Raw genomic sequence first — 57357 nt, forward strand, 5'->3', positions numbered from 1 at the left:
AACGTTATTTTTGCAAAACATAGTAATCCTCCTCTACGTACTGATTTTGATATTATTATATCATAATTACTACGTTTGGAAGTAATTACAAGCTTTTTGTGGGATAATCATTATATTATTTGTTTTTCATATATTTTTATTGATTTTTTCAAGAAAAAGTTAATTAAAATATAATTAAAAAGGACAAGCATAGCAACATATCATATTTATTAATTAAGAACACTAAAACAGCAAAAAAAGTATGTAATCTAACCTTGTGTAATTAAATATATGGATCTAATTATGTCGAATTAAATATATAAATTCTTATTAACCGTCCCTTTTATAAACAAGACAATGAAACATACTAGCTCATCGCTATAAACAAAATCATAGTTAAAATTTCAACTAATTCATTATTTGCTCCCAGACTGTCTCCTGTAAGTCCTGTAATTTTGCTTTCACAAAACTTATTAAACAAGAAACTTAAAAATAGCCCTGAAATTATCAATATAGCACTTTTTTTAATTCCTATTAATGAAGTTGCAAGTAAAATAGTTATAACACCTGATATAACTAGCCTTTTCACATCAATATTACCAATAAATATATTTCCCGAACCTGTTTCTTTGGCATTTTTACCTATAAAGGATATAAAAACGACAGTAAATCTTGCAATTATTGGTGTCGCAATTAATATAAGCGGCAAATTTATTCCTATAATAGTGTTCACAGCCTCATATCTTGCTAACAAATCAAACACTATAGCGATTGTAGCATATGTACCTACTGTGCTATCCTTCATAACTTCTATTATTTTATGTTTATCACCCTTTAATGAAAAGAAACCATCACATGTATCTCCAAATCCATCCACATGTAAACCCCCAGTAATAACTATTGGTATAATAACTACAAATACTGCAGTAATATTAACTGGTAAAACTTTTATTAACAAATAATAAATTACCCACTGTACAATACCTATAAATAATCCTACCACAGGGAAAAATACAGATCCCCGTCTGAAATTTTCTTTATCACAGTTCAAACTTTTATTTATAGGTATACGTGTAAAAAATTGAAAAAAAAGTAAAAAATCATTTAAATATTCTCTCATTATAGTTGCTTGCAAGGATTCTCCTTGCAAAGCCCACCTCTTTTCTAATTATGTATAATTGCGTCAATATATAAATTACCATATTCATATTTGATAATACTTATATCACCATTTTTACAGCCAAATTTCCAAAACAAATCTATGTTTTCATTCATAATAAAACAATATATAGCTCTTATAACTCCTGAGTGAGCACATATTAATATATTCTCATTTTCTAATTTTTTTATATCTTCCATAAATTTTTTAACTCTTTCGCATAACTTAATATAACTTTCTCCATTAGGCGGTTCAAATTCCTTCCAATTGTCATGCCAACATATGCTTTCTTTGGGATAAAGTTTCACAATTTCATCATAGGTTTTTCCTTCAAAATCTCCAAAATTAATTTCATTTATTCTACCATCCTGTATAACAACAATATCTTGTTGTCCTAAAACTAGCTTTGCCATTTCTAATGTTCTTCTTTTATTGCTAACATATACTCTGTCTAATTTTATATCATTAAAGAAAGCTCTGGCTTTAATTCCTTGACTTATTCCAATCTCATTTAAACTTATATCCATATTACCATAATAAGAACCTTTTTTATTTTCTTCCGTCTGACCATGCCTTAATAAATAAATATTCATATATTTTACACCTATACTTTACCCTATGGCATTTTTCCTTATATCAATATACTTTCTGCTATCAAGTGCCGCATCTTCAAATGTTCCCATATTATCCATTGTAAACAGTGCTGCCTCAATTATATTAAAAGCAAGAGGACAACCTGACCCTTCTCCTAATCTCATATTCAAATTCAGCATTGGTTTTAATCCCATTTCATTCATAATAAAAGCCGCTCCAGGTTCAGCAGATAAGTGGGATGCGAATATGTATCCTATCACTAATGGATTTAATTTATAAGCACACAGGGCTGCTGCTGATGATATAAAGCCATCAATCACTATTGGTACTCTGTTTTTAGCCGCCGATAAAAAGCAACCACATAATCCTGCAATATCAAATCCACCAACCTTTGAAAGCACATCAATAACATCATTTTTATCAGGCCTATTAATTTCAATAGATTTCTTAATTACTCTCTTTTTATTAATATATTGTTCCTGTGTAATTCCAGATCCTTTACCCACTGTAATATCTACATCTAATCCGGAAAAAACGCTTAAAATAGCTGAGCTTGTGGCTGTATTCCCTACGCCCATTTCACCAGTTCCAAATAAATCATACCCCTTAGCTACTAAATCATCAACTGTCGTAATTCCAGCTTCAATAGCCTTAATTGTTTGTTCTTTAGTCATTGCAGGTCCCTTCATCATATTCATGGTACCATAGGCAACTTTCTTGTTTATAATTTTATCATTATTAAAATCCGCATCAACACCTACATCTACAACTGTAATATCACTCCCAGCAAATTTTGATAAAACATATACTCCTGTAATTTCCTTTGTAAAATTATTAGTAACTGTAGCTGTTACACTTTTGGGACAATTAGAAACTCCCTCTACTATAACTCCATTGTCGCTACACATTATAACTATATTCTTCTTTTTAATCTTATTATGCACCTTACCAGTAATCCCAGCCATCCTTGCTATAATATTTTCTATTTCACCAAGACTCCCAATAGGTTTTGTTAAACTATCAAGTCTATCACTTGCATTTCTAATAGCTTCTTTATTTAGTGGTTCAATGCACTTTAATGTATTTGTTAAAATTTTCAATCTGTTTATCCCCCCTGCTAGTCTAAGTCTATTACAAAAATATTATATAATAAGGAAGGAAAATCATTTTCATATAATAATCCTATTCATAATTCTAATTGTAATGTAAATCTTTTTAGATATACCTTATAGTATTCCAAAGGAAAAACTTTTTCAAGGATAATTACCAATTGCTCTATAAACGAATGTTTATTAATTGTTAACCGTCCCTTACTATTTACTTATCTAATTAAAGAAGTTTATTAGTTATTAACCGTCCCCAATTGTGCTTGCCCAATTATTACCCATTCATGCTTGTCCAAAATAACCTCTAAAACAAAAAGGCAAAGACAACCAACTGTCTTCGCTTTTTTGTATAAATATTATTTGTTAATATATATCATTATCATCTATAACAGGCAGACTATCTAAATTGTTTCCTTTATTTTGATCTGGCAAACTTCTTAGAAATTCTTCACCTTTTTGGGAAGTTGATACAGATACCCCACTTATATTCCCTTGTTTTGCAAGTAATACAGCTTGTTCTTTTGAAACTATTTCTCCATTTTCAAGCTCATAGGCCGTGATTTCTCCTTGACTGTCCTTTGCTACTCTACTAATTGCATGGGTGAAGCCTTCGTTTTTACTCATAATAACACTACCTTTCCTCATTAAATGCATATAAATACACATTTTTTATTGAAAAATACTCAAGCAATATTAAATATGCTATAAAATAAAGTATCATCATATACAGTTTTACCAATTATATAGATTTTATGAGATATATTTTTATAAATATTGGTCAATAATATTAAAATGGTTATTGCAAGTTATTCGCATTTAGGTGTATACTATTTATTGCTACTATTATTTTATACATATTATTATTGCCAATTTTGCATAATTCTTTTGTAATAATTAATAGTTATTAATCTAAGAATTAATAAGGAGGATTTAAATGATTAACATAAAAAATTTATGTTTTACATATACAAATTCAAAACCCTATATACTTAATAATGTTAATCTTAAAATTGAAAAAGGTAGCTACGTTTCAATTTTAGGTGAAAATGGTAGTTCCAAAAGTACTTTAATTAAATTAATATTAAATTTATTAAAACCTACTAGTGGCGAAATTATTATACATACATCTAAAATAGCATATGTAGCCCAAAATGTTGAAAATTTTAATGCTCAGTTTCCTATAACCGTTTATGAGATGCTGAATTGTCACAGAAAGGTATTAAAACTTAAAGATAAAAGTTTAATTTTAAAAAGTCTACAAGCAGTAGGTATGGAAAGCCATACTCATACTCTCATTGGAAATCTTTCAGGCGGACAGCAACAGAAAATTTTTATTGCTAGAAGTTTAATCGGTAATCCTGAGTTATTGATTTTAGACGAACCTTCTACAGGTATAGACGTTCAAAGTATGGAAGATATATATGGAATTATTAAAGTATTAAATATGAACCTAGGTATTACAGTTATTTCTGTTGAACATAACATAAAAGCTGCTCTTGAAAATTCAACAGATATTTTTGAAATGAGTAATGGTACTGGAATTCTTTATACTATACAAAATTATAAAAATAAAATAATTAAAGAAAGGGGTTAACATTACCTTATGTTTGAATATGGTTTTATGCAAAATGCTTTAATTGCCTCAGTTTTAATTTCTATTCTATTTCCAATTGTAGGCGTTTTTCTTGTATTAAAAAGATACTCCATGATGGGAGATACTATGTCCCATGCTTCATTTGCAGGTGTAGCAATCGGCTTAGTTTTCGGGTATAATCCTATACTTTGTGCATTCTTTTTTACAGCTCTATGTGGTTTATCTATTGAATTTTTAAGAGATTTTTATAAAAAATACGCAGAATTAATATTAGCAATTGTACTCACCTTTAGTGTAGGTATCGGAATAACATTATTAAGCACAGGTAAAGCAGGGGCTAATGTAAATTCTTATTTATTTGGAAGCATTTTAACAGTTACAAAAACTGATTTATACATAATGCTAGTGCTAAGTATTATCTCCATAATAACTTTACTTTCTCTATATAATCAATTGTTGTATATTACTTTTGATGAAGAAAGTGCTAAAGTTTCTGGTGTAAAGGTTAAGGTAATCAATTATGTTTTCGCTCTTCTTGTAGGGGCTACTATTTCGGTATCTTTAAGAATACTCGGAATACTTGTTATGTCCTCTATGATAGCATTACCTGTAGCCACATCTTTGCAACTAAATAAAGGTTTTAAACAAACTCTAATTTATTCAATTATGTTTGGGTTTATTGACATAATATTAGGGCTCGTTATATCATATTATATAAACTGTGCTCCAGGAGGAACTATAGCTCTTACATCCGTATTTGTCTTAGTTATTATAATTGGTTTCAAAAAGTTATTGTCTAAAGTTTAATTATTAATTTCACCGTTTATTTAACAACAATTAGAAATTAAACATAAATTAAGCATTCAAAAAAACTATGAATTGGTTTTATAGCTTCATAGTTTTTTTAATATCAATATGAATTTAAGTCATTTTAAATTAATATCTTTTTCTAACACTTTCGCCTCTGAAATCATCTTATCATCATATCTTTTTCTACCCATAAGCTTAAAAATAATATCACTTTTTTTATAACCCTTATCACTTATCTTATATTCTTTAAATAATCTTTTGATAATTCCCTTATTTATTTTAAGCAAATCTTCTATTTCACCCGTAGAATAAAATTCATTAATTAAAATATTCTCAAGTTTTCTCTGCATATCAAGTTTATATTCTAAATCTAACCTTCTATTCTTATGAGGTCCTAATTCTCCTCTATGATGCTGCGTACAAAGATATCTAAAGTTAAGTGTAAATTCGATGCCTCCTTGGCTCTTATAAACTATATGATGTTTATCTGCTGGCTTTCCACATATTTCACACTTTAGCAATATTATATCCTCCTTAAATCATCTCGACCTTCATAGCACTGACTTCAAAAGGATGTTTAGAAACCTACTGAAGTCTTATTTTTGCTAGGATAGTTTAAATTGAAGACCGTCCTTCTGAAATATCGTTAAATCATCTCCTGGGTCGCTGTAACATCTCTGAAAGAGATGTCGTTAAAGTATTACGAGACAAAACAATTATTAATTGTTTTGCCTCGTAATATATACTCAGATTTATAATTTTTTAGAACATAAAACTTTTATTAGAATTTAAAGTTTTTTAATTTATCTCCTAATATATCTCCTAAAGTTACTCCACCTTGTTCTTCTTGCTTATAGTCTGAAAAGTCTTCATTTCCTCTTGCTGCTTCTTTAATACTTAGGCTTATTCTTCTATCTTTTTCATTGATTTCACCAATTTTGACCTTTACAACTTCTCCAACTTTTAATACGTCAGAAACTTTTGCTATACGTTCCTCTGATATTTCTGATAAATGAACTAGTCCTTCTACTCCTGATTCAAGTTGTACAAAAGCACCGAAATCCATTAGTTTTACAACAGTTCCTTCTACTATAGCACCAGACTTGTATGTAGTTGTTATATTATTCCAAGGATTTCCTGCTTCATCTTTAAGTCCAAGAGAAATTCTTCCCTTTTCTTTATCAAAATCCAAAACATTAACTTCTACTTCTTCTCCAACTGATACTACTTCTGATGGTTCTTGAACTCTTTTCCATGATAATTGTGAAATATGAATAAGACCATCAATGCCACCTAAATCTACAAAAGCACCAAATTTAGCTAGTCTAGTTACAGTACCTTTTCTCTTTTCACCCTTTTTAAGTTCATTCCAAATTTTTTCTCTTTTAACTGCATTCTCTTCTTTTTCAATTACTCTTCTAGATAAAACTATGTTTCTGTTTTCTTTATCAAGTTCAATTATTTTAACTACTAATGTTTTACCTTTAAAATCTTGTAAATTTTCTATATATGCATCTGACATTTGTGACGCAGGTATAAATGCTCTAACTCCTTCAATATAAGCTGTAGCTCCACCTTTTACTATGTCATTAACTGTTACTTCTAAAGTTCCATTTGCATCCAAAATTTCTTGGAATTTATCCCATATTTTTAAGCTATCTGCTCTTTTTTTAGATAAAAGCACGTTTCCTTCTCCATTATTAATTTTCATAATATATACAGAAATTTCATCACCAGTCTTAAACATTTCTGTAAGATTTATATCTTTTTCATTTGATATTTCATCTTTTGGTATAACTCCATCAGTCATAAATCCTATGTTAACAACTACTTCTTCTTCATTTACAGAAAGTACAGTTCCTTGTACAACTTCTCCACTATGAATTATATCTTTAGAATCCTCAGTGTTAGCCATTGCTTCTTTCATTGTAACTTCCTCGTTGCTATCTGTTGTCATATCTTTCATGGTAACATTTTCTTCACCATTTGCTGTCGTATCATTGATTGTAACTTCTTCTTTATTATCTGTTGTCATATAAATACACTCCTCTTATTATATAATTGCTACTAATATTATCTTTAAAATATTTATAGTCTACTTTATTACATTCTATAAATATTCATTGAAATCCTTCTTATTATTAAAATACACTTATTTGTACCTTGTTTCTTTAAAGCATCTATTCTATTATATCATACTTCGCCTATACATAAAGTCATACCACTCAATTTCATCTTACTTTTTGTGATTTTTGCTCCACAAAGTTCTACACACGGTTCACAAACAGCTCTAACCCCTATAGTTTGTTCTACAAAATCACTACCACAAAATTTATTTTGTATTTGCATTATATCTTCTATTGTAAATATTTTAAGCTGACACTTAAAATATTCAACTAATTCTTTTATTGCTACCTCATCTTTTTTTAAGGAAACAGTTGATATATATTTTACAGTCACAATATCTATATTGTATTCTTTAAGAATCCTGATTACTGTCTGCCTCATTTTTTTAGATGAAAAATCTTTTCGGCATCCTATTCCGAGTATTACATTTTTTCTTATTAATTTAAGCGTAGGTGTTGTATTTGCTATTATTTTCTTATTAATACTTTCTTTACTACAAACACATAATAATCCGCTAATATCCTCTAAATTACTACTATATCCAGTAGGAGTTTTTATTATTCCTTTTTCATCAAAAAAGCCAATTTTTTTACCTTCTATTAAAAGAACAGTTAAATCTTTTGCTTTTTTAAGATCTAGAATAATAAGTCCATTATTTTTAGCCACCATGTCTGGAGCAGTAATACCTAAATTATCTGTAGCCGTAGTTATTACAGGTTGTGCATGAAGAATTTTACTAATCTCTAGTGTGAGCTCATTTGCCCCCCCTAAATGACCACTTAAAAGACTTATAACATAATTACAAGAATTATCTATAACTAACACTGCAGGATCTAGATTCTTACTTTTTATATATGGCGCTATAGCTCTAACTGCAATTCCTGTAGAACTTATAAAAATAATTCCTTTATAACTTTGCATTACCTTTTTACTAACCTCTTTAAAATTAAAATTAGTTTCATTTTTTTTAGAATATAAATCAAATTTAATGCTCAAAGCTAGAGTTTGCGCAATTTTGTCTCCTTCTTTAGTAAATGTAATAACTGCATATTTCATTTTTTCACCATTCCTATTATATATCATACTATGATTATACAAAAAACACAAAAATATTTGCAGATAATACAATATTATTGGAGACAATACAATATTATTGGAGACAATTAACCTATATTCATTATTAATGACTATATATTCTTATTTTATTTAATATTATTTAATAATTAAGTAGGGACGATTAATAATAATTCTAAAAAAAATCATAAAGTTATTAACTGTCCCACCATAATTAATAACCACAATAAGCATAAAGTCATCACCTGAAATTCCACATAAAGTTCCACTTAAGAATAGCCGTCTATTTTTACCCAATAATATGTTTTGCCTAGCCGTCCTTTCTACAACTAACTTGAAATGTTGATAACTCGTTCCTACACCGGCCTTAATAGCATCTTTGGGAAAAGTAAAATTCATATTTTTTCTGTAAATAAAAATAGAACCGGCATCAGGAGTGTATATTCCTAACAGCCTGTTCATGAGCTTACTTCTTGCGTCCCAATTTCCACATATAAACACATAGATTTCTTCTTTTTCATTGTTAAGTCTTATTTTTAAATAAACAATAATCATTAATTTTTATTTAAAAACAACCTTATTATCTTGTAACGATTTTATTATTGCTAGTGACTCTACCTTAACACCCTCCTTTTCTATACATTTTCTCCCATTTTGGAATGCTTTTTCAATTACAATTCCTATGCCAACAACTTCCGTTCCAGCTTGCCTTGCAATTTTTATAAGTCCTAATGCTGCATTACCATTAGCCAAAAAGTCATCAATTATTAAAATTTTATCTTCTTTTTTTATATACTTTTTGCTAGTCCTTATTTTATAGTTCTTATTTTTTGTAAAAGAGAACACATCAGCTTCATATACATTTTTGTCCATTGTAGTTGCATCATTCTTTTTTGCGAAAACTACAGGTATGTTATTAAAGTATTGTGCCACAATACATGCTATTCCTATACCAGATGCTTCTACTGTTAATATCTTTGTAATATCACTGCCAAAATATCTTTTTTTAAATTCTTGTCCAATTTCATTTAAAAGTTCTATATCAATTTGATGATTAAGAAAACTATCAACTTTTAAAATTTCACTGCCTATAACTATACCCTCATTTATTATTTTATTCTTTAGTGCTTCCATACATCTTCTCCTTTACTAATTGTAATTTGACTTATACCTTTCAAATAAAAAAAACCTAGTAAACGAGTTAATACGTCAACTTAGGAGTTTATAATAAATTTTTATATAAGAATAATTATCCATAAATTATTTCCATATTTTTATTAAAACACCCATAGTTAAGTACTTTACGGTTACTTGATAGAAACGCTTAGACCATATCACTAAGCATATATGAGTTTGCAAATATTAAATTTTGTTCCTTATTAGTCGTTCTTATTTATATCTTATAATAATATTACAACATTTTTTTTGTTTAATCAATATGTATTTTAAAAATGCCATACTAGATAATTATCTAGTATGGCATTTTTATATAGTTGTTACTTAATATGAACTGGGGGTGTACCCCAGATTTCTTTTGCATATTTCTTCACTGTATTATCGCTTGAAAATATACCGGATTTTGCTATATTTATGATGGACATTTGTTGCCAAGTAGATTTTTGCCTATATAACCTATCTATTTTTTTGTGAGCTTTTATATAAGAATCAAAATCTTTAAGTACAAAATATTCATCATTATGTGATAATAAGCTATCATATATACCCATAAATTCCATTGTAGGTGTTCCTAAAAATCCATTTATTAATTGATTTAGTATTTTATTAACTCTTTCATCACTATTATATATATCATAAGAATTATAACTTTTATTCCTGTAATACTCTATTACCTCTTTTGATGTAAGACCAAATAATATAATATTTTCTTTTCCAACCTCATCAAATATTTCTACATTAGCACCATCCAAAGTGGCAATAGTTATAGCACCATTCATCATAAATTTCATGTTACCAGTTCCAGATGCCTCCTTTGATGCAGTAGAAATCTGTTCACTAACATCAGCACAAGGAATAATTTTCTCAGCAAGTGATACTCCATAATTCTCCATAAACAATATTTTTATTTTACCACGTGCTATAGGATCATTATTTATCTTGCTTGCCAAAGTATTAATAAGTTTTATAGTTTGTTTTGCTATATAATAACTAGGCGACGCTTTCGCACCAAAAATAAAAGTTCTTGGAACCATATCTAAATTTGGATTTTCAAGAAGTTCATTATACAAATTCATTATATGAAGCACATTTAAAGTTTGCCTTTTATATGAATGTGCCCTTTTTACATGCACATCAAATATTGAACTAGGATCAATTGAAATTCCACAATCTGACTTTACATAGTTTGAAAATTTCATTTTATTATTAATTTTTATATTATGTGTTTTCTCTTGAAAATCAGTGTCCTTCGCATAGTCCATTAATTTATTAAGCTCATTTGGGGACTTTATCCATCCGTTACCTATAGTCTCTGTTATAAGTTTTGAAAGCTGCGAATTACAATTTAAAAGCCATCTTCTATGAGTTATACCATTAGTTTTATTATTAAACTTTTCAGGAAAAAATTCATAAAAGTTGGAAAGTTCTTGATGTTTTAATAATTCTGTATGAAGCTTTGCAACTCCATTAACAGAGTGACCCCCCACAATAGCAAGATAAGCCATTCTCACATATCCATCATAAATAATAGACATATTGTTTACTTTATTCCAATCTCCATTGTACCTATGATACACTTCATTACAAAAACGTCTGTTTATTTCTTCAACAATCATATAAATACGTGGAAGTAATTTTTTAAACAGCCCAACAGACCATTTTTCTAATGCTTCTGCCATAATTGTATGGTTAGTATATGCCATAGTCTGAGTTGTAATATTCCATGCATCGTCCCAAGATAAGTTTTCCTCGTCTATTAGCAGCCTCATTAATTCTGCCACAGCCACAGCCGGATGAGTATCATTTATTTGAACAGCCACATGTTTATCAAACTCGAGAAGAGAAAGTTTTTTCTTTTTATAATTTCTTAAAATACTTTGAAGTCCAGCACTTACAAAAAAGTACTCTTGCTTTAACCTCAATAATTTCCCTTTATCATAACTATCATCTGGATATAAAACTTGCGAAATAGCTTCTACCGAATATTTTTTTTCTCCTGCTTTTGCATAATCTCCTTGGCTAAATGATGAGAAATCAAAATCCTCATCCATAGTTTCCGCGCTCCAAAGTCTCAATGTATTTACAGTATTATTCTTATATCCCTTTACTGGAGTATCATATGGTACAGCTTTTACAACATCATAATTTTGATGAATAGCCTTTGTTACCCCATCTTGTTCTTCTAAATGCACATCTCCTGCAAATCTTACTTCTACAGATTTACTTTCTTTTCTTATTTCCCATGCATTACCATTTTTTAGCCAATTGTCAGGAACTTCAACTTGATAACCATTCTCTATTTTCTGTTTAAATAGTCCGTATTTATATCTAATACCACAACCATGTCCTGGTATCTCAGTTGATGCCATAGAATCAAGGAAACATGCAGCTAATCGTCCTAGGCCTCCATTACCAAGCCCAGCATCTAATTCTACATCCTCTACTTCTATTAAATTAATTCCTAACTCCTTAAGTGCATCATTGCATACATCCTTTATCCCTAAATTAACCAAATTACTATTAAGTAATCTACCAACTAAAAATTCCATAGAGAAATAATACACTTGTTTTTCTCTACTTTTACCATATTCTTTATTGCTATCTATCCATGGCTTAGAACAATAATCTTTTACGATAGCGCCTAGAGCTAAATATTGATGTAATGACGATGCATCATTAACATCCTCTGCAAACATGGTTTGAAGTTTTTCTATATAATCTATTTTGAACATTTCTTTATCAATTACCACAACATTCACCACCTAGCAATTTTTGAATTTACATATTTCTAAAACCTATTTTATTAGATTGCTATATAAATCCATATAGTTTTTTGCTGAAGTTTCCCAACTATTATTTGAACTCATGGCATTTTGAACTAACTTATTCCAGGCTGCTTTATCACTATATAATTCAAGAGCTTTAATTATTGTATCCAATAATTCTTCACCACTATAATTGCTAAAAGAAAAACCATTGCCCTTCCCGGTATATTTATTATAAGGAATAATAGTGTCTTTTAACCCTCCAGTTTCACGAACTATTGGAATGCTTCCATATTTTAACGCTATAAGTTGCCCAATACCACAAGGTTCAAATAATGATGGCATCAAAAACATATCTGAAGCAGCATATATTTGTTGTGCACGTTTCTCATCAAAAAGAATGTTTGCTGATATCCTGCTTGGATAAATAGATGCATAATATCTGAATATATCTTCATAATATCCGTCACCATTACCAAGTAACACAATTTGAATAGGAAGACTTAGCAATTCTTGAAGTTTATCTACGATTAAATCTAGACCCTTTTGTTTTACTAGTCTAGTTACAATACCTATCATAGGTATCTCATCACACACAGTAAATCCTAGTTGTTCTTGAAGTTCTAATTTGTTCTTAACCTTTTCTCCAATATTTAGAGCATCATAATTATATAATATTTTTTTGTCAACTTTAGGATTGTATAATTCATAGTCTATACCATTTACTATGCCATATAATTTATCAGCTTTTGAAGATAATAATCCATCTAATCTTTCACCATAAAATGGGGTACGAATTTCCTTAGCATAAGTCTTACTTACAGTAGTCACAGCATCTGAATAAACAATTCCACCTTTCATAAATGAAACACTATCATAAAACTTAAGTGCATCATCATTGAAATACTCACGATCCAAGTCTATTATATCCCCTAATATTTCATTTGGAAATATTCCTTGATATTGTAAATTGTGTATAGTAAATACACTTTTAATTTTACTATACAATGTATCATAACTATAGTTTTCTTTAAGCAAAGCTGGCAAAATTCCAGTCTGCCAATCATTACAATGAATAATATCTGGCACAAAATCTCCCATATATTTTATAGAATCTAGTACAGCCCTTGAAAAATAAGAGAACCTTTCACCATCATCATAATATCCGTATATCTGCGGTCTTTTAAAATAATATTCATTATCTATAAAATAGTATGGCACATCATCATAAGTTAAATATTCTAATCCACAATATTGTTTTCTCCATCCTACTTCCACATTAAAAGAGGCTATATTCTCCATACAATTTTTAAATGACAAAGGAATGCTATTATATCTAGGTATAATTACTCTTGCATCAATGCCAAGTTTTCTAAGGGCTTTAGGTAATGCATAAACAACGTCACCAAGACCTCCAGTTTTTATAAATGGATATGCTTCTGAAGCTACAAATAATACTTTCATGCTTTCACCCCTTTAATTATGTTCGGAATTTTTTCTCAATTACTACTGGGAATTCTTCGTCACCCTCAAGTACTGTATTTTCACGTATAATAGTGTTTTTATCAATTATGACATTAGTAAGTTTACATCCTTTTTTAATTTCACAATTTTGAAATATTATACAATTTTTAATTTCTGCTCCAGCATGTACGGTTACTCTTCTTGAAATTATGCTCTTATCTATTTTTCCTTTTAAAATGCATCCGTTAGAAATTAAAGAATTATTAACTTTCGATCCATTAAAATATTTAGTAGGAGCTTCATCTTTACTTTTTGTATAAATTAACCCTTTGCTATGAAATAATTCCTTAGTTATCTTAGTGTTTAACATATCCATACTGATTTTAAAATAATTTTTAATAGAATTTACACATTGAAGGTATCCTGTGAACTCATATGCATTTACATTAAGTTTAGAAACACTATTATATATAGCTGCTTTAATTGAATTATGATCTCCTGTTTGAATACACTTATTTACAATAGATATAAGTGTGGTTTTTTTCATTATGAACATCTCTGTTGATATATTAAGTTTGTCCTCTGCTCCTATATTTTTACCAATGCTCAAAACCTTATTTTCATCATTTATATATAAAGTATTACTATTTATAAATTCCTTCTTACCAATGTTTGTTTTTTTATATATTATGGTTATATCGCTACCAGATTCCTCGAAATATTTAGCAGCCTCATTGTAGTCCATATTGCATAACATGTATGAAGACGCTATTATTACATAATCCTGCTTTGTTCTATAAAAATATTCCATATTATTGCTTATAATGTCTATATCTCTTGCTTGTGCTCTTTCTGAACTAAGATTAAACAAAAATAATCCATTTATTTTTCTATCTAAATCCCAAGGTTTTCCAGAACCTACATGATCAACTAATGACCTAGATTTAGTGTTAGTAAAAATGCTTATATTATGAATACCTGAATTAACCATATTTGAAAGAACAAAATCAATAATTCTGTATCTTCCTCCTATAGGGATCGATGCTATAGGCCTTGATTTTGTAAGACTTTTGATATTATCTTCTTGTTCATTTAACATTAATACTCCTATATAATTCTTTAGCATTTTATCACCTCGTCAAATTTATAATTTAGTAGATATCTGTGCATCGACTTTAACTTCGCGTCCTTTTTCGATAACAACGATATCTCGTCCATTTCCAATACATGAATTACGTCTGATAACAACATCGCTTCCTATAATTGCTTTATCTATAACTACATTATTTCCTATTTTAGTATTAGGTAAAATAACTGAATTAGTTATTTTAGAGTTTTTACCCACATGTACTCCTTGAAAAAGCACACAATTGTTTATTTCCCCCAAAACAGTACACCCTTCATTTAGTAGTGCATTAGTTATATTAGCTTCAGGTCCTATATATTGTGGTGGCAACATAGGATTCACGGTATATATTCTCCACTTAGTATCGTGTATGTTCAATTCATTATCATCTGATATTAAATCCATATTAGCTTCCCAAAAGCTTTCAAGAGTACCAACATCTCTCCAATATCCTTTGAACGGATATGCAAATAGTTTTTGATCATGAGCAAGCATTTTTGGTATTATATTTTTTCCAAAATCATTATTAGAACTCTTATCAAGGTTGTCCTCTTTTAAAAGTTGTTTTAGAACAGCCCACTTAAATATATAAACACCCATAGATGCTAAATTGCTCTTAGGATCTTCTGGTTTTTCTTCAAATTCAAAAATACTGGCATCTTCACGTGTGTTCATTATTCCGAACCTGCTACACTCATCATGAGGCACCTCTAATACTGCGATAGTAACATCGGCGTCTTTTTCTTTATGATAATCTAACATTTTAGAATAATCCATTTTATAGATATGGTCTCCTGATAAAATAAGCACATATTCCGGATCATAACTATCAATATAATTTGTGTTTTGGTATATAGCATCTGCCGTACCATTATACCAATTGCCGCCATCTTCACTTTGGTAAGGTGGAAGCAAACTAACACCTCCATTTCTTCTATCTAAATCCCAAGGTGATCCTATTCCTATATGAGAATTTAAGGACAATGGTTGATATTGAGTGAGAACCCCTACTGTGTCTATATCCGAATTAGAACAATTACTTAAAGAAAAATCTATGATTTTATACTTTCCTCCAAATGGTACTGCAGGCTTTGCTGTTGTTTTCGTTAATTGTTTTAGTCTTGATCCTTGACCTCCTGCCAAGATCATCGCTATCATTTCTTTTTTTATCATTCTAGTTGGCTCCTTTCTATCCCTTTATTATTTCAATAAAACTTCATTATTTCAATAAGACTTAATAATTTAACTATACTACTAATAATAACTCAACTTGTTTGTCGATATTTAGTCTTATAAAAATTATAAATGAGGCTAATGCACTAATATTTATACAATAAGGTTAACTATTTCACATCTTGAGTAATAGCATTCCATTCAATAAATTGATCAAACCACTCATATGTAACTTAATTGTTTAAAAATAGCAAAATATTTTTTTAGAAAACACATACATTAGTAAAAATGATATTAACTTATTTTAAATCAAATCTCATCCTTCCTACTATAACTTAAAAACCCACAACAAATGTTGTATTTTGTCTAACTTCAAAAAAACGATCATAGAAATCAGGTTTTTACTTTACTAATGATTTATATAAAAATATTTTAAAATAATATTATTTATATTTGTCATTAAATGATTATATGCATTTTAAAAATAAGATTATAACCATAAACAAATTATAGTTTATTCAAAGAACGCCTTAAAGTACATAATTTGTAACATAAATCTATAAAAATTATATTTCTAATAATTAAACTTTTTATTAAATAAGTTTAAAATTTTTATACACTATTGAAAAATGTTAACAATACATTCATAACATATAAAATTATACCATATAAGCATAGAGAAATACGGTAATTTTTGTAAATACTTAATTTTATTTACTTTATTTATTAAATTACCTATTATATACATAATAACATGAAAACGATTAATGTTTACTCACTATTAAGTTTTTATATTAAATTAATCATTTGAAGTATCCATGCCATAAAATATTTCTTCCATCTCTTTTTTTAATTTTTTTATAATACCAGCTTTCTCCATATCACTTAAGTCTTCTTGTTTAACTTCAAATAGATAATTATCAAGCTCAAAATCGTTTAACATCATTTTTGTATGAAATATGTTAGATTGATGTATATTCATGTCAATTAAGCTGTATCGGTCTTGTGTATCTTTTGCAATATAATTTTGTATAGAATTAATTTCATGATCTATGAAATGCTTTTTACCATCCATATCTCTAGTAAAACCACGTACCTTATAATCTATAGTTATAATATCTGAATCAAAGCTACCTATTAAATAATCTAGAGCTTTTAATGGAGATATAGTCCCACAAGTTGCTACATCTATATCTACTCTAAATGTACTTATATCATTTTGTGGGTGACTTTCAGGATACGTATGCACTGTTACATGGCTTTTATCTAAATGCGCCACGATATTCTCCCTAATCGGTGTTAGAATCCCCCTATTGCAAGATGGATCTACTACATAAATCGGTATCTCTTCTTCCGAAATAAGTAGTGTTACACTTGCTCCTTGAGGATCATAGTCCTGCTTTGCTATATTTAATACACTTGCGCCAATCATTTTAGTAACATTTGTAAGAATTTTTGTTAACCTCTCAGCATTATATTGTTCATCAATATATTCTATATATTTTTCTCTATCTTCTTTCGTCTTTGTATAACAAACATCATAAATATTAAAACTTAATGATTTTGTTAAGTTGTTAAATCCATATAGCTTTAATTTGCTTTTGTCATTCTTAGCCAACTTTATTCCCCATTTCTTTTTAACTTATTTTAAAAAATTTATAAATTATAAATTTATAGTCAATACATTATTTTATTATTCATACCTATTCTATATAATAATATGCTTGAAGTATATACTTTTTAACATTATAATTAGCTAAAGTACTAACTTAAATGATTTTATGTTAATATACTATTCAGTTTATAACATTGATATGAATATAACTAAATATAATGTTTATATCTTTTCATAAATATAAATTAATAGAATCGGAGGTATTGTTGCAATGAATAAAAAGTTAAAGGTGGGATTATTAGGTGGAACTGGATTTGTTGGTCAGCGTCTTATTACGCTACTTGCAAATCACCCTTATTTTGAAATAGCTGTGATTGCTGCTAGTGAACACTCTGTAGGCAAAACTTATCTTGAAGCAGTAAATAATAGATGGAAACTGGATGTTCCTATGCCTGAGTGCGTTAAAAACATGGTAGTAAAGAATATTAATGAAGTAGACGTAATAAGTAGTCAAGTAGATTTCGTTTTCTGCGCTGTAAATATGGCTGCCGATGAAATAAAAGAAATTGAAGAAAGATATGCAAAAGCTGAAACTCCTGTGGTTTCAAATAACTCTGCAAATCGAAGTATTCCAGATGTACCGATGGTAATTCCCGAAATAAACGCAGACCATTTTGAACTAATTAACGCACAACGTAAGCGTTTAGGTACTAAAAGAGGCTTCATAGTTGTTAAACCTAACTGCTCAATTCAAAGTTATGTACCTGCTATAAGTGCGCTTTTAAAATATAAGCCAACCAAAATACTTGTTTGCACTTATCAAGCTATATCTGGTTCTGGAAAAATATTCTCAGACTGGCCAGAGATCATTGATAATGTTATACCATACATAGGTGGAGAAGAAAAAAAGAGTGAACAGGAGCCCCTAAAAATTTGGGGTCATATAGAGAATGATAAGATTGTTAATGCGATTGAGCCTATAATTACAACTCAATGCATTCGTGTTCCAGCATCCGATGGTCACTTAGCAGCTGTATTTGTTTCCTTTAAAGAAACGCCATCAAAAGAAACTATTTTAAAACTATGGGCTGAGTATCAAGGTAAACCACAACTTCTAGACCTTCCAAATGCTCCTAAAAAGTTTATAACATACTTTGAACAAAACGATAGACCTCAAACTAAACTAGATAGAAATATTGAAAAAGGGATGGGTATATCAGTTGGTAGACTACGTGAGGATAAATTATTTGACTATAAATTTGTTTGTTTATCACATAACACCTTACGAGGAGCCGCTGGTGGTGCAGTACTTTCAGCTGAGCTCTTATATAAAGAAGGATATTTGACATCTAAATAAAGAAAAAAAGTAAATTGTTAATACGAAGTGTATATAAAAGTAAGCCTTATGATTTCAAGATAATTACTGCTTGAAATTATAAGGCTTTTTTATTGTTTTCTCCCACTTACAATAAATATAGGATTATTTGCTATTAACATATAACTTTGTCCCTTTGTCTTACTTACTTGAACTTGAACACATTCTACATCATAATTTAGTTCTTTTAAAGTTTCCATAGCCTTGTATACATTATTTATAGTTATAAAGTTCAAAACAATGTTTTTACCCTTTTTAAGCTTATCTCCATATTTTTCAATAATATCACCTATATTTCCACCACTTCCCCCTACAAATATGGCATCGAACTCACCAATTATAATAGGTTCAATCTCTATGGCATCTGCTTTTATTATATTAACATTACCTGCTTTAAATTTTTCTTTATTTTGTTTTATAATGCCTATAGCCTCATCATCTTTTTCTATAGCTATAACTTCACCCTTACTGCAAACCTTTGCCATCTGAATACTTATAGATCCTGTACCTGCGCCAATGTCGAGTACCCTATAATTGTCTTCAAGTTCCAGCCTTATTACACTTAATATTCGTACCTCTTCCTTAGTCATTGGGCAACTGCCACGTATGAATTCATGGTCCTTAATAAATTTCATAACCAACACCTCCTATTTTATTCTAATTCGTAACAATCTCCAAGTGCGAAGCTACAATATTTTATTATATGATGTTATAAGAAAAAGCATATATCGCTAAAAATGCATTCACATCGCTGAGTAATTCTAAAATTTATTATATTTTCACAAACTCACTATCGCTCAGACATGTTTTCTTCTTCACGCATCTGTAAATGAAATAAATAAAGAATTACTAAAGCTTGTTCAAACGCATTTTACTCGATATATACTTTTATTAACATCCTATAATAAAATATATAAATCATCATTTTATTTATTAAAATAGATTACTAAATATATTAATAGTGATTAACCTTAATCATCATGCTATCGCCTTAAAACCTATAAGATCAAAACACTGTATGTACATATGTTTAGTAATATAACCATTAATCGACCTACGGCCACGCTAACGCTTTTTTGTCAAGATAATTTAAAATGATTTATAAAAATATAATTATTAAATCGACTTTATAAGAGGATAAACATGTAAAAAGTGAAAGATAGTATATAGTAAATTTACAGTGTCTTAATTTATGAAATATAAAATTCCCGTAAGCGGACCAGGATGGGTAGCGCGGAACCCTGAGACAGGACGTCGAATGGTTCCCGTAGGGAATTTTATATTTCATAAACTTAGACACTGTTAATGAACGTTCTACTATCCTAGCTTCTTACATGATGGGCTTTATAAAGTTGCTTCGAACTTGACCTTATAGCACAATGTAAGAGAAATTGTTACCTCTCCTCTAACCTTTATACTTCAAAACTCTTAAATGCTTCTAAGAATTTTTCTATATCATTTTCTGTATGTTTAGTGCATAAGAATATTGCCTCAAATTGTGAAGGAGCAATATTTATTCCACATTTTATCATATGTTCAAAATATCTTGAGAATAACTTAGCATCACAAGTTTTAGCATCTTCAAAATTTTTGACCTCTTTCTTTTTAGTAAAAAAAGCCGTAAGCATAGATCCACATCTATTAACTACCATAGGTATCCCTTTTTCTTTTGCAATTTCAAGTAATCCCTTTTGAAGTTTCTCCGAGAGCATTTCCATGGTCACATACACACTTGGATTATCATAAAGCTTAGTTAATGTTTCATAACCTGCTGCCATTACTACCGGATTACCAGACATAGTTCCCGCTTGATATACTGGTCCCATTGGAGATAATAATTCCATTATATCTCTTCTTCCTCCAAAAGCTCCACAAGGAAGTCCACCACCTATAATTTTTGCATAAGTTATTAAATCTGGATTTACATTATAAATACTTTGTGCACCCTTATAAGCCACTCTAAATCCACTCATTACTTCGTCAAAAATAAGTAAACTATTATATTTATCGCATAATTCTCGAAGTTCAACTAGAAATTTCTTTTCAGCTGGTATAACTCCCATATTTCCTGCTACTGGTTCAATTATTATGCAAGCTATATCCTTACTATATTTATCAAACAGTACCTTTACACTATCGATATCATTATAAGTTGCAATTAGTGTATTTATAATACTTTCTTTTGGAACACCTGCAGAACCAGCGATTCCTGCAGTCATTACTCCTGAACCTGCCTCAACTAAAAAGCTTTCAAAATGTCCATGATAACAACCTGCAAATTTAATTATTTTACTTTTTTTTGTATACCCTCGTGCAAGCTTAACCGCACTCATTGTAGCTTCCGTACCTGAGTTAACCATTCTAATCATATCTACATTATCTACAGTAGTACATATATGCCTTGCTACTTTTAACTCAATTTCTGTAGATGCGCCAAATGCAATTGCGTTTTCGCAAGTGTTTTGTATAGCTTTTACTACATCATCATCACAATGCCCAAGTATCATAGGTCCCCATGAGCATACAAAATCTATGTATTTGTTCCCATCTTCATCATAAATGTATGCACCCTTACCTTTTTTAATAATTGGAGGAGTTGCACTTACATCCTTAAATGCCCTAACTGGACTATTAACTCCACCAGGTATATATTGCTTTGATTCATTAAATATGTCTAGGTTTCTCATAATAATTTCCTCTTTCCATAAATTTAATTTATATATTAATCTCATTTATTTAAATCAACATTAATATAATTGAAAACTTTTCGCCTATTCTCTAAGCCACCCACATAAATCAAGTGCATAATATGTAATTATCATATCTGCTCCTGCTCTTTTCATAGACAAATGCATTTCCATGGCTATAGCTTTTTCATCAATAAATCCCATCTTTGCAGCCGCCTTTACCATGGCAAATTCTCCACTAACACTATAAACTGCTACTGGTACATCATGTCTGTCTCTAGCCCATCTTACTACATCTAAATATGATAATGCAGGTTTAACCATTATGATATCTGCACCTTCTTCTATGTCAGCATCTATTTCTCTCATGGCTTCCCTGCTGTTTGCTGGATCCATTTGATATGTTTTTCTATTTCCAAATTGAGGAGTAGAATCAGCTGCTTCTCTAAAGGGACCGTAAAATGCTGAGGAGTATTTTGCACTATAAGCCATAATAGATACATCTTTAAACCCATTTTCATCAAGTATTGTTCTTATTGCCTCTACATGACCATCCATCATGTCAGATGGTGCTACCATATCAGCTCCAGCTTGTGCATGAGATAATGCTATTTCCGCTATATATTTTAGGCTTTTATCATTATCAACCTTTTCATCTACAACTATTCCACAATGACCATGGCTAGTATATTCACACATACATACATCCGTTATTACAACTAAATCTTTTGATATTGTGCGAACTTTTTTAACCGCTCTTTGAATTATCCCATTTTTATCAAAAGCACCGCTACCAACTTCATCTTTATGATCTGGTAATCCGAATAAAATTACTCCACGTACACCTACCTCGATAACTTCTTCTATAATCTCATGAAGTCTATCTAATGAAAAATGATAATTTCCTGGCATCGAAGATATCTCTTCTTTAATATTTTCACCTTCAACTACAAAAATTGGAAATATAAAGTCTGTAGGTGATAATATAGTTTCACGTACTAAATCTCTTATATTGCTTGTTTCTCTTAATCTTCTATTTCTTTTGAACATAATTATCCACTCCTAGTTAAATTATCTTTTGCAAAGCTACAATTTTAATGTTATCCACATAACATTATAAACAATCCACTTACAACACTACATCTCAACAATTTTGCTTATAACACCCTTAGCACTATAAACATCACATATAACAGCTTCTATGCCTACATCCGAAAGTGCCTTAGCAGTTATTGGTCCTATAGCCAGTGCTAATTTTGATTTTATAGTTTCAATACCAACCATAGTTATCATATTTTTAACAGTGGATGGTGAGGTAAACACTATAATATCTACATCCTTAATCTCACTCTCAGATCTTAATTTCCCACATATCGTTTCATATGTAAAAACTTCATCAACATAGCATCCACTTTTCCTTAATTCTTCTACCAAATAAGGCCTTGAACCCTTTGACCTAGGTATTAACACCTTGTCATTCTCTTTTATATAGTTTTTCATTTTCTCAAATAAACTTTCCGCAACAAAATGGTCAGCCACAATCTCAGGTATAACCCCTCTGTCTTTAATAGCATTCGCTGTTGCTGGTCCAATAGCTGCAATTTTAGCTTTAAGTTTTCTTATATCAAATTCAATTTCATTTAGATAATTGAAAAAGAAATTTACTCCATTTACGCTAGTTAAGGCTATAAAGTCGTAATCAGTAAACTTATCCTTGTATGACTTTAAATTATATGAAGTATTTTTAAATTCTATTGAATTTATCTCAAGTACTTCAGCTCCTGAGTCACTTAAGTTCTCGCGCAGCTCTCTTGACTGCTCTTTTGAACGAGTTATACATATATTCTTACCAAACAATGGTTTCTTCTCATACCAATTAAACTTCTGACTAAACTTAACTACTTCCCCAACTACAATAATGCAAGGTGAAGATATCTCTGCTTCTTTAACCTTAGCTACTATATTTTCTAAATTGCCAACTACTTTTTTTTGTTTTGATGTAGTACCTCTCATTACAACAGCGCATGGAGTATTTTTGTCTAAACCGTTAGATATAAGATTCTCTGCAATTTTACCAAGATTTCTAAAACCCATCATAAATACCATTGTGCCTTGGAGTTTTGCCACTGCATTCCAATCTATATTAAGTTTTTCTGCACTCATTGCAGTAAACACATGAAAACTTTGAGCTATCCCCCTGTGTGTAATAGGAATACCCGCATAATTAAGTACAGCTATTGGTGATGTTATTCCAGGCACAACTTCAAATTCGATATTTTCATCTATAAGTGCTATTGCTTCCTCGCCGCCACGCCCAAATACATAGGGATCTCCCCCTTTGATCCGTCCAACAATATTATCTTTTTTAGCAAGTGATATTAACATATCATTTATTTCTTGTTGAGTTTTATAATGACATCCTGGTTCTTTTCCACAATAGTATATTTTGCAATCATCTTTTAAATATTTGAGTACACTAGTGCTTGCAAGCCTATCATACATAACTGCTGTACACTTTCCAAGCATTCTTATAGCCTTTAGCGTTATTAGTTCTGCGTCTCCTGGACCAACTCCCATTAAATAAACTTTTCCCATTAGTATCCCCCTTCCATTTTTTTATTTGCTAATTATCATTTAATATTTTCTTTGCTAGATCCACCCCTAGTTTTATATAGTTGTTTTTATTTCCTGATAATTGTTTTTTCACTATTTTACCTTTGACTCTATACACTCCAATCATGTGCATAAGTTCGCCATCAAGATAGGCATATGCGCCTATGCAATCATGGCAATCACCATCAAGAGTAGCCATGAAGCTTCTTTCTGCATCAACACAAATTCTTGCATCATAACAATCTAATTCTTTAATTGTAGATACTTGCAAGTGACCTTTAATCATTTCTATCCCAAGCGCACCTTGGGCTATTGCTGGTACAATCTCCATTGGGTCAAAATAATTAGTAATTATATTTTCCATGTTAAGCCTTTTTAGTCCGGCAGCTGCAAGTATTATACCATCTAAATTTTCTTTTTCTATTTTCGCAATTCGCGTCTGCACATTACCCCTTATAGGAACAATTTCTACATCCGGTCTTAATATTTTAATTTGAGTACCACGCCTTATACTACTAGTGCCTATTCTTGCTCCCTCATGCAAATCGTAAAAGCTAATGTTATTAAAGGCTACAAATGCATCCCTAACATCTTCTCTAACCGGAATGGCCACTATTTCAAACTCCTTAGGTACATCATAGGGTACATCTTTCATACTGTGCACTGCCATATCAACTTCTTTGTTAAGCATCGCATACTCTATTTCCTTTACAAAAAGTCCCTTGCCCCCTATTTTATCTAAAGTAACATTTAAAATTCTATCTCCCTTAGTCTCAATAAGTACCTTTTCAGAATCAATATTAAACTTTTCTTTAATCATACCTATAACTATATCCGCTTGTACCTGAGCAAGTTCACTTTTCCTAGTTCCTATGTTTATTTTCAAAGCCAAACCTCCATCTCTTAATTATTTGAGAATTATATGATTCCATAAAACATTTCTAAAATTGCATCTTGTACACCCTTTGTGTAGAAAAAGTAGAAATCTTCACTACAAACAAAGCTCATAATTTCTTTTTTTTTGGCGTTTTTAATTAGCATACTTCTTATTCTAAATGTAAACTCTATAAAATCTGTATATTCGCATAGTTTATTTTTAATAATATTAGACATAAAAAGCGCTGTTTTAGGACTACCATTTTTAGTATGTAATGCGAATTTCATATTAGATGTATCTTTTTGAACAGGTGTTACAAACAACCCTTGTTTATAATCTGCGCAATATACATATAGCTTACATTCGCTATCACAGTATTTTTTTATACTCTCATTTGTCTCCTCACTGTTTGTAGCAATAATTACAATATGATTTTTATCCACATAACTTTCATCATATTCATCTTTTATTAATTTTATGTTACTACTATTCTTCAATTCATTAAATTCTTTGCAAAATTCTTTTGAAACCACTGTAATATTGCAACCTTCTCTTAAAAAAGTTCTGCACTTTATAAAAGCGGCCTCTCCACCACCTACAATGAGTATATTAGTCTTATTTGCCAGTAATGATATCATCATATAATTTATTGCTGAAAGATCCTGCTTATTATGTCCTCGCATTGTTTAGACCTCCCCATCAGATGTTCTTCCTTTAGCACAACAATCGCTCTATTTACATATGCATTCGAAGTACTCTTCAAAAGCACCTCTGCTAATTTTTCATTATCCTTTGTCTCTTTTTTATGCTTAAATGTAGTAAGCCTTTCTTTGTAAACATCATCACCAATATGTCTTATCTTTTTTATAAAAGGAGTTAGCTCTTCTATAGTTTTCCATTCTATATAATCTTTTATAGCCTTGTCCACAATGTATCTATTATTTTTCATTGATGCTACACGTCTTTTGTAATTTGCATCATGAATGTCTCCTAGCATATCGATATCATACACTTCATATAATGGGTTCTCACTTACTATTTCTTCTATATCTCTTGGTACAGCCAAATCAAATAATAATAAACTCTTGTTTGGCAAATCATCTAGATGAATAACTGTATGAGGAGCCGTTGTACAAGATATAACACAATCAGCATATTCGTAATATTTTTGCAAATCATTAAAAGGTATTATTTTTACTCTTGGATCTTCTATGTTAACTTTTTTAGAATCTCTAACTGCAATATATAACACATCAATATTTTTTTCTAATATGTATTTTGATGTTAACTCTCCTACTGCTCCATACCCTAAGACCATAAATTTTTTGTGACCTATTTCTATTGCCTTTTTTACCACCATTGAAGAGGAAGAGACTGGTATTTCACTTATTTTAGATTCAGTTCTAAAATGTTTTCCACAAGCAATAGCATTCTCAAAAAGTCTCTGAAGTTCCTTTTTATTTGATTTTAATCCTTTAGCAATTTCATATGCATCCCTAACTTGCCCAAGTATTTGGTCTTCTCCAAGGAGTAGTGAATCAAACCCACAAACAACTTCCATTAGATGTTGCACCGCTTTATCTCCCTTATAATTAACTACACATTTTATTAGATTTTCATCCCAATTTAATGCCTTAAAGATTTTTTTTATTATTTCATCATCCATTGACTTAAAATATATTTCCGTCCTATTGCATGTACTTAAAATAACAGCCTCTTCACAAATGCTTAAAAGAGCCTCTAAAGATTTTTCTTGACGTTTAGGTATAATTGACAATTTTTCTCTAATTTCTATTTTCACATCATGTTTTAGTCCTATAAGTTGTATCATTAATATCATCTCCAAAATTACATACCTATTCCTAATGTTTCGTTCCTCATATTTTACATTTAATTTTCATGTTTTATATTTTATAACTTATACTTTATATATTCATATATCTGTATATTTCATATATTGCGTATATTATTACTAAATAAAACAATGATCCATACATTAATTTTATTGAATCAATTATATGTTCTTTACTTAAATCTTTTATTTTGTTTCCTAAAGTCGGTTTATACATTTTCTCACCAAAATATACATTTGTACCACCTAATTGAACTTTCATGGCTCCCGCAACTGCAGCTTCTGGATAAGCACAATTAGGGCTTTTATGATTTTTTCTATCCCTTATCATTACCTTTATACTATCACCAATATTTCCATGAACTATTGGCGAAGCAAAACAAATTAGAAATCCAGTTACTCTGGCAGGCACAAAATTAAATATGTCATCTGTTTTTGCTGGAAAGAATCCGATATATTTATACTTTTTATTCATATATCCAAGCATTGAATCCATAGTATTTATACCCTTATACATCATCGCTATTGGAGCTCCCCCTAGTATTGCATAAAGAATAGGAGCTATAACACCGTCTGATGTATTTTCTGCAATAGTCTCCACATCTGCTCGTATAATCTCATATTCACTTAGTTGTTTTGTATCTCTACCTACAATGTATGATAATTTAACCCTAGCATCATCAATATCATTTTTAACCAATGAATCGTAAACTTTAATACCTTCCTTGTGGAGACATTTCGTAGCTATTGTTGTCCACAACAATATTATATTAAAAGTGTGGTATAACAAAAAAAACTTACTGCAAAGTTTTAAGATTATAAATGGTACTAAAAAGCTAGAAAAGGCCACTACAACTACAATTAGCCCTCCAAATGCTTTCAGTTGCCTGTCTGTTTTACATAATTTTCTACCCATCTTATCTAACTTAGATATTAGTTTTCCTATATAAATGACAGGATGTTTAAACCAATATGGATCTCCAATTAATAAATCTAATATAATTGCCAGTATTAAATCTATTATATTCATAATAAATAGCATTTCCATTCTAAATCCTCACTATCTTAATTTCGTAATATTTCTTATTTATTGTTTTATTAGTTATTAACTGTCCCTCGCTTTATCATTTCTTTTTATTCCTATAATTTTATAAATTGAGTCCATATCTATATTGTCTCTTACTAAGTCTGCTAGTTTGTCTAATTCCTTCTCCCTTAGACTTTCATAAACCTTAGACTTCTTAGGTTCCATGCCTTTCTTTATTCTTAGCTTATTAATAATGTATTCTCTGAACTCTGTCCCGTCTAAAACTCCATGAATATATGTACCCATAATATTCCCTCTTTCATTAATTGCTCCATCAAGCGATGATGATTGTTCGCCTTCCGTGGAAGTTCGCTCACCATTTCTACTATATATTTCAAAAAGTGGTTTTGCTTTATTCCCATAACTACATTTACCCATATGTATTTCATAACCGTAAGTTTTAATGCTTATATTATGTAATCCGTTCATCTTTTCATTTTTGTAACTTATGTCGCTCGCAGATCCTATATTAATGCTACGAGCCTTTACTCTTGTAGTTATTTTCTCATCAGCAAACACTGTATCTATGTCTAAAAGTTTCATACCTTCAGTTTTTTGTAAACTTCCTTCAATACCACTCGGGTCATATAAACTATTCCCAAGCATTTGATATCCTCCACAAATGCCTAATATATTACCTTTTGCACTGTATTGCTTAATAACATCTACAATTCCTATATTTTCCAAAGCAATCATATCGTCAATAGTATTTTTTGTTCCCGGTATTATAAGTAGATCTGGATTACCAAACTCTTCTTTAGTTGTAATAAATCTCACAGATACATCTTCCTCACTCTTTAAAGCATCGAAATCAGTAAAATTAGATATATGGGGTAATTTTATTACAGCAACATCAATAGGTGCGGTTATTTTTTTATTAAATTCTACTGCACCATCTTCATCTTCGAGTTCTAATCTAAAGTAAGGCACTACTCCAACGCATGGAATATGAATAATGTCCTCAAGCATTGTAAGTCCAGGTTTTAGTATTTCTAGATCTCCCCTAAATTTATTTATAATAGTAGCTTTAACCCTTTTTTTCTCAACATCACTTAGCAAAAGCATAGTTCCCGCAAGCGATGCAAATACTCCGCCCTTATCTATATCTCCTACAAGTATTACAGGTGAGTCTATAAGTTCAGCCATTCCCATATTTACTATATCTCTATCTCTTAAATTTATTTCTGCAGGACTGCCTGCACCTTCCATTACTATAATATCAAACTTCTTCTCTAATTCTTCAAACTGCTTTTTTAACATATCTTTAAACTCTAATTTTATATTATGATATTGCATAGCTGTGCTATTTCCATAAACTTTTCCGTTAACAATAATTTGACATTTTTTATCTGAGGTAGGCTTTAATAAAATTGGATTCATAAATACCTGTGGTTCAATTCCTGCGGCATAAGCTTGAAGTACCTGTGCACGCCCCATTTCTTTTCCGTCTAATGTAATATAAGAATTAAGTGACATGTTCTGTGACTTAAAAGGACAAACGGAAAACCCATCTTGTTTTAAAATTCTGCACAGTGCCGTAACTATTATACTTTTTCCTACAGATGAAGCGGTTCCTTGGACCATAATTTTAGCCATTACTTTTTACCCCTTCCCTCATCATTGTTATACTTTTTTCTCAAAACAAAAAAACAGCAAGCTTTCACACCTGCTGTTATGTACAAAATTGTCTTTGTACTAACTTAAATTCTACAAGTTCTTTCCCTCCGAAAGCTTAATATCATTGCTTTAGGCAGGTCTCCTGACTCTTAATTTACGATTTCTTTTACATCATACCATTCCAGGTAATCGTTAAAGATTTCTTGATTAATTACAGTAGCGGGGGCTGCTGTGGACTTACACCACATTCCCTTTTCACCTTATGGAGTAGCTAACTCAGCTACTCCTAATAGGCACCTAAAACATCTATTTATTTTTTTATCTCTATGTTTTTATATACAATTAAGTTCATCTAAATTCTTTGTTTTATATAATTTCTACAGAATAAGTTTATAACATTACTTTAGTTATGTCAATGCATAAACATTTCAAATACTTACATTGAAATCAAATCAATCTAAATTAATTTGGCTCGTAAAAACATAGCTTTTTTACCTAGTTCTGTAAATTTAGCTTCATATTCTGTTACTATATTATCTTTGAAATCGCTCTTATGCAAATCATAAGTAGAATATAATATTTCAAAACCACATTCTTTAAAATATTCTATCGAATCATTAAACAATTCAAAATCATCCGTTTTGAACCATACCTCAGATCCAGGTTTTAAAAATTTCTTGTAGTTTGTTAAGAACTTAGTGTGAGTTAGTCTTCTCTTGTTATGCCTTTCTTTAGGCCATGGGTTACAAAAATTTATATATATTTTACTTATCTCATCCTTTGAAAATACATCATCAATAAGCATAATGTTTAAAGGCATAAGACGTACATTTATATCTTCTTGCCCTTTAATTTTTCTTACCTCTATAACCTTTCTAAGAGCAAACACTAATACCTCATCTTTTAAATCTATACCTATAAAATTAATATCAAGGTTTTGCTTAGATTTTTCTGATATGAATTTACCCTTACCACAACCTAGTTCTAAATATATTTCATTATTGTTTTTAAATTCTTTACTCCAATTTCCTTTGTGATCATATTGATCTGTTATTACAATATGACTAGCTTCCATTTCTGGCCTAGCCCAATATTTTTTTCTTAGACGCATATATTTTCTCCTTATATTTTAAATAATAAAAATCACTCTGTAATTTTTCTTGAATTTACATTAAACTAAAATATTTCTGCAATCTTTATGAAGATATTAAATAACCATGCTGATGGTGCTTGCACAATATAAGTAAAAACTGATTGTTGCCCTGGTAATATAGGTAACATCAACACAATAAATATTAAAAATTGATATTTGTAAATAGAATCTGATAATTCATTAAAAAACTTTGGAAATAGATCTCTAACTATATGAAACCCATCAAATCCTGGTATTGGAACTAAATTAAGAAAAAACAACATGCAATTTATAGATCCTGTAAATTGTATTATTAACATAATAATGTTATATATTTCGCCCGGGCCTTGAACTGGCGAAAATTTATAGAATAAAACTGTTAATACAGCAAATACAAAACCCAGTATCAAATTTGCAAATGGTCCTGCAAAAGAAACCAACAAATCATCCTTATAGTAATTTTTATAAGCACTAGGATTTGTCTGAACAGGTTTTGCCCAACCAAATCCTGTAATTAGGATTAAAATAAATCCCATTAGGTCTATATGTGCTATAGGATTTAATGTAATTCTTCCTTGAAATCTTGGAGTCTTATCTCCTAACCTATCTGCAATGATCGCATGAGCATACTCATGAAAAGTAAATGCTAACAAGATTGCTGGTATCATTAAAACTTTATATAATATTTGTTGTGTATCCAAATTTGTTCCTCCTCATATTGCTTAGAATAATAACAACTATTAATTATTATTCACCTTATTAACGCATGATAAAATCTTCATTATTTCAAATATCTAACATACCTATTATAACAAAGTTTATTGTTATTTGAAATTTAATATTCTTAAACCACATTATTATATTATTTTAGATAAACTTTTTCTTTTTTTAAACAGATTAACTACTAAACTTACTTTTTTAAGTTCTGTAATATATAATAAGTAAAAACTATGCCAAAGGCATAGTTTTTACTTATTATATGCACCTACTTATTTAAAAGGAACAAACTTTGCTTTGCTGTTTGATATAGCAACTAATCCCTTAGTATACAATTGAGATAACTTTCCTGAATAACTAGTTTGTGTTCCAGAACTAATTTCTGTTAATACACCTTTAAGTGCATCATTTTGATATACTTTACCAGTACATGAAACAAATAAATCATCCTTTGCAACTGGATTTTTCAAATTAAACACTTTCCATTGCTGAGTATTCTCTGTTGTTTTACCATAGTAAATTTTGCTTACCAAATTATCTTTTAATTCTCCAACATACACATTATCATCATCATCAGTACCAATTAACGTAAGTTTATCTACACCATCAATATTTATTGATTCCTGACTGCCAGTGACATATATTTTATTATATATTAATCCTTCATAAACCAACTTATCCTCATGATGAACTAATGCTATATTACTTACAATATTAGGTATTGTATTAATTTTTGTAATATCACCCATTCTATCTATTCTATATATCTTGCTCTTATTACCATTATTAGATACATTTATATAAGTAATCCCAGTTAAAGTTGATAATTGAATATCTTCAACTACAGGTTTTGTACCACCCCAAGCTAAATCTTTCACCTTTAATTTTTCTTCTTTTAATACATCATAAGAGTATAATACTAAATTACTAGCCTCATCATCACTCTTCTTCTCTACTAAAAGCATTCTATTTCTATCTGGGAGCCATTCTGAAAAAGTTATTTCTGATCCATCTTCTGCCTCTACACTTTTAACTTTTCCATCCCTACAATTAACAATTTTTAATTTATTGGCTTGATTATAAGATAAATACTTAGCATCATAGGATGCTAAAACATTCTCTGAATTTTCAGGTATTTTAATATCTATATTTTTTAATTTATCACTATTGTCTTCAACAACTTTTTTTGTAACCACTTTTGAATCTGTAGACAGATAATAATTATTTAAATAAAAAAGCCCTATACATTGTAGTGATAAAGATACTATTATCCATACAATTATTCTTTTTAACCATTTCATAATATTTTCTCCTTTAATTTAAAATATCCTAAAATCAAACTTCACTCTATTTTCTGCTCTCAACATATATTATTGATGGTACCGATCTCTCCCCCAAGCTGTCACAAGGATTGTTTATTACTTCATCATCATAAAATAGTGTAGAAGAAGAACCTCCATCTAAGTTAGTTGCATTATAAGCTCCATAATCATATAACACGTCTTGTACTTCTTTTAATGTAGCTCCTAAGCTATTTACATGTCTTCCATCAATAACGAGCATTATAATAGCTCCATCTTTTCTCTGTGCTATAGCTGTTCTAGGTGCTATTCCCCAGCCACCATCGCCCTTAGTTATAGTCTTCTTTCCATTAACTATCAGTGCTGGCCCAAACGATACTGCCTCATTCACTCCGCTACTTTTCATTTCTTTAATGCTATGAGGTCCGACTAATAACTCACCTGCTTTAGTAAATGCTACAACTTGCCTTTTTTCATTTTCATTTTTTATATTATTATAAACAATTTTTCCATTAGTCATTATAACACCCGCTGGGTTAGCTCCTGTTCCTGTCCATTTTGATCCAGTCGCCTCATCAGTAAATCCACCACCATTAATTGCTGCAATGGCATTATTATCTTTTGCAATGTCACTTGTTAGTTGACCTTCTACTCCAATCTTACTACTATAACCTACTTTTATTCTAGTTGGGTCATTAATTACTAATATGTACCCCTTAAATTTATTTCCAGATACATCATATCTTTCTATGTTATTATCATTTTTATTTTTTACCTTTACACCGTTTAAATTATCTTGAACTAAAGATTCAACCTTCTGATCGCTCATAATCTGTTTGATTTTCGTCTTTGATAAAAATAATGTAGCTATCCATTGGGTTTTAAGTGTAGTCATTGCCGCACCTACCACTGTAGTCCTTACATTCTTAAACGGCCCATAATAAACCACAAATGGACCTGTAATGGTTGTGAAAACTAATTCAAAAATAACAAATAATAAAACAAGTGTGCTCGATCTTCTTTTGGTCTTTTCACATTTCTTTATTTTTCTCATGTTTCCCATCCTTTTCTTTATTATGTACTACCATATTGTACAGTAAAACTGCATATTTGAACACAAAATTTAAATGTAGTTTTTGTAAACACGACTACAATACTACAATTTCATACAAAAAAAGAGTATAAATTTTTATACTCTTTCCCGTAAAAATGAATTTTTACAATTTTTTGGAACCTTCGTATGCTAATGGAGATCTTTCACATTCATCATATTTTAAGGTTACTTGATAACACAATTCACTACCTTTCATCTTTTCAGAAGCGTAACACAATCCATTTGATCTTGAATCAAGAAAAGGATGATCTATTTGCTCTGGGTCACCTATTAGTATTAATTTAGTTCCCTCACCAACTCTAGTTATTATTGCTTTAACTTGTTTTGGTGACAAGTTTTGTGCTTCATCTATAATAACCCAATTTTTAACTATCGACCTTCCTCTAAGATAAGCAACAGCCTCGGTAGTTATAATCCTTCTTTCAAATAAATCTTTTATTTTGTCTAATAACTGTTTTTCATTTTTGTAACGCTCTTTCTCATCTGATTCCACAAGTATCTCTAGATTATCAAATATCGGTCTCATGAAAGGTGATATTTTTTCTTGCTCCGTTCCTGGCAAAAAACCTATTTCTTCATCCATAGTAACATTTGGTCTACAAATTAGAATTCTTCTGTAATGCTCATTATTTTCTTGTAATATCTTTTGTAAACCTACTGCTAGCGAAAACAAAGTCTTCGCTGTTCCTGCAGGGCCTTTAATAATTACAAGTGGTGCTTTTGCAGCATCAATAGTTAAAGCTTCCATCATAAATTTCTGTCCCACATTTCTTGATGAGATGCCTAAAGGCTTACTATCTTTATTATAAAGTGGTACTATGTTTTTACCATCATACCTACCCAATGCAGTTTGTTTAGGATTCTGCATTGAATGAATAATTAAAAATTGATTTGTGTATAAAGATGGTATATTATATTTCTCAAATTCTTCATCATATTTAAGTAAATCATCAAATGATATAATTTTATTGCTATAAAATTCTTGAAGTTTTTCTGGAGATACAAATACCTCTGCCCTTCCAGTATATTGATCATCATATTCAGGTACAAATTTTTCATAATAATCTTCCACATTAATATCTACGGCATCAGCCTTTATACGTAAAAATATATCTTTTGTAATTAACCATACATTCTCACCCTGTTCTTTAAGACCTTTGCATACTTGTAATATCCTATTGTCAGCCTTTTCTTTATTCCAAGAAGCAGGTATTACAGCATCATGGTGATTCATTTCAACTCGTAGTCTTCCACCACTATCTAAATCAATACCCTCATTTAGTTTTCCTTGCTTGCGAAGTTTATCAATAAGTCTAGCTGAAGATCTAGCATTAGCTCCTAAATCACTTTTATCTTTCTTAAAACTATCCAATTCCTCCAATACTATCTCTGGTATTATTACATCATTCTCTCCAAATGATAATATGGCACTAGGTGAATATAAAATAACATTGGTATCTAGTACGTAGGTCTTTTTCAAATATCAGCACCCCTCTCTCTAATACTAATATATGTTACTTATTCTATAAATGAATTAAATATCAAATATAATTTAAAAATTTCATAAATTTATTTTCAAGAATTATTTTGACAAGTAATAGTTTTTATTATATAATAAATCTTATATTATACTTAATAATATTATAGGATGGTGTATATGGATAACATTACAACAGTTTTTAAAGAGAAAAAATTAAAGCTCACACCGCAACGTATTGCAGTCTATAAATATCTACAGTCTACAAAAGAACATCCCTCAGCTGAAGTGATTTATAAAGCTCTGCAACCAACATATCCTACTATGAGTTTAGCTACTGTTTATAAAGCATTAAAAACGCTTATAGAAGTTGGATTAATAATAGAGCTTAACGTAGGTGAAGGTAATTTTAGATATGATTGTAACACGTCTTCACATTCTCACATTCAATGCGTAAATTGTGGCAGAGTTGATGACATAGAAGGTATATCTTTTTCAAATGTACTTGAGGATGTAAAACAATATACAAACTACCAAGTTTTATCTACTAAAATATATTTCTATGGTGTTTGTGAAAATTGCAAAAAATAAAAAAATAAAGTATTTAGGTTTAAAGGAGTATTGAAATAAATTCATGCTCCTTTTTTCAATTTATATTTCATATTAACGATTCCATTATCACTACACTATTGAAGTTTTTTAAGGCTCATTTAATTTTTTCGTAAATTCATCTCCCAACTTTAATATATATTTAATTATTATTAATTAAATATATAAATGTTACATATAATTAAGTGGGGGTGGAATATATGAAGTTACAAGTAATATTTTTCAAGAAAAAACTTATTTACTATGCTTTAGCAATTATTGCATTTACAATAATAACTACGTTCTTCTTATTTTTCAGAAAAGATTCAATAACTACATTTAACGTTGTTAATGAAAACAAAATGATGCAATCTGATCTAACAGGTGATGGAAATAAAGATATTCTCTACATAAAGACAGAAATGGCTAAATACTACATTCAAATTAATTCAGGAAATAATAGCTATTATCTAGAACCATCAAAGAAAATTGATACTGTAGGAAATAATTATACTGAGTGGCCAATGAGGATATCACTAATGGATATATCTAGAAACAATATTCCTGAAATATTTACCCAAGCTTCTGAAAATAATAAAGCGGTGCAACATGCATTTCTTTGGAATGGTAAAAAATTCAATGATATATTTTATAATACAAATAATCTATTAGGTTTTGTAGATAGTAAAAATAATAAAACGCCTAAAGTTATTTCGGGGACTCTTAATGATGGTAAAATAAATTTTAGAAGTTATATTTTTATTGAAAACAAAATGCAATCATTTGATTATAACTACTCAGATAATTACATGGGCAAAAATACAGTACTAGGATTTATTAATTTAATGTCATCCTTTCCAGTATCGGAATTAAATATATCAAAGGACATTTTTGCATCCGATTTAGATGGTAATGACATTTCACTACTAAGTGATTTATGCAGCCAAAAAATACATTTAAACTTTCAAGATGCCGTTTTTAAAGATACTGCTTGGGATAAGAATGGCAATACTAAATCAATTTTGTGGACATTAAACTTTAAAGGAACTAATGCAACTGACTTAAAAGGATCAAAAAACTATGTTATTGAATTAATTCTAAAACCTATACCTAATAATGATAAAACCTCCACCTTTAAAATCACCTCTATAAATTTAGATTAATCTAATAAAAATAATAACTTATATACTGTTAATATTCCTTCTTAAATTACAAAAGGGACCGAATATTCGGTCCCAACGGGGATGGGGGGTACGCATAAAATAAATTATTTTATGCAAATGGAGATTTTTCTCTCATTACATTTATAATATTAACCTTTTTAATAAGTTTTATTCATTAAAAAATACAATTCAAAATAAATTCATAAAAAAATAGTTTGCTAATAAATATGATTTTAAAAATACTAATGATTTGAATTAGCATTTCCTTCTACAATTTTATTTAGTGTTTCAAGTTTTTTATCATCTACTAGATGAGCTAATATATATATTAGCTGTCCCTTATCCTCATCCTCTAAATCTTCTAAAATATTATGTGTACTTTCTTTAGACACTGTATGTTTGAAATCAACATCATTATTTTGAATAGAATCAACATCTTCAAAAGAAACATTATTTTCAAAAGATTTAGTGTTTTCAAAAGAATTATTACTAGACATAGAATTCATAATATCACTAATATTTGAATTATTTAAATCTAAATTGTTCAAATCGATTCCAGATAACATATTTGAAATTTGACTTAAATCTATACTACCAATGCCTGAAAATATATCTGATAACCTGTTATCTTGCTCATCTTGTTTTGAATTTAATATTTCATTGTTTTGTTTCATACTATTATTATTTTTTACAACATTTTTTGCAACATTAGGCGTCGATTTTGCCTTACCCGTATTGGCATTATTTGAATCAGAACTGCTTGAATTTGCAGCATTGTTCTGATTATCTGTCATGTTATTACTTTGATTACCTAAACTACTCATAAGGTTTGCTAACATATTATTATCTTGTCCCCCTAAACCACCAATTAAACTTCCTAACATGTTATTATTTTGACCACCCAAACTGCCCATTAAATTTCCCAAGATATTATTGTCTTGGCCTCCTAAACTTGAAAGTAATCCTTCAATCATATTTCCACCATTACCGCCACCACTACTATTGGCTCCAAGAAAACTTGATAATAATCCCATTAAAGGATTTGCAGAATTTCCATTAAACATTTGTGCTAGTGGGTTGTTATCTGAACCATTATTACCATTCTCATTATTGTTATTGTTATTGCTACGATTGTTTGCATTACCATTATTACCGTTGTTATTATTCGTATTGTTATTATCGTTGTTACCATTATTACCGTTGTTGTTGTTGTTGTTGTTGTTGTTGTTGCCATTGTTTTCATTACTCATATTATTTCTATCACGTCTATGATGTTTTGACATATTTATCACCTCATTTATAAAATGGGAGAGCATAAAGCTCCCCCTGATTTTTTTTAATTAACAACCACAGCTTTTAACTGCATTTCCACCATATCCGCCTTTACAGAAACAAAAACCTAGGAATAACAATATTAGTAAAAACGCATTCTTGTTTTCAAGTAGACATGTTCTTTGAAGTATAATTAATAATATTATCGCACAAATCGGATTCGTGCATAGACTTCCTACTGGGCTTACTACTGGTGCTACAACTGTGTTTCGACAACATCTTTTTTTAGACATTTAAAACTCCCCTTTCTGGGCCAAATTTTAATGTGTTATATATTTCAGCTCTAGTTAAGAACAAATTAATTTATCTAATTGTTTGCTATAAATTATTTATCATAGTTATTCTTCGTCACAGCTATCTAAATTTATAATATTATTTGTGCAACCTTTGTTTTGTCTTCCATTACCGCTACTTACAAATAAAAGTATTAAAATTATTATCCAAATGCCACTTCCGCCGCCACATCCGCCACCTAATCCACCTAAGCCAAATATGCCATTTCCATTACTACTTCCTCCACATCTGCAAAGTTCCTTGCAGTGTTTAGGATCGCATCCGCAGACAGTGCCACTATCTTGTTGTCCTTGACCACAGAATAAGAATAATAAAACTATTATCCAAATTATTGAATTTCCGCCGCCACCACAATTGCCGTTATTTCCATTATTATTACAACTACAGCTTTTAGATCCATTTTTCTGAGAGTCGGCCAATCCACTTAATAAGCTGTTCATATCCATTTAAATTCCCTCCTTATAATTGTTTTTACCTTTAAACCTTTAAAATCTTTTTCTTTTGTTTTCTAATATATACTATTCTGTTAGAAATAAATTGACACAAGATTTTAAATAAAACTACAACAAAATATAATTTTTTCTCTTTGTGCATTGTCAAAAAACATAAAAAAAAATAGACCACATTACTTTGTGCCCTAAATATTAATTAGTAAGCACTCCATAGTATAAATCTATCTCTTAATATAGCTTGTTATTTTATTCATCAATGTGAGAATCTTTAAATATGCTTGTTAACAATTCTACTATACCAGTTTTTTTAAGTGATGAAATATTAACAATTTCTTCTTCTGCATCTAATTCAAGAGTTTCCCTTATCAGCTTATTATTTTTTACAAGTTCTGCTCTGTTTAACTTATCTTTCTTGGTTGCAACTATTACAACCTCATATCCAAAATGCTTAATCCATCCATACATTAAAACATCATCTTCAGTTGGCTTACGTCTACAATCCACGAGTAATGCTACTTTTTGAAGCTGAGGCCTACGAACTAAATAGTCCTCCATCATTAATCCCCATTTAGATTGTTCACTTTTAGATACTTTAGCATATCCATAACCTGGCAAATCAACAAAATAAAAACTATCATTTATTAAGAAAAAGTTAATAAGTCTAGTTTTGCCAGGGGTACCACTAACCTTAACCAATTTACGCCTATTAGTTAAAGAATTTATTAAGGATGACTTGCCCACATTGGACCTACCAACAAAAGCATACTCTACCCTATTATCTGTGGGATACTGAGAAGGTTTTACTGCCGAAATTATGAATTCAGATTGTTTTATCTCCATTATTTATCTCTCCAATTAATGCATTTTCAAGTACATCTTCTACTTTACTTGCAATTATGAATTTTAGTTTAGCTCTAATGCTCTTTGGTATCTTTTGTATATCTTTTTCATTTTCTTTAGGTATTATTATTGTGTCAATGCCAGCTCTATATGCAGCCAACGTTTTTTCCTTAAGCCCACCAATAGGTAGTACCCTTCCTGTTAGCGTGATTTCTCCTGTCATCGCCACATTGTGTTTTACCCTTCTATTAGTTAAAGCAGAAACCATTGCAGTTATCATAGTTACACCTGCTGATGGACCATCTTTAGGCACGGCTCCCTCTGGCACATGAATATGAATGTCTTTATTCTTATAAAATTCCTTATCTATATTATATCTATCTGCATTGGCCCTAACATAGCTATATCCAGCCTTAGCAGATTCTTTCATAACATCACCTAATTGCCCTGTAAGTTGAAGTTTACCTGTCCCATCCATAGCACATACCTCTACGGGCAAGGTTACACCACCAACTTCAGTCCATGCAAGCCCAGTTACAACACCTATAGCATCTTCTGTATCTGCCTTATCATAAGTATACAAAACTGCCCCTAAATGCTTCTTAACACTTGTTGTAGTAACATTAATTTTTTCCTTGTTTTTTTCTACCATTTCTGTTATTACCTTTCTAATAACAGAAGCGATTTGTCTTTCAAGACTTCTAACACCTGATTCTCTAGTATAATTTTCAATAATACAGCTAATTGAAGTATCAGAAAAAGTGATTTTGTCACCTTCCATATTATGTTCCTTTAACATCTTTGGAATAAGATGATTTTTTGCAATGTGGAATTTTTCTTCTGATGTATACCCAGATACTTCAATTACTTCCATCCTATCAAGCAATGCTCTTGGAATAGTATCTAATTTATTTGCAGTAGTTATAAACAATACCTTTGACAAATCAAAATCTAATTCTAGGTAGTGATCCCTAAAACTTGCATTTTGTTCACTATCCAAAACCTCTAAAAGTGCATCTGCAGGATCGCCTTGAGAATCACTACTCATTTTATCAATCTCATCTAGCAAAAATAAAGGATTTTTAGAACCTGCTTGTTTCATAGCATATATAATTCTACCAGGGATTGCTCCCACATAAGTTTTTCTATGTCCTCTAATTTCAGCTTCATCCTTCACTCCACCGAGTGACATTCTAACAAAATTTCTATTTAATGCATTTGCTACAGATTTAGCTATAGATGTTTTTCCAACTCCTGGTGGTCCAACCAAACAAAGAATAGGTCCCTTCAAAGTTTTACTTATTTTTTTAACTGCTAAATATTCTATTATTCTTTGTTTCACTTCATCAAGTCCATAATGCTCCGTATCAAAAATCTTTCTAGCCTTTTTAATATCAATATTATCTTTAGTCGATTTATTAAAAGGTAAAGCTAATATCCAATCTAAATATGATCTTGTTACTCCACTCTCAGCAGAATAATTTCCCGAAGTTTTTAATTTATTTAATTCATAATCTGCTTTTTCTTTTGCCTCTTTAGGTAATTTGGCCTTTTTTATCTTAGTCTCATATTCTGATATTTCTTTCTTATTTTCATCATCTTCACCTAATTCTTCTTGTATAGCCTTCATTTGTTCTCTTAAATAATATTCCTTTTGAATTTTATCAATTCGAACTTTAACTTTTGTTTCTATCTTTTTCTCTATTTTTAATACTTCAACCTCATTTTTTAATATAATTAATAATTTTTCTAATCTTTTAGTGACATCTAATATTTCAAGCAATTCCTGTTTTAGCTCTGGCTTTAGTGTTAAATAAGAACTTACAATATCACAATATTTTCCTGGATCTTCTGTTTCTTCTAAAGTGAATAAAGCATCTGGAAAATTGTTAACTGACAAGTTTATATATTCCTCAAAACATTTATCTATAATTTTAATATATGCCTTACATTTTTTATCATCTAAGCAATCTTCATCTTCAATTATTTCCACTTCAACCTTTACAAAAGATTCCTTATCTTTGTACTCAGATATCTTACCTCTTTTTATTCCTTCAACTAGTACCCTAATTGTATCTCCTGGCAACTTTAATATTTGTTTTACATTACAAATAGTACCAATATTATATATATCCTTTTCTTCTGGTTGTTCAATTTTTGATACTTTTTGTGAAGCCAGAAAAATTTCTTGTTTGTTTTGCATTGCATCTTCTAATGCAAGTATAGATTTTTTCCTACCAACATCAAAGTGCAACACCATAAATGGAAATATATTCATACCTCTTAGTGGAATTAGCGGAAGAACTTTTACATTTTTGTCCATATTTCTCCCTCTTTTCTATCTTATATTTATCGTCTTTTATAAATTCAAGATCAATTTTTGATTTTGCATTAAGTACAAGTAATCAACTATAAAAAATTATTCGTTATATTCTTATAGTTACACTATTATATTATACCTATAATATACCTGTTTTTCAATACCAAAGGCTGTAAAATAAATAAGACACATGAAAATAAACAAACAGTCAATGGTGCTATTCATATTTTGTATCATAGCAAAGAGGATATTCTAGACTACTAGTTGTTATACCTGTAGCTGTTTCTCTAAGCTGTGTATGACCTAAAATAGAATAACATACTAACCTATTATTTATTTGCATATGCCTAATACAATCTTCTATAATTAATATGGGATTACTTTTTTTTATAAAACTACTAGCTAAATTTTAATATTTATTTTGAAATATTAACAGTACATCAAAGAGCTTAAAACTTTAGTATCAATATAGTTAAAGTTTTAATGACTCAGCTGCTATCACATCAACCTCTGGTTCAAATGTACTTGTGATATTTTTAGAACTCTCTTGAAGTAATGCTTCTTGAATTACCTCGCTTATACTACTTACTGGTATAATTTTAATACCCTCAATATTATTAAAACTATCCTGCCAATTGTCACAAGGAATAATGACTCTAGTAGCTCCTGCTTTCTTTGCAGCTGCAATTTTAGCATTAACACCACCAATTGGTAATACATTGCCATGGATTGATATTTCTCCAGTCATTGCAATCATATTATCAACTGGTATACCTTTTATTGCACTGTATATTGCAGTTGTTATGCTTACGCCTGCCGAAGGTCCGTCCACAGGTGATCCACCTGGAAAATTTACATGAATATCATAATCATCACAATCTAAGTTAAAATATTTTTCGAGTACTGTAACAACATTCTCTACTGAAGATCTTGCAGTACTCTTACGCCTAAGTTTTTTGTTCGCACCGTTACTTATCTCTTCCTCTTCAATAATTCCCGTGATTTTAAGAACACCTTTTCTTAGTTTTACTTTTTTTGCACTAGCTTCAATTTCCATTACAGCTCCAATATTTGATCCGTAAACTGCCAAGCCATTTACATATCCTACTTGTGGTTTATCTGATATTCTAGATTCCATCCTTGGAGAGTACTGTCCATTCTCTATAACCCATTCAATGTCCTCAATGCTTACCTCATCTCGTTCATCATTAATAGCCATTCCACTAGCAAGTTGAATTAAATTAACAGTATCACGTCCATTGCTGGAATATTTACCTACAAGCTTTAATGCTTTATCAGAAATTTTAAGACCCATTTTACTTATTGAATTTGATGCAATAGTTTGCAATTCTTCCGGAACTAATGCTCTAAAAAATATTTCTATACATCTTGATCTTATTGCCGGCATTATTTCTTCTGGATTACGTGTAGTTGCACCTATTAACCTAAAATCAGCTGGAAGTCCTTCATCAAATACCTCTTTTATGTAAAGAGGCATGTTAGGATCATCCCCATTATAATAAGCACTATCTAAAAATACTTTTCTATCTTCTAATACTTTAAGTAACTTATTCATTTCTATAGGATGTAGTTCCCCAATTTCATCAATAAATAGGATTCCGCCATGGGCTTTAGTAACTGCTCCAGGCTTGGGTTGGGGAACACCTGCCACTCCAAGTGGACCAGCTCCTTGATAGATAGGATCATGAACCGATCCAATAAGTGGATCTGCTATTCCCCTCTCATCAAATCTAACAGTGGTTCCATCTATTTCTACAAACTTAGAAGCTTCATTAAATGGAGATTTTTCTCTTCTTTTAGCGTCTTCAAGCACTAATCTAGCTGCAGCTGTCTTTCCTACTCCAGGTGGTCCATAAATTATAACATGTTGAGGATTAGGACCACAAATTGCTGCTTGTAATGCCTTAATTCCTTTTTCTTGACCTATAACCTCTGAAAATTTTGTTGGTCTACTCTTTTCTGTAAGTGGTTCCGTAAGACTTATCTTTTTCATCCGTCTTAAATTTTCCATTTCTTTTTTATTTTCCTTATTAACAACTACCTTACTACTTTGTTGAGTCTTTAATGCATTAAAAAAATATAAACCAATAACTACTGTAAAGAAAAGTTGCACTGCCATTAAAATTTTTGTTGTCATATTATTTCAAGTTTAATATTGAATACATTAAACTAATCCTCCTCCGCATATTAAATTTGCATATTTTAGTAAATATTGCATCTTCTTATATTATGCACAAATAATATCTAATGTATTCTTCTTTCTTCAAAAAAATCTTAATTTCATATGACTTATAATGTATGAATAAATAAATCTACATTTATTTTAAACATGACGTTGTTACATTATTAGAGAATTGATAATTCGGCAATTTTTAAATAATAAAAAAAAGATAGATAATAATCCATCTTTTTTCATTACTTATTATGCTGTTTCTGTGCCTTTTTTTGTCTTAATTTTTTTTGTAACTTTTATTTTTTCTCTTTTGCCGTTTTCAGCTAAAACTAATTCTGGATTTCTAGTTTTAATAGTATCCGCATTAATTATAACTTTAGCTACTTCTTCATTAGAAGGAATATCAAACATGATTTCTTTCATCGTGTCTTCTATTATAGATCTAAGACCACGAGCTCCGGTTTCTCTTTTAATAGCTTCTTTTGCAATAGCTCTTAAGGCTTCTTCTTTAAACTCTAATTCCACATTATCCATTTCAAACAATTTCTTATATTGCTTTATAAGTGCATTTTTAGGTTCACTAAGAATACTAACTAATGCCTCTTCATCTAAAGCTTCAAGTGTAACTACTATAGGAAGTCTACCTACAAACTCTGGAATTAATCCAAATTTGAGTAAATCTCCAGGCATTATAGCCTTAAGTAACTCACCTATGTTTACTTCTTCTTTTGATTGTATTTCAGCCCCAAAACCAACTGATGTAGTTCTAGTTCTTTTTTCTATGATTTTATCAAGACCGTCAAACGCTCCTCCACAAATAAATAATATATTAGCAGTATTTATCTGAATAAATTCTTGATGAGGATGCTTTCTTCCACCTTGTGGTGGTACTGATGCTGTAGTACCTTCTAATATTTTAAGTAATGCCTGTTGAACTCCTTCTCCAGATACATCCCTAGTTATAGATGGGTTCTCAGATTTCCTTGCAATCTTATCGATTTCATCTATATAAATAATACCCTTTTCTGCCTTTTCTACATCATAATCAGCATTTTGTATTAGTTTAAGTAGAATATTTTCTACATCTTCTCCTACATACCCTGCCTCTGTTAAAGTAGTTGCATCTGCAATAGCAAAAGGAACATTTAAATATTTTGCCAATGTTTGAGCCAATAATGTTTTACCACAACCTGTAGGTCCAAGTAATAATATATTGCTCTTTTGAAGTTCAACATCACCTTCATTAACATTTGAATTTATTCTTTTATAATGATTATAAACAGCTACTGCTAGAGATTTTTTAGCTGTATTTTGTCCAACTACATAATCATCCATATATTTTTTTATTTCGGAAGGCTTAGGTAATGCCCCTAAATCTAATTCAACATCTCCCTGAAATTCATCTACAATTATTTCCGAACATAATTCTATGCATTCATCACAGATATATACTCCTGGTCCCGCAATTAATCTTCTGACTTGTTCTTGCGTTTTACCACAGAATGAACATTTAAGTTGTTTTTTTTCATCAAACTTTGTCATATTTTCACCTCTTCTTACTTTATTTTGTTTGATTTATTTCTTTTTAGTTATAACTTCATCTATTAAGCCATAATCCATAGCTTCTTGTGCACTCATGAAATAATCTCTTTCAACATCATGTTGAATTTTTTCTATTGGTTGTCCGGTTCTCTCACTGTATATTCTATTTAGTGTATCTTTAGTTTTCATAATTCGTTTTGCATGGATATCGATATCAGTTGCCTGACCTTGAAATCCGCCTAGTGGCTGATGTATTAAAATTTCACTATTAGGTAATGCAAATCTCTTTCCCTTTTCACCAGCATTTAACAAGAAAGATCCCATGGATGCTGCCATACCAATGCATATAGTTGAAACTTGTGGTTTAATATATTGCATTGTGTCATAAATAGCCATTCCTGATGTAATTGATCCACCTGGACTATTTATATATAAATAAATATCTTTATCAGGGTCTTCAGACTCTAAATATAATAACTGAGCAACTATTAAACTAGCAGTTACATCATTTACCTCTTCACCTAGAAAAATTATTCTTTCTTTTAATAATCTTGAATAAATATCGTAAGATCTTTCTCCCCTGTTAGTTTGTTCAACAACCATTGGCACCAAACTCATATAAATCACTCCTTTACTCTAATAATAATATTACTTTAAATCTTAATCTATTCCTAAATTATATCCCAAATAATTACTTTTAAACAATTATTTTTATCCTATATTTAAAATTAATTGCCAGAGAAATATCTGGCAATTAATTTTGCTATAACTTATGCAATAACTTTAGCACTATCTACTAACATTTTTATTACTTTTTCATTAACAACATCAACTTTTAGATATTGTTTTTGTGCTTTCATAATTAGATCTGCTGTTTTATCGATTTCTTTGTCGCCATATTGGGCTGCAACTTCTTTAGCTTTCTTTAGCATTTCTTCATCAGTAGCATCAAATTTTTCAGTTTTAGCTATTTCTGCTATTACTAAATCTGTCTTAACTCTCTTTTCAGCTGATTCTTTCATAAATGTCCTAACTTTTTCTTCAGTGTTGTTAGTATATTTATAATATGATTCAAGATCTAATCCTTGTTGTTTTAATTTAGCTTCTAAATCTTTTAACATTATATCAGTTTCTCTCTTTATCATAATTTCAGGAATATCCATTACAACATTAGAACAAGCAGAATCTATTACAGCTTCTTCAAATTCTTTCTTTTCTCTATCAACGCTTGTTGTTTCAAGTGATTTTTTAATATCATTTCTTAATTCTTCTAAAGTATCAAATTCTGACACATCTTTAGCAAATTCATCATCAATAGCTGGTAATTCTTTTTTCTTCATACTTTTAATAGTTACATCAAAAATAGCAAGTTTTCCGTTTAAATCTTCTCTTCCATATGCTTTTGGGAAATTAACTTTAACTTCTTTTTTATCTCCTATTTTTAATCCAACTAATTGTTCTTCAAAAGTGTCAATAAAAGATCCTGATCCTATTTCTAGTTGGAAGTCTTTTCCTTCTCCACCTTCAAAAGCTACTTCATCAACAGATCCTTTGAAATCTATAATTGCTATATTGCCCATTTCAATAGCACCGTCAACCTTTTCTTCAACTCTAGCATTTTTTTCTTGCATGCCTTTTATCTGATTTTCAATTTCATCATCTGTTACTTTATATTCAGTTTTTTTTGCTTCTAATCCTTTGTATTCTCCTAATTTAACTTCGGGTGCTACTACAACTGATGCAGTATAAACAAAATCTTTTCCTTCCCCGATTTCAACAATATCAATTTTAGGATAATCCAATGGGTTTATATCCTTTTCTTTTAAAGCTTCAGGGTATGTATCATCACAGCAAAAATTTATAGCATCTTCAAAGAAAACACCTTCGCCATACATTTTTTTTATTATATTCATTGGAGCTTTACCTTTTCTAAATCCTGGTATGTTCATTGTTTTTGAGTTTTTAGCACAAGATTTTTTTAAAGACTTACCAAATCTTTCTGCTTCTACCGTTATTTCTAATTTAATAATATTTTTTTCTAATTTTTCCATTTTAACGTTCATTATATTTACTCCTCCTAATCACCACAAATGCTTATTACCTTAAATATTATAACATAACTTTTAAGGTATTTACAAATATTATTAAGCATATTTGCTCAAATAGTCTAATATTAAGATTATAACCAAATTTTTTCTAATTTACAAGATAATTTTATTGTTACTAAAATTTAATAATGTTTCATTAAACAATCATTTTAAAATTTTATTAAGTATCCTCCTGTTTAAATGACGATTAAGCTATTAAACTGTTGATTTGTCACTATTGTTATTGAACTTTTCCGATACAAATTCCTTAACCCTTGTTAATTCTTCATAATTTATATAATTATTGCTATATACTTCTATAATCCCTTTTCCGCAATAATTAACATTTTTAAGTTTGCTTGATATATCATCATAATTTAAGTTTCCTTTTCCGGGTAAAAGGCAAGTATGATTTTCATCTCTATCATTAATATGAAGATTAGCTAACCTGCTACCCATAACCTTTATATATTTTTCAATTGAAACATTAGCTTTATAAGCTTGTTTCAAATCTAAAGTATAATATATTGGATACTTACACTTTTCTTTCAAAAGTCTTAAAAAGTTTACATCTGATGACATACACCAAGATACATTTTCCTGTGCTAATTTAATACCTGAATCCATTGCTATGTACAACAGTTCATTATATATATCTATTATAAACTTAGTATCAAGTTCATTTAAATCTTTATAACGCATACCATGAAAAGTGTAACAACTAGCTCCTAATTTTTTGGATACTTTACAAACCTTTTTAAATTGTATTAACATGTCATTTCTTCTTCTATCATATTCATCAAAAAGATATGGTTCAAAAGAACTTGAAAATGCATGAACAGAATTTATGTTAAATTCATATAATTCCTTTTGTTCTAAAAAATTTTCTAAAAACTTCTCCTCACACTCACTTGGTGTGTTCAAAAATATTTCGCCATAATTAAATCCTAATTCTTTCATCTTCCTTATGCTGTTTTCAGTATGCAAATTAGGATAAAAGCAAGCTGAAGATAACCCTATGTCCATGTTTAAACCTCTTTTCCTATTTTAATGTTTCACCTAAGGCCATTACATATACTGTGTTGCCATCTACCATTGTCCCTAGTCCCTTAGAAGTTATATTTTTAAAAGTTATTGTTTTGCCGGATATTGATTGTACCTGCATATGGGTATTAGTTTTTATATTTACCTTCCATATATATTGTATTGCCTTTTCATTCATCCATGGTAATTCACTTACGTATGCGATATTATCTTCGTTAATAAACTTAGGTGTAATTGACCATACATAGCTTGGACTGATTTCAAGCTTATTTGCCTTTGAAAAAGGTTTGTTTTTGCTAGATTTATATACTTTTTTAGTAATATCTTTACTTACTTTGTTAACATCAACATATAATAAATCTTGATTTTTTTTGCTCTCTATAACTACTGCTTTCTTACTTGGGCTTATATCATATGCTATGTCTTTGGAATTTAATATACCTTTAATTGTTTTTTTTGCAGCCTTCACGGTATATTGAATACTAATCTTTTGTCCATCAGACAATGATACAATAAAGGTTTCATTTTTAACTTTTGCATCAGATTTTGCCTGTAAAGCTTTAAGCTTATCAGCATTTGTTTGTTTAGTCACTTCTTCTGATTTATTTTGCGTTTCTGCAGTATTTTTCTCTTTATCCTTTGATTTATTGAGAGACATACTATTCTTCATGTTTATACCTTTGTTCAATAAACCCTTAAAATCAGTTGTTAAAAATATACTCAATCCAATAATAGGTATAATAATCACTATTAATATTATCTTTCTTCGCTTCTTTTTTTCCTTTTCATAATGTTTGCTAAACATACTAGGTTTCTTCATGTAATTTACCTCCATTATAGTTAATACATTATTACCATTCAAAATTGCTTGATTAATAACAGTACATAATCTATTATACCGCATTACAAATAAAAATAATATTATTTTATTGCTCATACCCTAGCTTTTATATAGTAATACTTTGTTAACTTAAAGAGCTATAAATAATTTTCTAATAATACAGTGCTATTGCTATTATTGATCAGTATGTTTTTAAGTTGTTCCACTTTTTATTTTAACTGTTACTTTTTTTTTATCAAGTTTTAAGTGTCATTTTTCCTATACATATCAGTGGTTTGAAAATTATTTTAATATTCTTAATTTTCTAACTTATGTGAAACTACTTGAACTGTATCACTTTTAATATTACAATATGAATATGTTCAAATCAATTTCATCAAAGCTTAATTATTATTGCTATTTTATGAATTTATTTTTGATTTTGCCTTTAAGTATTAACAAACATAATAATTTATAGTATAATAGGTTTAAATGATATTTATTATTAGTTAGTATCTATTGTTTAATTACTTTTAACTCAATTATATATAAAACAATTATGTATAAAACATCATAAATTAATATATTATAAGGAGGAACAATAATGTTTAAACAATGGAATGGTTTCAAAGGTGACTTATGGAAAGATCAGATAAACGTAAAAGACTTTATTCAAAAAAATTATACTTTATATGAAGGTGATGATAGTTTTCTAGTAGGAACAACTGATAAAACTAAGAAAGTTTGGGATAAAGCTAATTCACTAATACTCGAAGAAATAAAAAAAGGTATTATAGATGTAGAAACTAATGAAGTTTCTGGAATAGATAATTTTAAACCTGGTTACATTGATAAAGAAAATGAGGTAATCGTTGGACTTCAAACTGATGCTCCACTCAAAAGAATAGTTAACCCTTTTGGTGGCTTTAGAATGGTAGAACAATCTCTTAAAGAATATGGTTACAAATTAAACAAGGATATAGAAAAATTCTTCCCTAAATATAGAAAAACGCATAACGAAGGTGTTTTTGATGCATACACTGATGCCACAAGAGTTGCAAGAAATGTAGGATTGTTAACTGGACTTCCAGATGCATATGGCAGAGGCCGTATAATTGGTGATTACAGGAGAATAGCTCTTTATGGAATAGATTTTCTAACTGAGCAAAAGAAAAAAGATTTAAAAGAACTTGTAGGACATGCAACAGACTCTTTAATAAGACATAGAGAAGAATTAAGTATGCAAATAAGAGCGCTTGATCAAATAAAAAGCATGGCTTCAAAATACGGCATTGATATTTCAAAACCATCAACCAGTGCTCGTGATGCTGTTCAAGCCGTTTATCTAGGATATCTTGCCGGTATAAAAGAGAACAATGGTGCTGCAATGTCACTAGGTCGAACAACTACTTTCTTAGACATATATTTTGAACGAGACTTAAGTACAGGTAAAATAACTGAAGATGAAGCTCAAGAGATTATTGATCAATTCGTAATTAAACTTAGAATGGCAAGACATCTTAGAACACCTGAGTACAATGAGTTATTTGGTGGAGATCCAAATTGGGTAACAGAATCTATTGGTGGTGTAGCTCTTAACGGAACTCCAATGGTAACAAAGAATTCTTTTAGATTTCTTCATACATTAACAAACCTAGGATCAGCACCAGAACCAAATATGACTGTACTTTGGTCTGAGAAGTTACCAGAAACATTTAAAAAATATTGTGCTAAGATGTCAATTGAAACTGATGCACTTCAGTATGAAAATGATGATATAATGAGACCGATCTATGGTGATGATTATGGTATAGCTTGCTGTGTTTCCGCTATGGAAATAGGTAAGAGAATGCAATTCTTTGGAGCAAGAGCTAACCTTGCAAAGTCATTATTATTATCACTTAATGGTGGAGTAGATGAATTAAAAGGTAAACTTGTAATACCTGGAATTGAAAAAATCACTGATGAAGTACTTGACTACAAAACAGTTAGAAAAATGTATTCAAAAGTTCTAGACTATGTTGCAAATATGTATGTAGATACAATGAATACTATACATTATATGCATGATAAATATGCTTATGAAGCAGGGCAGCTTGCTCTTCATGACACAGATCTTAAATACTTCATGGCATTTGGCGTAGCTGGGCTTTCAATTGCAGCCGATTCTTTAAGTGCTATAAAATTTGCGAAAGTAACTCCTGTAAGGAATGAAAAAGGCATAACTGTTGATTTTAAAACCGAAGGAGATTTCCCTAAATACGGTAATGATGATGATAGAGTTGATGATTTAGCTGTTGAACTTATCAAGGAATTCAGCACTGATTTAAAGAAACATCCTGCATACAAAGGAGCAGAACATACTTTATCGGCACTTACTATTACATCAAATGTAGTTTATGGTAAAAAGACAGGTACAACTCCTGATGGCAGAAAACAAGGTATACCACTTGCTCCTGGAGCAAACCCAACACAAGGTGCTGATGAAAATGGAGCACTTGCATCATTGAATTCAGTTGCGAAGATTCCTTATAGAAATTATTGCCAAGATGGAGTTTCAAATACTTTTTCAATAGTACCTGCTGCACTTGGAATAGATGAACCTACAAGAATTAATAATCTAGTATTCCTTTTAGATGGTTATTTTGCACAAAGTGCACACCACTTAAATGTAAATGTACTAAACAGAGAAGTTTTAATAGATGCTATGGAAAATCCAGACAAATATCCAACATTAACAATAAGAGTTTCAGGTTATGCTGTTCACTTTAATAGATTATCAAAAGAACAACAACTTGAAGTTATTAGTAGAACATTCCATAAAAAAATCTAGTCAATATTAAATAATATGAGAAGTACTTATTTTTATAAGTACTTCTCAATTTATATTAATTTAACAAAGAATTTCATTCAAAGCTAAGGAGGAATTATATATGGTAAAAGGTAAAATTCATTCTATCGAAAGTATGGGACTAGTTGATGGTCCTGGAATAAGAGTAGTAGTTTTTTTCCAAGGTTGTAAATTAAGATGTGCTTATTGCCATAATCCTGATACTTGGCAATTGAATGGTGGAACAGAAATGGCGCCAATTGAACTTGTCAAAAAAATTGTTCGCTTTAAACCATATTTTAATAGATCTGGCGGAGGGGTTACTTTCTCTGGTGGTGATCCATTACTTCAACCACAGTTTCTACTTGAATGCTTAAAACTATGTAATCAAAACGGCATTCACACAGCTCTCGATACAGCTGGTTTCGGTGATGGTAACTACGATGAAATATTAAAATATACAGATTTAGTACTTTTAGATATAAAACATACAACTAGTCAAGGTTATATTAATCTAACAGGAAGAGATACAACTGACTTTAATATATTTTTACAAACATTAAGAAAATCAACATCAAGGGTCTGGATAAGACATGTTGTTGTACCTGGGCTTACAGATTCTGTAGAGCATATAACCAAAATCGCAGAAATTATTAGTGAAAAGGTACCTAATGTAGATAAAGTAGAACTTCTTCCCTACCATGTTCTGGGTGTAAGCAAATATGAAGCTCTATCTATCCCATATAAATTAAAAGGCACCGAACCAATGGATAAAGATAAAATTAAAAAACTCCAAACATTAATAGACAATTTGCTAAATATCAAATAATAAAAGTGTTTCCATATGAAAATCATCCTACGTAACTTGAAATAAGAGATTGAAACATGAAAATACATTAAGAAATTCTAATTTTTTGATAATCTAAAATTCCCTGGCGTTCACACTCGACTTCCTGTCTCGGGTTCGCTAGCCTTCCCTCTTGGAAGGCTCACGCGCATTTTAGATTATCAAAAGAAGAATTTCTAAATGTATTTTCAATTGTTTCTGCTCTTCTTATTTCAAGTCACTTCTGGAGAAGTTTCATACTATATTACACATACTGCAGGCTGTTTCCGATAAAAGAAGAAGATCATGTCCCAATATGAATTCTAAATCATATTGTGGCATGCTTTTTTAAACTATGATCCTTACTATTTTGGCCAATAAGTTGGACGAGTTAGTAATCTTGGTAACTTTGTATTTGAGTCTCTCTTAGCTGTGTTAATTTGGGATTGAGTTAGGAAAATACTTTCTGTAAGGTTAGCTCCTCTAAGGTCAGTATCTCTTAAATCAGCCCCAATAAAGTCAGCACCACTTAAATCTACATTTCTAAGATTTGCAGCAATAAGGCATGTCCCTCTTAAGTTTGCACCTCTAAGATTAGATTTTCTAAGGTCTAGACCCATAAAATCAGCCCCTCTAGCCTTTGTTTTCTGATACTTTGAAGGATTCTTCTGTCCCCTACATATTTTAGATCTAACAAGTTCGCTAGTATTAAGAAGCAAAATGTTTACTTTGTCTCTGTGTACTTCCACATCCAGTCCTATAAGTAAATCCGGACTGAGACGGGTAAGTCGCATTGTCTCATTAATTAAACAACTGAGTTTATCTTGGATAGAGTGAGCCGTTTGTAATGTGCTTGCCTCTGTCAGATACCATAACATTTCATGAAGTTGCCTCATTACGAGAAACACCTCAAACATTTGTTTTGCCACTTCAACTTCTTGTCTCCAATCGTGTCCACCATAAGTAACTTGAGCTACCTTTTGACCTGCACCAAAACAATCATAAGCTGTGCATCCTTTAAGCCCCTTTTTCCTTAACTCTTTATGAACAGAGCAATTGAAGTCTGTTTGTAAGTTTGGGCAAGGTTTACCAGCATCTTTGTTCACTGGAAAACCCTCAGAAGCTGAAAAGTATAATGCAACGCAGCATAATCCAAAACATTTTCCACAGTCACCTCTCATTTCTTGAAGTCTCGTGTCAATAATAGATGCTGAATCCGTGTAGTCTTCAGATAGTTTTTTATCATACTTATTTTCATGTGGATATATCATATTTTATCTTTAGTGAGAGAGTGTATAGCAAGTACCTAACCCCCACTAAAATCCACTTCCTTTCTTTTTATACTGTTTTATGTGTATAACATGTTAATAACTTTCGCGATAGTTCGTCATATTCGAATATGTTGTAGTAACATCTAACAATTAAGAATTATACTTATAGTTTTTTAAAACATCCAATACAATCTATCCTTTGATACACTAAATCCAAGTTTGATTTGTAAGGCTAATGATTTTTCATTGTTTATTTCAATCTGTCCAAATGGAATCCTACCCTTTTCAAGCATTTGATTTACCATATAACTTTCAAGCATTTCAACACTCCTTTACAGTTTACGATTTCGTTACAACGTTTTTATTAATTCACGAATACGTTATTTATTTAAAGATTTAATCTTGTCTAACTGTTCTTTTAACCTTTTATTTTCATCCTTTAATTCTTCCATATCAACTAACTGAACAATTAGATTTTGTTTATCTTCTTTCAAATTTTTGACTTCTCCATAGAGTTTCTTTATTTTATCGTATTTAGCCTGTACTTTATCTTTTGAAGTCACAACTGTATCTCCATTTGTATTACTTTTTTCAATAGCTCTTAAACTCATTATACGCTCTTTTAGGATGTCATTATTATATAGTGTAGCCTTTGATACTCCTGCCTCTTCTGCTACGACTTTAAAGTTGATTGCTTTAGTTTTAGAACGTTTTAACTTATCTATAGCTTTATTAACCTTTTCAATAGTTACTTGGTTTTTCTTTTCTGAAAACTCTTTTAAACCTTGAGTATTTCTATTAGGCTTCTTTACCATTCATTTGAACCTCCAAACTATCTACTAATGGTTCAAGATATTGCCATTTGACATACTGCCTTTGCCAATCTCTTTCTCTATCTAATTCCTTAAACCTTGCCATTTCCTTTTCCATAAGGTCTAATTCTTGTTTTAAGATAGGATAGAATTTAACTTCGGTTATAAGTTAGCACAATTATAAAAGAAACAACCATCTCCATCTGAACAGTTACCTCTCCTAAAATCATATAAACATACTCCTGTAGGCAATGGATTAAAGCTCATTGATTTTGATATATTAGAAACAATATCATCAATTTCTTCTTCGGTCTTACCTTTGAATTGTGTGTCTAATTTACCTTTAATCTCTTTGACTCTTAATCCTGAAATCTTTGAATTAGGGCTTAATATCATATCAGAATATATTTCCTTAACTTCTTCATTGTTTAAAGTAAGGTAATGCGTAGTCATTTCAATGGTTACATGAGCATATTGCTTCATAATGTGTGCTATAGGTACTTTCTTTTTTATAAGTTCTCTAACATATGTTGCTCTAAATTGATGTGATTTTAACGGATATAAATTACTTTTGTTATCTCTTATATCCCATTTTTTTATAAAGTTAGGTATCCTCCTATCTGTAAACGCAGAAACACTTAAAACTTTTATTCCTGAGTATCTCACCAAAAACAATTCCGTTAATCCACTTTCTTGTCTTAGTTCTTCTGTGTACTCTTCAAGTTCTTTAATTACACCTTTAACTAATTCATTTATAAAAACTTTATGTGGTGTTGGATTAGTATCCTTTTCTGTTTTAGGGACTAAAACTTTCATATAATCATGTCCATCTCTTGTTGTATGAACACAACCCTTTTGTATTCCTAAAACCTCATTTATTCTTAATCCTGTTTGACTTTGAATTATTATTCCTGCTTTAGTTAATATATTGGTTTCTTTATTAGCTGCATAGTAAAGTATTTTATCAAATATTTCTTCTGGAATAGGTTTAGTTTTATTTTCTTTACGTGACTTTTGTGGTTTCCATAAATCACACGAATTAACATCGGATAATAAATTAGTTTTAGGTACATTCCAACCTTTTATTTGACCTACTTTAATTATTTCTTCAACTACATAACATAAATTATATCCTGTTCCTACAGCAACCTCCTTTTCTTCTTTAAGATATAAAGCAAAGTTTAAGAATATTTCTTTAGTTACCTCACTAAAACTAATTATATGATTATCCCACAAAAAGCTTGTAATTACTTCCAAACGTAGTAATTATGATATAATAATATCAAAATCAGTACGTAGAGGAGGATTACTATGTTTTGCAAAAATAACGT

The 57357-nt window shown here is 30.0% G+C and carries 51 protein-coding genes and 2 riboswitches; of the genes, 7 read left to right on the forward strand and 44 right to left on the reverse strand.

The window, feature by feature from the left end; genetic code table 11:
- Positions 1-346: 346 nt before the first annotated feature.
- From cobS to KPL38_RS05325, 4 genes are all read right to left on the reverse strand, one after another.
- Complete coding sequence (gene cobS, locus KPL38_RS05310; RefSeq protein WP_216287989.1) at positions 347-1099, reverse strand: adenosylcobinamide-GDP ribazoletransferase; 753 nt, start codon at positions 1097-1099, stop codon at positions 347-349.
- A gap of 44 nt (positions 1100-1143) precedes the next feature.
- Positions 1144-1731 (reverse strand): alpha-ribazole phosphatase, encoded by a 588-nt coding sequence (gene cobC, locus KPL38_RS05315; protein WP_216287899.1) that lies wholly within the window; start codon positions 1729-1731, stop codon positions 1144-1146.
- Positions 1732-1749: 18 nt separating this feature from the next.
- A complete protein-coding gene (gene cobT, locus KPL38_RS05320) occupies positions 1750-2832 on the reverse strand; it encodes a nicotinate-nucleotide--dimethylbenzimidazole phosphoribosyltransferase (RefSeq protein ID WP_216287900.1) in 1083 nt (360 codons plus the stop codon).
- A 369-nt stretch (positions 2833-3201) separates the two neighbouring features.
- Positions 3202-3462, reverse strand: a complete 261-nt coding sequence (locus KPL38_RS05325) for a DUF3892 domain-containing protein (protein ID WP_246577825.1) — start codon at positions 3460-3462, stop codon at positions 3202-3204.
- Positions 3463-3772: 310 nt separating this feature from the next.
- Between KPL38_RS05325 and KPL38_RS05330 the strand changes: the two genes are divergently transcribed.
- Both KPL38_RS05330 and KPL38_RS05335 read left to right on the forward strand, forming a co-directional pair.
- Positions 3773-4432 (forward strand): metal ABC transporter ATP-binding protein, encoded by a 660-nt coding sequence (locus KPL38_RS05330; protein ID WP_216287902.1) that lies wholly within the window; start codon positions 3773-3775, stop codon positions 4430-4432.
- Between the two features lie 9 nt (positions 4433-4441).
- Entirely contained in the window at positions 4442-5239 is a 798-nt protein-coding gene (locus tag KPL38_RS05335; RefSeq protein WP_216287903.1) for a metal ABC transporter permease, read from the forward strand.
- 119 nt (positions 5240-5358) lie between these two features.
- Here KPL38_RS05335 and KPL38_RS05340 read toward each other — a convergent pair whose 3' ends face one another.
- From KPL38_RS05340 to speD, 10 genes are all read right to left on the reverse strand, one after another.
- Entirely contained in the window at positions 5359-5763 is a 405-nt protein-coding gene (locus tag KPL38_RS05340; RefSeq protein ID WP_216287904.1) for an HNH endonuclease, read from the reverse strand.
- 260 nt (positions 5764-6023) lie between these two features.
- Positions 6024-7199, reverse strand: a complete 1176-nt coding sequence (gene rpsA / locus KPL38_RS05345) for a 30S ribosomal protein S1 (protein ID WP_216287990.1) — start codon at positions 7197-7199, stop codon at positions 6024-6026.
- Positions 7200-7435: 236 nt separating this feature from the next.
- On the reverse strand, positions 7436-8425 hold the full coding sequence (cbiG, locus tag KPL38_RS05350) for a cobalt-precorrin 5A hydrolase (protein ID WP_216287909.1): 990 nt from the start codon (positions 8423-8425) through the stop codon (positions 7436-7438).
- 156 nt (positions 8426-8581) lie between these two features.
- A complete protein-coding gene (locus tag KPL38_RS05355; protein WP_216287911.1) occupies positions 8582-8998 on the reverse strand; it encodes a hypothetical protein in 417 nt (138 codons plus the stop codon).
- Positions 8999-9004: 6 nt separating this feature from the next.
- Positions 9005-9577 carry a xanthine phosphoribosyltransferase gene (locus KPL38_RS05360; protein ID WP_216287913.1) on the reverse strand — a complete coding sequence of 191 codons (573 nt, stop codon included), beginning with the start codon at positions 9575-9577 and terminating at the stop codon, positions 9005-9007.
- Between the two features lie 135 nt (positions 9578-9712).
- Positions 9713-9814, reverse strand: a riboswitch (purine riboswitch).
- Between the two features lie 125 nt (positions 9815-9939).
- Positions 9940-12369 (reverse strand): glycogen/starch/alpha-glucan phosphorylase, encoded by a 2430-nt coding sequence (locus tag KPL38_RS05365; protein WP_312884161.1) that lies wholly within the window; start codon positions 12367-12369, stop codon positions 9940-9942.
- 45 nt (positions 12370-12414) lie between these two features.
- Positions 12415-13848 carry a glycogen synthase GlgA gene (glgA, locus tag KPL38_RS05370; protein WP_216287915.1) on the reverse strand — a complete coding sequence of 478 codons (1434 nt, stop codon included), beginning with the start codon at positions 13846-13848 and terminating at the stop codon, positions 12415-12417.
- A gap of 16 nt (positions 13849-13864) precedes the next feature.
- Positions 13865-14974 (reverse strand): glucose-1-phosphate adenylyltransferase subunit GlgD, encoded by a 1110-nt coding sequence (gene glgD / locus KPL38_RS05375; protein ID WP_216287916.1) that lies wholly within the window; start codon positions 14972-14974, stop codon positions 13865-13867.
- An 18-nt stretch (positions 14975-14992) separates the two neighbouring features.
- Complete coding sequence (locus KPL38_RS05380; RefSeq protein WP_216287917.1) at positions 14993-16147, reverse strand: glucose-1-phosphate adenylyltransferase; 1155 nt, start codon at positions 16145-16147, stop codon at positions 14993-14995.
- Between the two features lie 799 nt (positions 16148-16946).
- Positions 16947-17765 (reverse strand): adenosylmethionine decarboxylase, encoded by an 819-nt coding sequence (gene speD, locus KPL38_RS05385; RefSeq protein ID WP_216287918.1) that lies wholly within the window; start codon positions 17763-17765, stop codon positions 16947-16949.
- A 268-nt stretch (positions 17766-18033) separates the two neighbouring features.
- Here speD and asd point away from each other — a divergent pair, with 268 nt between their 5' ends.
- Positions 18034-19119, forward strand: coding sequence for an aspartate-semialdehyde dehydrogenase (gene asd, locus KPL38_RS05390; RefSeq protein ID WP_216287919.1), 1086 nt, complete (start codon positions 18034-18036; stop codon positions 19117-19119).
- Positions 19120-19208: 89 nt separating this feature from the next.
- On the opposite strand, the gene cbiT is transcribed toward asd, so the two are convergent.
- The 14 genes from cbiT to KPL38_RS05460 all read right to left on the reverse strand — a co-directional run bounded on the left by cbiT (position 19209) and on the right by KPL38_RS05460 (position 35614).
- On the reverse strand, positions 19209-19772 hold the full coding sequence (gene cbiT / locus KPL38_RS05395) for a precorrin-6Y C5,15-methyltransferase (decarboxylating) subunit CbiT (RefSeq protein ID WP_216287920.1): 564 nt from the start codon (positions 19770-19772) through the stop codon (positions 19209-19211).
- 777 nt (positions 19773-20549) lie between these two features.
- Positions 20550-21824, reverse strand: a complete 1275-nt coding sequence (gene hemL, locus KPL38_RS05400; protein ID WP_216287921.1) for a glutamate-1-semialdehyde 2,1-aminomutase — start codon at positions 21822-21824, stop codon at positions 20550-20552.
- An 84-nt stretch (positions 21825-21908) separates the two neighbouring features.
- Positions 21909-22874 (reverse strand): porphobilinogen synthase, encoded by a 966-nt coding sequence (hemB, locus tag KPL38_RS05405; protein WP_216287922.1) that lies wholly within the window; start codon positions 22872-22874, stop codon positions 21909-21911.
- Positions 22875-22961: 87 nt separating this feature from the next.
- Positions 22962-24419, reverse strand: coding sequence for a uroporphyrinogen-III C-methyltransferase (cobA, locus tag KPL38_RS05410; RefSeq protein WP_216287923.1), 1458 nt, complete (start codon positions 24417-24419; stop codon positions 22962-22964).
- Positions 24420-24447: 28 nt separating this feature from the next.
- Entirely contained in the window at positions 24448-25323 is an 876-nt protein-coding gene (gene hemC, locus KPL38_RS05415) for a hydroxymethylbilane synthase (RefSeq protein ID WP_216287925.1), read from the reverse strand.
- 32 nt (positions 25324-25355) lie between these two features.
- Positions 25356-25997 (reverse strand): NAD(P)-dependent oxidoreductase, encoded by a 642-nt coding sequence (locus KPL38_RS05420; RefSeq protein ID WP_216287928.1) that lies wholly within the window; start codon positions 25995-25997, stop codon positions 25356-25358.
- Positions 25961-27145 carry a glutamyl-tRNA reductase gene (gene hemA, locus KPL38_RS05425; RefSeq protein WP_216287930.1) on the reverse strand — a complete coding sequence of 395 codons (1185 nt, stop codon included), beginning with the start codon at positions 27143-27145 and terminating at the stop codon, positions 25961-25963. The genes KPL38_RS05420 and hemA overlap by 37 nt, the downstream gene beginning before the upstream one ends.
- A gap of 94 nt (positions 27146-27239) precedes the next feature.
- Positions 27240-28190 carry an adenosylcobinamide-phosphate synthase CbiB gene (gene cbiB, locus KPL38_RS05430; RefSeq protein ID WP_216288000.1) on the reverse strand — a complete coding sequence of 317 codons (951 nt, stop codon included), beginning with the start codon at positions 28188-28190 and terminating at the stop codon, positions 27240-27242.
- A gap of 81 nt (positions 28191-28271) precedes the next feature.
- A complete protein-coding gene (locus tag KPL38_RS05435) occupies positions 28272-29849 on the reverse strand; it encodes a cobyric acid synthase (protein WP_216287932.1) in 1578 nt (525 codons plus the stop codon).
- Between the two features lie 136 nt (positions 29850-29985).
- Positions 29986-30186: riboswitch (cobalamin riboswitch) on the reverse strand.
- Between the two features lie 141 nt (positions 30187-30327).
- On the reverse strand, positions 30328-30981 hold the full coding sequence (gene trmB, locus KPL38_RS05440) for a tRNA (guanosine(46)-N7)-methyltransferase TrmB (RefSeq protein ID WP_216287934.1): 654 nt from the start codon (positions 30979-30981) through the stop codon (positions 30328-30330).
- Between the two features lie 65 nt (positions 30982-31046).
- Positions 31047-31670, reverse strand: coding sequence for a site-2 protease family protein (locus tag KPL38_RS05445; RefSeq protein ID WP_216288001.1), 624 nt, complete (start codon positions 31668-31670; stop codon positions 31047-31049).
- A gap of 321 nt (positions 31671-31991) precedes the next feature.
- Complete coding sequence (locus KPL38_RS05450; RefSeq protein ID WP_216287936.1) at positions 31992-33020, reverse strand: hypothetical protein; 1029 nt, start codon at positions 33018-33020, stop codon at positions 31992-31994.
- A gap of 46 nt (positions 33021-33066) precedes the next feature.
- Positions 33067-34074, reverse strand: coding sequence for a phosphodiester glycosidase family protein (locus KPL38_RS05455; protein ID WP_216287939.1), 1008 nt, complete (start codon positions 34072-34074; stop codon positions 33067-33069).
- Between the two features lie 163 nt (positions 34075-34237).
- Positions 34238-35614 carry a PhoH family protein gene (locus tag KPL38_RS05460; RefSeq protein ID WP_216287940.1) on the reverse strand — a complete coding sequence of 459 codons (1377 nt, stop codon included), beginning with the start codon at positions 35612-35614 and terminating at the stop codon, positions 34238-34240.
- Between the two features lie 177 nt (positions 35615-35791).
- Here KPL38_RS05460 and perR point away from each other — a divergent pair, with 177 nt between their 5' ends.
- A complete protein-coding gene (gene perR, locus KPL38_RS05465; protein ID WP_216287942.1) occupies positions 35792-36202 on the forward strand; it encodes a transcriptional regulator PerR in 411 nt (136 codons plus the stop codon).
- 218 nt (positions 36203-36420) lie between these two features.
- Positions 36421-37362 carry a VCBS repeat-containing protein gene (locus tag KPL38_RS05470; protein WP_216287944.1) on the forward strand — a complete coding sequence of 314 codons (942 nt, stop codon included), beginning with the start codon at positions 36421-36423 and terminating at the stop codon, positions 37360-37362.
- Positions 37363-37604: 242 nt separating this feature from the next.
- On the opposite strand, the gene KPL38_RS05475 is transcribed toward KPL38_RS05470, so the two are convergent.
- The 11 genes from KPL38_RS05475 to KPL38_RS05525 all read right to left on the reverse strand — a co-directional run bounded on the left by KPL38_RS05475 (position 37605) and on the right by KPL38_RS05525 (position 50287).
- Positions 37605-38645, reverse strand: coding sequence for a hypothetical protein (locus KPL38_RS05475; protein WP_216287952.1), 1041 nt, complete (start codon positions 38643-38645; stop codon positions 37605-37607).
- Between the two features lie 57 nt (positions 38646-38702).
- Positions 38703-38927, reverse strand: a complete 225-nt coding sequence (locus tag KPL38_RS05480) for a hypothetical protein (protein WP_216287954.1) — start codon at positions 38925-38927, stop codon at positions 38703-38705.
- 105 nt (positions 38928-39032) lie between these two features.
- A complete protein-coding gene (locus KPL38_RS05485; protein ID WP_216287956.1) occupies positions 39033-39434 on the reverse strand; it encodes a hypothetical protein in 402 nt (133 codons plus the stop codon).
- A gap of 252 nt (positions 39435-39686) precedes the next feature.
- Positions 39687-40280: a ribosome biogenesis GTP-binding protein YihA/YsxC gene (gene yihA / locus KPL38_RS05490; RefSeq protein WP_216287957.1), complete on the reverse strand. Its 594-nt coding sequence runs from the start codon at positions 40278-40280 to the stop codon at positions 39687-39689.
- On the reverse strand, positions 40261-42603 hold the full coding sequence (lon, locus tag KPL38_RS05495; protein ID WP_216287959.1) for an endopeptidase La: 2343 nt from the start codon (positions 42601-42603) through the stop codon (positions 40261-40263). Before lon ends, yihA begins: the two co-directional genes overlap by 20 nt.
- A gap of 469 nt (positions 42604-43072) precedes the next feature.
- Positions 43073-44758 (reverse strand): ATP-dependent protease LonB, encoded by a 1686-nt coding sequence (lonB, locus tag KPL38_RS05500; RefSeq protein WP_216287961.1) that lies wholly within the window; start codon positions 44756-44758, stop codon positions 43073-43075.
- Between the two features lie 285 nt (positions 44759-45043).
- The gene (clpX, locus tag KPL38_RS05505) at positions 45044-46336 is read right to left on the reverse strand and encodes an ATP-dependent Clp protease ATP-binding subunit ClpX (protein ID WP_216287962.1); all 1293 of its coding nucleotides are present in this window, start codon (positions 46334-46336) and stop codon (positions 45044-45046) included.
- A gap of 33 nt (positions 46337-46369) precedes the next feature.
- Positions 46370-46954, reverse strand: coding sequence for an ATP-dependent Clp endopeptidase proteolytic subunit ClpP (gene clpP, locus KPL38_RS05510; RefSeq protein ID WP_216287963.1), 585 nt, complete (start codon positions 46952-46954; stop codon positions 46370-46372).
- A gap of 152 nt (positions 46955-47106) precedes the next feature.
- Positions 47107-48399, reverse strand: coding sequence for a trigger factor (tig, locus tag KPL38_RS05515; protein WP_216287964.1), 1293 nt, complete (start codon positions 48397-48399; stop codon positions 47107-47109).
- A 240-nt stretch (positions 48400-48639) separates the two neighbouring features.
- A complete protein-coding gene (locus tag KPL38_RS05520; RefSeq protein WP_216287970.1) occupies positions 48640-49449 on the reverse strand; it encodes a sugar phosphate isomerase/epimerase family protein in 810 nt (269 codons plus the stop codon).
- A 16-nt stretch (positions 49450-49465) separates the two neighbouring features.
- Positions 49466-50287, reverse strand: coding sequence for a tRNA (guanine-N1)-methyltransferase (locus KPL38_RS05525; protein ID WP_216287972.1), 822 nt, complete (start codon positions 50285-50287; stop codon positions 49466-49468).
- Between the two features lie 604 nt (positions 50288-50891).
- On the opposite strand from KPL38_RS05525, the gene pflB reads away from it, so the two are divergent.
- Together pflB and pflA are read left to right on the forward strand one after the other, a co-directional pair.
- A complete protein-coding gene (pflB, locus tag KPL38_RS05530; RefSeq protein WP_216287980.1) occupies positions 50892-53120 on the forward strand; it encodes a formate C-acetyltransferase in 2229 nt (742 codons plus the stop codon).
- 100 nt (positions 53121-53220) lie between these two features.
- Positions 53221-53946, forward strand: coding sequence for a pyruvate formate-lyase-activating protein (pflA, locus tag KPL38_RS05535; protein WP_216287982.1), 726 nt, complete (start codon positions 53221-53223; stop codon positions 53944-53946).
- Positions 53947-54308: 362 nt separating this feature from the next.
- Here the strand turns inward: pflA and KPL38_RS05540 are convergent, their stop codons facing one another.
- The 5 genes from KPL38_RS05540 to KPL38_RS05555 form a co-directional block, all read right to left on the reverse strand.
- Entirely contained in the window at positions 54309-55214 is a 906-nt protein-coding gene (locus KPL38_RS05540) for a pentapeptide repeat-containing protein (RefSeq protein ID WP_216287984.1), read from the reverse strand.
- A 173-nt stretch (positions 55215-55387) separates the two neighbouring features.
- Positions 55388-55534: a hypothetical protein gene (locus KPL38_RS05545; protein WP_216287986.1), complete on the reverse strand. Its 147-nt coding sequence runs from the start codon at positions 55532-55534 to the stop codon at positions 55388-55390.
- A 60-nt stretch (positions 55535-55594) separates the two neighbouring features.
- A complete protein-coding gene (locus tag KPL38_RS05550; RefSeq protein ID WP_216287987.1) occupies positions 55595-56029 on the reverse strand; it encodes a transposase in 435 nt (144 codons plus the stop codon).
- The gene (locus tag KPL38_RS19965; RefSeq protein WP_281419325.1) at positions 56013-56144 is read right to left on the reverse strand and encodes a hypothetical protein; all 132 of its coding nucleotides are present in this window, start codon (positions 56142-56144) and stop codon (positions 56013-56015) included. The genes KPL38_RS05550 and KPL38_RS19965 overlap by 17 nt, the downstream gene beginning before the upstream one ends.
- Positions 56145-56188: 44 nt before the next feature.
- Positions 56189-57283, reverse strand: a complete 1095-nt coding sequence (locus KPL38_RS05555) for a tyrosine-type recombinase/integrase (RefSeq protein ID WP_216287988.1) — start codon at positions 57281-57283, stop codon at positions 56189-56191.
- Positions 57284-57357 lie beyond the last annotated feature (74 nt).

Origin of the sequence: Clostridium psychrophilum, assembly GCF_018861705.1 — a bacterium.
Taxonomy (GTDB): Bacteria; Bacillota; Clostridia; order Clostridiales; family Clostridiaceae; genus Clostridium_AD; species Clostridium_AD psychrophilum.

Excerpts from the sequence above, each read along its gene's own strand:
- KPL38_RS05355 (WP_216287911.1), bottom strand. The coding sequence starts at position 8,998 with ATGATTATTGTTTATTTAAAAATAAGACTTAACAATGAAAAAGAAGAA.
- KPL38_RS05545 (WP_216287986.1), bottom strand. The coding sequence starts at position 55,534 with ATGCTTGAAAGTTATATGGTAAATCAAATGCTTGAAAAGGGTAGGATT.
- KPL38_RS05480 (WP_216287954.1), bottom strand. The coding sequence starts at position 38,927 with ATGTCTAAAAAAAGATGTTGTCGAAACACAGTTGTAGCACCAGTAGTA.
- tig (WP_216287964.1), bottom strand. The coding sequence starts at position 48,399 with ATGAACGTTAAAATGGAAAAATTAGAAAAAAATATTATTAAATTAGAA.
- KPL38_RS05435 (WP_216287932.1), bottom strand. The coding sequence starts at position 29,849 with ATGGCTAAAATTATGGTCCAAGGAACCGCTTCATCTGTAGGAAAAAGT.
- KPL38_RS05520 (WP_216287970.1), bottom strand. The coding sequence starts at position 49,449 with ATGGACATAGGGTTATCTTCAGCTTGCTTTTATCCTAATTTGCATACT.
- hemL (WP_216287921.1), bottom strand. The coding sequence starts at position 21,824 with ATGAGAAACCTAGACATATTTAATGAATCAAAGCAATATATACCTGGT.
- KPL38_RS05525 (WP_216287972.1), bottom strand. The coding sequence starts at position 50,287 with ATGAAGAAACCTAGTATGTTTAGCAAACATTATGAAAAGGAAAAAAAG.
- cobC (WP_216287899.1), bottom strand. The coding sequence starts at position 1,731 with ATGAATATTTATTTATTAAGGCATGGTCAGACGGAAGAAAATAAAAAA.
- KPL38_RS05455 (WP_216287939.1), bottom strand. The coding sequence starts at position 34,074 with ATGAGAAAAATAAAGAAATGTGAAAAGACCAAAAGAAGATCGAGCACA.
- cobA (WP_216287923.1), bottom strand. The coding sequence starts at position 24,419 with ATGGGAAAAGTTTATTTAATGGGAGTTGGTCCAGGAGACGCAGAACTA.
- KPL38_RS05445 (WP_216288001.1), bottom strand. The coding sequence starts at position 31,670 with ATGATACCAGCAATCTTGTTAGCATTTACTTTTCATGAGTATGCTCAT.
- trmB (WP_216287934.1), bottom strand. The coding sequence starts at position 30,981 with ATGCGTCTAAGAAAAAAATATTGGGCTAGGCCAGAAATGGAAGCTAGT.
- KPL38_RS05330 (WP_216287902.1), top strand. The coding sequence starts at position 3,773 with ATGATTAACATAAAAAATTTATGTTTTACATATACAAATTCAAAACCC.
- lonB (WP_216287961.1), bottom strand. The coding sequence starts at position 44,758 with ATGACAACAAAAATTTTAATGGCAGTGCAACTTTTCTTTACAGTAGTT.
- pflB (WP_216287980.1), top strand. The coding sequence starts at position 50,892 with ATGTTTAAACAATGGAATGGTTTCAAAGGTGACTTATGGAAAGATCAG.
- KPL38_RS05475 (WP_216287952.1), bottom strand. The coding sequence starts at position 38,645 with ATGTCAAAACATCATAGACGTGATAGAAATAATATGAGTAATGAAAAC.
- lon (WP_216287959.1), bottom strand. The coding sequence starts at position 42,603 with ATGGACAAAAATGTAAAAGTTCTTCCGCTAATTCCACTAAGAGGTATG.
- clpX (WP_216287962.1), bottom strand. The coding sequence starts at position 46,336 with ATGACAAAGTTTGATGAAAAAAAACAACTTAAATGTTCATTCTGTGGT.
- pflA (WP_216287982.1), top strand. The coding sequence starts at position 53,221 with ATGGTAAAAGGTAAAATTCATTCTATCGAAAGTATGGGACTAGTTGAT.
- glgD (WP_216287916.1), bottom strand. The coding sequence starts at position 14,974 with ATGCTAAAGAATTATATAGGAGTATTAATGTTAAATGAACAAGAAGAT.
- cbiG (WP_216287909.1), bottom strand. The coding sequence starts at position 8,425 with ATGAAATATGCAGTTATTACATTTACTAAAGAAGGAGACAAAATTGCG.
- cbiT (WP_216287920.1), bottom strand. The coding sequence starts at position 19,772 with ATGAAATTTATTAAGGACCATGAATTCATACGTGGCAGTTGCCCAATG.
- KPL38_RS05335 (WP_216287903.1), top strand. The coding sequence starts at position 4,442 with ATGTTTGAATATGGTTTTATGCAAAATGCTTTAATTGCCTCAGTTTTA.
- perR (WP_216287942.1), top strand. The coding sequence starts at position 35,792 with ATGGATAACATTACAACAGTTTTTAAAGAGAAAAAATTAAAGCTCACA.
- hemB (WP_216287922.1), bottom strand. The coding sequence starts at position 22,874 with ATGTTCAAAAGAAATAGAAGATTAAGAGAAACAAGCAATATAAGAGAT.
- KPL38_RS05470 (WP_216287944.1), top strand. The coding sequence starts at position 36,421 with ATGAAGTTACAAGTAATATTTTTCAAGAAAAAACTTATTTACTATGCT.
- KPL38_RS05550 (WP_216287987.1), bottom strand. The coding sequence starts at position 56,029 with ATGGTAAAGAAGCCTAATAGAAATACTCAAGGTTTAAAAGAGTTTTCA.
- rpsA (WP_216287990.1), bottom strand. The coding sequence starts at position 7,199 with ATGACAACAGATAGCAACGAGGAAGTTACAATGAAAGAAGCAATGGCT.
- asd (WP_216287919.1), top strand. The coding sequence starts at position 18,034 with ATGAATAAAAAGTTAAAGGTGGGATTATTAGGTGGAACTGGATTTGTT.
- hemA (WP_216287930.1), bottom strand. The coding sequence starts at position 27,145 with ATGATACAACTTATAGGACTAAAACATGATGTGAAAATAGAAATTAGA.
- clpP (WP_216287963.1), bottom strand. The coding sequence starts at position 46,954 with ATGAGTTTGGTGCCAATGGTTGTTGAACAAACTAACAGGGGAGAAAGA.
- glgA (WP_216287915.1), bottom strand. The coding sequence starts at position 13,848 with ATGAAAGTATTATTTGTAGCTTCAGAAGCATATCCATTTATAAAAACT.
- KPL38_RS05380 (WP_216287917.1), bottom strand. The coding sequence starts at position 16,147 with ATGATAAAAAAAGAAATGATAGCGATGATCTTGGCAGGAGGTCAAGGA.
- KPL38_RS05450 (WP_216287936.1), bottom strand. The coding sequence starts at position 33,020 with ATGAAATGGTTAAAAAGAATAATTGTATGGATAATAGTATCTTTATCA.
- KPL38_RS05540 (WP_216287984.1), bottom strand. The coding sequence starts at position 55,214 with ATGATATATCCACATGAAAATAAGTATGATAAAAAACTATCTGAAGAC.
- KPL38_RS05420 (WP_216287928.1), bottom strand. The coding sequence starts at position 25,997 with ATGCGAGGACATAATAAGCAGGATCTTTCAGCAATAAATTATATGATG.
- cobS (WP_216287989.1), bottom strand. The coding sequence starts at position 1,099 with ATGAGAGAATATTTAAATGATTTTTTACTTTTTTTTCAATTTTTTACA.
- KPL38_RS05360 (WP_216287913.1), bottom strand. The coding sequence starts at position 9,577 with ATGGAAGCACTAAAGAATAAAATAATAAATGAGGGTATAGTTATAGGC.
- KPL38_RS19965 (WP_281419325.1), bottom strand. The coding sequence starts at position 56,144 with ATGGAAAAGGAAATGGCAAGGTTTAAGGAATTAGATAGAGAAAGAGAT.
- KPL38_RS05485 (WP_216287956.1), bottom strand. The coding sequence starts at position 39,434 with ATGGATATGAACAGCTTATTAAGTGGATTGGCCGACTCTCAGAAAAAT.
- KPL38_RS05325 (WP_246577825.1), bottom strand. The coding sequence starts at position 3,462 with ATGAGTAAAAACGAAGGCTTCACCCATGCAATTAGTAGAGTAGCAAAG.
- yihA (WP_216287957.1), bottom strand. The coding sequence starts at position 40,280 with ATGGAGATAAAACAATCTGAATTCATAATTTCGGCAGTAAAACCTTCT.